The organism is Nocardia sp. JW2 (genome assembly GCF_051843015.1).
GTDB classification, from domain to species: Bacteria; Actinomycetota; Actinomycetes; order Mycobacteriales; family Mycobacteriaceae; genus Nocardia; species Nocardia coubleae.
Map to the genome: position 1 here is coordinate 168,301 of NZ_JBPXLK010000006.1, position 57,671 is coordinate 225,971.

The window sequence follows — 57,671 nt, forward strand, 5'->3', positions numbered from 1 at the left end:
AATTGTTTGCAATCCGGGGCGCCGCCCCTGTCGGCTACCGTGGGTACCGCTCACCTCGACCGACCATGCCCACCGGAGGCGTCTTGCGCACCATTGTCCAGGTTCTGTGCCTGCTCGTCGCGCTCGTCTGCCTCGCCCCACCGGCCCAGGCCACACCGCCGGTCGTTCTCGACGACGCCACCGCCCGCAAGGTCGACGAACTGCTCGACGCCCGCACCCGCGCGGGCACCACCGACCGCGCCGTGCAGATCGAACGGATCTCCGCGCGCCTGCTCGGCACCCCCTACGGGGCGAACATGCTGCTCGGGTCCGCGAACACCCCCGAGCAACTCGTCGTCGACCTGCGCCGCGTCGACTGCTTCACCTACCTCGACTACGTCGACGCCGCATCACGCTCGAGCACCACCGAGCAGTTCTTCGACAACCTGATCGCCGCTCGCTACGTCGACAGCCGGGTCGAATTCACCCAGCGCAAACACTTCTTCACCGACTGGGTGAGCACACCACGGATCTCGGCCACCGACATCACCGCCGACCTGAGCCCGGCCGCGGTCACCACCACCAAACACCTGAACGCCAAAGCCGACGGCACCACCTTCCTGCCCGGCGTCCCCGTCGTCGACCGAGCCGTCACCCACATCCCGTCCGACGCCGTCGACGGGGGAGTGGTCGCCGGACTGCGCACCGGTGACTTCATCGGCGCCTACACCCCGACCGAGGGCCTGGACGTCACCCATGTCGGCATCCTCGTCCACACCACCGACGGCCCGGTGTTCCGCAACGCCTCCTCCCTCGCCGAGCACAACCAGGTCGTCGACACCCCGCTGCTCGAGTACGTGCGCACCGTCCCCGGAATACTGGTCCTGCGCCCGCGCTGAACACCCTTGACTTCAGGTCGACCTGAACACCGACAGTGGTGCCATGACCACCTTCGGACACCGCCAGAGCCTGGACTACGACCGCCGCGCCACCCGCTTGCTCACCGGCCTCTACCGCCGCATCAGCACCGACGTCGACACCCTGGCCACCGCAGGCGCCACCGTTGTAGACCTCGGCACCGGCCCCGGAAAACTCCTGGCGCACATCGCGACCCGGCGCCCCGACCTCACCCTGCACGGTCTCGACCTGTCCCCGCACATGATCGACATCGCCCGCCGCAACCTCGCCGGTCACCGGGCGGATCTCACCGTCGGCGACGTCACCGACCTGCCCTACCCCGACGCGAGCGTCGACCTGATCGTGTCCAGCCTCAGCATGCACGAATGGCCCGACCTGCCCGCCGCATTCCGCGAGATCCGCCGTGTCCTGCGCCCCGGCGCCACCGCCGCTCTCTACGACTTCCGCTTCACCCGTGCCCGCGAGATCCGCCACGCCGCGGGCGACATCGATCGCGAAAACATCCGCCTGCCATGGCATCCCGTCGCAGTCGTCACCCGTTACCACCTGCACACCGCCTAGAGTTCGACCATGGCGACCATCGGTGAGGTCGCGGCCCGCTTCGGACTCGCGACCCACGTACTGCGGCACTGGGAAGACCAAGGCCTGCTCACCCCAGAACGTGACTCGGCGGGCAGACGGATCTACCGCGACACCGACATCGACACGGTCGCCATGGTCGTCCTCGGCAAGAAGGCCGGACTGTCCCTCGAGGACCTGGCCACCCTGTTCACCCGCGACCCCGACCGCGCCACCCGCCGCCGCGTCCTGGAAACACAACGCGCACGGCTCACCGAACAACTCGCCCGCACCCGCAGCGCCCTCGACGCGGTCACCCACGTCCTCGACTGCGACGCCGAGGACTTCCGCACCTGCCCACACTTCCGCACACACCTGGCAACCGTGCTGGACAAGCCATAGCCCGCACGTGCGACGATCGTTTCCATGACCGGTCCACGCCCCCAGCAACTGAGCGACCTCGCCCGGCTGCGCCGCGTGCGCGACCGCATCGACCGCGAATACGCCCAACCCCTCGACGTGGAAGCCCTGGCCCGAGGCGTGCACATGTCCGCCGGGCACCTGAGCCGCCAATTCCGCCTCGCCTACGGCGAATCGCCCTACTCGTACCTGATGACCCGGCGCATCGAACGTGCCATGGCGTTACTGAGACTGGGTCAGATGAGTGTCACCGAGGTGTGCTTCGCCGTCGGCTCCTCCTCCCTCGGCACCTTCAGCACGCGATTCACCGAACTCGTCGGCGTCCCACCGAGCGTGTACCGCCAGCAGTACGCGCCGACCGAGGGCATCCCGTCGTGCGTGGCCAAGGCGGTGACCAGACCGATCAGGAATCGAGAAGCAACCGGTTCCGGCGACCGTTAGCGTCGATCCTATGAACATCACCATTCACCAGAGCTACCTGCCCCAGGACGACCCCGACGCCGCGCTGGCCTTCTACCGCGACGCCCTCGGCTTCGAGGTCCGCAACGACGTCGGCTACAACGGCATGCGCTGGATCACCGTCGGACCGAAGGGCCAGCCCGACACCTCGATCGTGCTGCACCCGCCGGCCGCCGACCCCGGCATCACCGACGAGGAGCAGCGCGTCATCACCGAGATGATGGCCAAGGGCACCTATGCCGGCATCAATCTGGCCACCGACGACCTCGACGGCCTGTTCGAGAAACTGCAGGCAGGAGACGTGGAAGTGGTGCAGGAACCCACCGACCAGCCCTACGGCATCCGTGACTGCGCCTTCCGCGACCCGGCGGGCAACATGATTCGCATCCAGCAGACGAAATAGTCGGACCCGACCGCTAGATTCGGTGGACGCCGAACGACCGAGGAGACCCATGAGCAAGACCGCAGCGCCTGCGCCGGCCGACAGCCACGACCTGATCCGGGTCACCGGTGCCCGGGTGAACAACCTGCGCGATGTCAGCGTCGAAATCCCCAAGCGCCGACTGACCGTGTTCACCGGCGTCTCCGGCTCCGGCAAGAGCTCTTTGGTCTTCGGCACCATCGCCGCCGAATCCCAGCGTCTCATCAACGAGACCTACAGCGCGTTCGTCCAGGGCTTCATGCCCACACAGGCCCGCCCCGACGTCGACGTCCTCGACGGACTCACCACCGCCATCCTCGTCGACCAGTCGCGTCTGGGCGCCGACCCACGCTCCACGGTCGGCACTGTCACCGACGCCAACGCCATGCTGCGCATCCTGTTCAGCCGCCTCGGCGACCCGCACATCGGTTCCTCGCAGGCGTTCTCGTTCAACGTGGCCTCGATCAGCGGTTCCGGCGCCGTCGCGGTGGAGAAGAACGGGGTCACCGTCAAGGAGCGCCGCAGCTTCAACATCACCGGCGGCATGTGTCCCACCTGCGAGGGCAAGGGCAAGGTCAACGACATCGACCTCACCCAGCTCTACGACGAGAACAAATCCCTCGACGAAGGCCCGTTCACCATCCCCGGCTACAGCATGGACGGCTGGATGGGCCGCATCTACAAGGGCAGCGGCTTCTTCGACCCCGCCAAGCCGATCAAGAAGTACACCAAGAAGCAGCTCGCCGACCTGCTGTACAAGGAACCGACCAAGATCAAGGTCGACGGCATCAACCTCACCTACGAGGGTCTGATCCCCAAGATCCGCAAGTCGATGCTGTCCAAGGACGTCGAATCACTGCAGCCGCACGTCCGCGCGTTCGTCGAGCGCGCCGTCACCTTCGGCACCTGTCCCGACTGCGACGGCACCCGCCTCTCGGCCGAAGCCCGCTCGTCGAAGATCAAGGGAAAGAGCATCGCCGACGCCTGCGCCATGCAGATCACCGACCTCGCCGAATGGGTCAAGACCATCGACGACCCGTCCGTGGCACCGCTGCTGGAATCACTGCGCGGCACCCTCGACTCGTTCGTCGAGATCGGCCTCGGCTACCTGTCGCTGTCACGCCCGTCGGGCACCCTGTCCGGTGGTGAGGCACAGCGCGTCAAGATGATCCGCCACCTCGGGTCCTCGCTCACCGACGTCACCTACGTCTTCGACGAACCGACCGCCGGCCTGCACCCGCACGACATCCAGCGCATGAACGACCTGCTGCTTCGGCTGCGCGACAAGGGCAACACGGTGCTCGTCGTCGAACACAAGCCCGAGACGATCGTCATCGCCGACCACATCGTCGACCTCGGTCCCGCCGCGGGCTCCAAGGGCGGAACGATCTGCTTCGAAGGCACCGTCGACGGGTTGCGCACCAGCGACACCGTCACCGGCCGCCACTTCGACGACCGCGCCAAGGTCAAGGACACGGTGCGAAAGTCGAACGGCGCCTTGCAGATCCGTGGCGCCACCGCCAACAACCTGCGCAAGGTCGACGTCGACATCCCGCTCGGTGTGCTCGTCGCCGTCACCGGTGTGGCCGGGTCGGGTAAGAGCTCGCTCGTGCACGGCTCCATCCCGGTCGACGAAGGTGTCATCTCCATCGACCAGGCCCCGATCAAGGGTTCGCGCCGCAGCAATCCCGCCACCTACACCGGCCTGCTCGACCACATCCGCAAGGCCTTCGCCAAGGCCACCGGCGCCAAACCCGCCCTGTTCAGCGCCAATTCCGAAGGGGCGTGCCCGAACTGCAACGGAGCGGGCGTCGTCTACACCGACCTGGCCATGATGGCGGGAGTGTCGACGGTCTGCGAGGTGTGCGAGGGCAAGCGGTTCATGGCCGAAGTCCTCGAATACACCTTCGCGGGCAAGAACATCAGCGACGTGCTGTCGATGCCCGTCGACGAAGCACGCGAGTTCTTCGGCGAAGGGGAGGCACGCACCCCGGCCGCGCACAAGATCCTCACCCACCTCACCGAGGTCGGCCTCGGCTACCTCACCATCGGTCAGCCGCTGACCACCCTGTCCGGCGGTGAACGCCAGCGCCTCAAGCTGGCCACTCACATGTCGGACAAGGGTGGGGTCTACATCCTCGACGAACCGACGACCGGTCTGCACCTGGCCGACGTCGAACAGCTGCTCGGGCTGCTCGATCGTCTCGTCGACTCCGGCAAGTCGGTCATCGTCGTCGAACACCACCAAGCTGTGATGGCCCATGCGGACTGGATCATCGACCTCGGCCCCGGTGCGGGTCACGACGGCGGCCAGATCGTCTTCGAGGGAACACCGGCCGATCTCGTCGCCGCCCGTTCCACTCTCACCGGTGAGCACCTCGCCGAATACGTCGGAGCATGAAAAAGGCCCTCCCCCTGTGGCTTTCGCCATGGGGGAGGGCCTTCAGGGTCTGCCTAGTCGCGTTCGGGCGCGGCGACCTTGTTCAGTTCGAGCTGGTAGTACAGAATCCCCAGCCCGAGAACAAGATTGAGCAGGAACCCGATCGCCGCGCTGCACGACGGCTCCAGCCCGGCGCTCTCCTGGGTGGCCCTGATCCGATTGCCGGTGCGCCAGTAGCTGACGATGAAACCGATCCCGGTCCACGACAGGAACAGCATCACCAGCAGGGGGCCCGTGACCGGAGCCTCGGGATCGCGCCGCTGCTCGGCCATCTCCTTGTGGATCTTGTAGTACCAGACGAAGAAGTAGATCCCGAACGTGATGATCGGGAAGACCAGCCACACCAATACCGGATTGCGTCGCTGCACCGGTGATGGGACGAGGGCTGTAGTCATGTGGGTGACACCTATCTGAATGCGAATGGAATGTCACAGCAGGGCTTTTCGGCGCCACCGCAACCTCGCAACGTACTGCACATCACCTACTGGCGCCACCGGAGGAAGACCGGCGGGGGAGTAGACCCAGGGTCAGGTGGTCGACCAGGTCGTCGAGGAGTAGCTCGGCGTCGTAGTCGGCGGTGTAGCCCGAACCGATGAACGTCGCCAGTCCCTGTAGCGCCGCGAGGGCGGTGACCCCGATGCGTTTCGGGTCGCCGGGGATGATCTCGCCCGCGGCCTGCCCCTCGGCGATCAGCGCGATCGGCACGGCGAAGGCCCGCTCGGCGGCGTCGTGGATCTCGGTCTCGGTGGAGCTGTGCCTGCGCGCGAACATCAGCGGCAACAGCTCCGGGTTGTCCACGGCGAACCGCAGGTAGGTGTGGGCCAGGGTCCGCAGACGCGTCGTGATCGGGCCGTCGGTCGCGGCCTCTTCGAAGCAGGCGCCGAGTCGTCGCAGGCCGGTGACGGCCAGTGCGTCGAGCAAAGCCTGCTTGTCACGGAAATGCCTGCTCGGTGCCGCGTGGCTGACGCCGGTGTCGCGGGCGAGCTGACGCAACGACAGCCCGTCGGCGCCGACCGTACGCAGCGCCGCCTCGGCGTGCTGCAGCAGTGCGGCGCGGAGATCGCCGTGGTGATAGCGCGAATGCAGGGACATGGTGCTAGCAGGATATCCGACACACCGCGGAATGTTTGCATTGACTACTTTGTAGTCGGTGACTACATTTGCGCATGCCATGACTGACAACACCGCGCCGACGCGCCGACCGCGCAGCATGCCGATCCGTGACTGGTTAGCGCCGATCACGCTGGTCACCGTGCTGGCCGCGCTCCTGGGAACCATGTACCTCGGCTACACCGCCGACCCCGAGAAACACCTGCACGACTTCCCGATCGCCCTGGTCAACCAGGACGTCGGCGACACCCTCGCGGGCAAACCCACCAACCTCGGCACGCAGATCTCCACCGCGCTGGGGGAGCAGGTCCCGGCCGAGAAGATCGACCTGCGCACCGTCGGCATCAACGAGGCCCACCGGCAACTGCGCAACGGTGAGGTGTACGGCGCCATCATCATTCCCGGCGACTTCACCAAACGCGTCGCCATCCTCGGTGCCGCCTCCGTCGTCACCGGCGACGTCGAACAGCCGATGATCTCCGTACTCACCAACCCCCGCGCGGGCACCCTCGCCGCCCAGATCATGCAGACCATCGCCGACAAGGCGATGACCGAGGTCAACACCACCGTCGGCACCCAGCTCGCCGACCAAGTCCGCGCCGCGATCGGCAGCACCCCGCTCAGCGGCGCCGCCCAGCTGCAACTCGCCGAGCCCATCGACGTCGTCGTCAGCGCCTACCACCCACTGCCCGAAGGCACCGGCCAAGGCCTCGCCGCCTTCTTCTACACCCTGGTCCTGCTGATCGTCGGCTTCAGCGGCGCCATGATGATCAACTCCCTCGTCGACGGGTCCCTCGGATTCGTCCCCGCCGAATACGGGCCGTGGCACAAGCCGACCACCCCCGCCCGCATCAGCCGCTGGCGCACCCTGCTCATCAAATGGGCCATCGCCGTCATCAGTGCGCCACTCGCCTCCGCCGCGTTCCTTGCCGTCGGCGCCCTGCTCGACATGAGCATCGAACGCCCGCTCATGCTGTTCCTCTACGGCACCCTTGCCATCATCGCCATCGCGATCACCGGCCTGTCCGTGATGGCCGCCTTCGGCACCGCGGGCCTGATGATCAACCTCATCGTCTTCGTCGTCCTCGGAATCCCGTCGTCCTCGGGCACCATCCCGCTCGAAGCGACACCGCGCTGGATCGCCGACATGGCCTCGTTCGAACCGATGCACCAGATCTACCTCGCCGTGCGCGCCATCATGTTCTTCGACGGAAACCTCGAGGCAGGCCTGAGCCGCGGCCTCTGGATGACCATCGCCGGCCTGGCCATCGGGTTGGTCCTCGGTTTCGCGGCCACCCACGCCTATGATCTGCGTGGCCTGCACCGCCTCGGCCTCGATCACCGCCAGGAACCGGCAACCGTGGAAGGGCACTGATGCGAGAGTTCGAAACCCCGGCGTCGTACGTGATTCCGGACAACGCCAACAACTCCGACAGCGTGTTCCGGTACGGCGAAGAATCGCCCGACACGGTGCTGTTCAGTGTCGCGGGCGCCGACATCACCGCCGCCCAATTCGCGAAAACGGTGACCGCCGTGGCCAAAGGCCTCATCGCCACCGGTATCGAACCAGGTGACCGGGTCGCCATCATGGCGCCGACCCGCTACGAATGGGTCGTGCTCGACCACGCCATCTGGGCGGTCGGCGGCTGCACGGTGGCCATCTACGACAGCTCCGCCGCCGAACAGGCCAAATGGATCCTGCAGGACTCCGGCACCGGGCTGCTGATCGTCGACAGCGACAAGCACCGCCGCGTCATCGACGAGATCGCCGCCGACGCACTGCCCGACCTGCGTGAGATCCTGCAGATCGACAAGGGCGTCGTCGCCGAACTCACCGCCCGCGGCGCCCACCTCGACGACCAGGCCGTCCACACCCGGCGTGCCGGTGTCGGCGCGGACTCGCCCGCGACCCTGATCTACACCTCCGGTACCACCGGCCGCCCCAAGGGCGTGCTGCTCACCCACGCCAACCTCTACGCCGAATCCAAATCCGACCGGCTCGCGCTGGGGGAGTTCGTCACCGAGGGCAACCGCACCCTGATGTTCCTGCCGTTGGCGCACGTCTTCGCCCGGGCGGTCACACTCGCCGCGCTCGACGCGAAGGTGATCGTTTCCTTCAGCTCCGATTGGGCGACCCTCGTCGACCAATTCGCCGAGTTCCGGCCCGATTTCATCCTCGCCGTGCCGCGCGTGTTCGAGAAGGTGTTCAACGCCGCGAAGCAGAAGGCACACGCCGACGGCAAGGGCCGCATCTTCGACCGGGCCACCGAGACCGCCATCGTGTGGAGCGAGACGCTCGACACCGGCGGGCCGGGCCTGCTACGCAAGCTCGAGCACGCCCTGTTCGACGCGCTCGTGTACGCGCAGTTGCGTCGCGCACTCGGCGGCCGATGCGGTGCGGCTGTCTCCGGCGGCGGCCCACTCGGCGCACGGCTCGGGCATTTCTTCCGTGGTGCGGGCATCCCGGTGTACGAAGGCTACGGGCTCACCGAGACCACGGCTGCCATCACCGTGAACACCCCGCGCAACACCCGCGTCGGTACCGTCGGCAGGCCCATCGAGGGCCACGGCGTCAAGATCGCCGACGACGGTGAACTGCTGTTGCGCGGACCTGTGGTCTTCGGCGAATACTGGGGCAACCCCAACGCCACCGCGGACGCCTTCGTGGACGGCTGGTTCCGCACCGGCGACCTGGGCGCCATCGATGCAGACGGTTACCTCACGATCACCGGCCGCAAGAAGGAAATCCTGGTCACCGCGGGTGGAAAGAACGTTTCACCCGGCCTCATGGAAGACGCCCTACGTGCCCATCCCTTGGTTGGTCAGGCCATGGTTGTCGGCGACGGTCGGCCCTTCGTCAGCGCCCTCGTCACTCTGGACCCCGAAGCCCTTCCAGCCTGGAAGCAGCGCAACAACATCCCTGCCGATACCCCTGTCGAAGACCTCGTCGACAATCCGGCCCTCCGCGCGGACATCGACCAAGCTGTCGCTGACACCAACAAGTTGGTCTCCAAGGCCGAGGGCATCAAGAAGGTCCGGATCCTGCCCACCGACTGGACCGAAGCCACCGGCGAACTGACCCCGAAAATGTCCCTCCGCCGAGCCGAGGTCATGAAGAAGTACGCGTCCGAAGTAGAAGCTCTGTACAGCTGAGTCCTTCCCCAACCCCTTCATTTCGTCACAGTGACGAAATGAAGGGGTTGGGGAAGTGGAGGGGGAGTGCGCCGAGCAACCACCGGTCGGCCTTCTTCGCGCTTACCTGCAGATCAAGCCCTGGGCGGCGGCATTCATCCCGAATGGTCATGAATGGCCGGAGGCTGGAAATCGACCGAAACGGCTCGGCGCGAGCAATCCGTCTGTACGGACGAGTTGGTGACGACAAGCTGTTCCGGGCGGAGCGGGTCGGCCGCTGAATGGGGTGCTGAATGGGGTCATGGGCACGCGTTGCCAAGTTGCATACGCTGCCACAAAGTTCGCGAAACCCCTACCGACCGCCCCGGTTAAAACGCCGATAATGCACACTATGTCAAGTAACATGAATGTCGGTATCTCCTGGCAAACTCTCGGTTCATGGCCGATGACCTGATGTGCAACCTGGTGTGCAATGCCGAGAATGGCTGTGGCGCAGAGAAACCGCGCCAGCGATTCGCTCGGTCTACGGCCGGGAATGCACTCTGCCAGGCTTGTTATCAGCGTGCGCGTCGAGCCCTCCAGCTGCCTACCGAGGCGCGCCGGGCGAATCTGTGGGCGAAGTATCGCATTACCCCAGAACGATATGACGAGCTCCGGGTACTCCAGCAGTTTCGGTGCGCGATCTGCGCGTCACCGGAATCCGATATTGATACCGCAAGGGTCGGCGGTCGTCCCCGGCGCGATGGAAAAGCGCTCGTGAAGTCCCCGTTAGCGGTGGATCACGACCATCGCACAGGCGCCGTCCGAGGCCTGCTGTGCTCGTTGTGCAATGCGGGGCTGGGTGCATTCGGTGACGACCCGGTCCGTTTGGCTGCGGCGATCGAATATCTGCGCTCACGGTGAAGGTCTGCAGATAGTGCACCTGCGGAGACGAGAACTCATTCACGACTCATGGCCCGCTCCCCCAGATCTTGCGGCGCAGCCGGGCCGGTGCTCGGCGTGCGATCTCGGCGGCTCCGGTGGTGCGCCGCGGCCGCCGAACCAACTCCCCCGCGCAGTTCGGGCACACTCCGTGGTCTGCCGCGCAGGTTGAGCAGTATGTGCATTCATAACTGCAGATGAACGCCTCGGCGTCGTCGCGCAACGGTGCCGAGCAGGTCTCGCAGGTGGACTTCATCTTCAGCATCACGGCCACTCCCTCGGTTTCACATACAAACTGTATGTCACATACAATGTGTATGTCATTGGATGAGAGAAGGCAAGATGGCAACGGTTCGCGAGGCAGGTGCGGCACGGACTCGGGCGACGTTGATCGCCGTCGGTACCGCGCTGTTCGCCGAGCACGGCTTCGCCGAGGTGACGACCGCGCAGGTGTGTGCGGCCGCCGGTGTCACGCGGGGAGCGCTGTATCACCACTTCGGCAGCATGGTCGGGCTGATGGAGGCCTGCTTCGCGGCGGTCGATCACGGCGTGGTCGACACGCTGTCGGCGCATGCGGCGACAGGTTCGCCGGTCGAACGGGTTCGTGCGGTCAGCCACGCTTTCGTCGATCAGCTGGCCGACGAGACCGTCCGGCAGATCCTCTTCGTGGAAGCGCCCGCCGCCCTCGGGTGGGCGCGCTGGCGCGAAATCGACGGCGGACGCTCCCTGGGACTGGTCAAGAATCTGCTCGTCGCGGCACACGAACAGGGCGAACTACTCCCCCGGCACAACCCGAAAGTGCTCGCACACCTGCTGCTGGGTGGGCTCAACGAGCTCGCGATGTTCGTCGCCGCGTCACGCTCGCGCGAAACGGCGATGGCTGCCGCACACACCGAGCTGGACGCGGTCCTCGACGGCATGTTCACGCGATGACTCGGTCGATCCGGCCCGATGCGCTCGCACGGTCATCGATCAGCAGCCAGCACTGTCGCGAGCCCTTCCTGTAGGTCCTTGACGAAGTACTCCGGAACCTCGAGCGAGGGGAAGTGTCCCCCGGTCTCGGGCGTCGTCCAGCGAACGATCTGCCGGTACCTTTGCTCCGCCCATGGTCGCGGGCACTTCTCGATGTCGGCCGGATACATCGTGATCGCCGACGGGACGTCCACGCGAAGATCCGGGTCGAGGGAGGCGTGGCTTTCGTAGTAGATGCGGGCTGCCGAGGCGCCGGTTCGGGTCAGCCAGTAGAGGGTGACGTCGTCGAGGACGCGGTCCATGGGTATCGCTTCGAAGGGGCTGTCGTCGGTGTCGGACCACTCGGCGAACTTGTCGAGAATCCAGGCCAGCAGCCCGACCGGGGAATCGACGAGGGAGTAGCCGATGGTCTGTGGTCGGGTCGCCTGCTGTTTGGCGTAGGCGGCGCGGTACTGCCAGAAGTCGCGGGTTTCCTCGGTCCACTTGCGTTCGATCGACGTCAGTCCGTCTGTTGTCAGCCCGGGCGGTGCTTCGGCGAACAGGGTGTGGATGCCGAGAACACGGTCCGGGAACCTGCCGGCGAGCACCGTGGTGATATTGCCGCCCCAGTCGCCACCGTGCGCCAGGAACCGGCGGTAGCCGAGCCTGCCCATCAGCTCTACCCATGCGGCGGCGATCTTTTCGGTTCCCCACCCGGTGGTGGTCGGTTTGTCGCTGTAGCCGAAGCCCGGCAGAGAGGGGGCGACGACATGGAATGCCGGTGCGGCGGCATCTTTCGGGTCGGCCAGTTCGTCGACAATGTCGGTGAATTCGGCGACGCTGCCGGGCCAGCCGTGCGTCATGATCAGCGGTGTGGCGTCCGTGCGCGGGGATCGGCGGTGCAGGAAGTGGATGCCGAGCTCGTCGATGGTCATGCGGAACTGGCCGATCTGGTGGAGGCGCTCTTCGAACGAGCGCCAGTCGTATCCGCTGCGCCAGTAGCGCACCACCTCGACGAGGTCGGCGCGCGGAACGCCCTGATCCCACCGGCGCGGGTCGGGTCCCGGCCGGTAGACCGTCTCCGCTTCCGGCAACCGCGCCGCGGCCAATCGTGCGCGCAGGTCGTCGAGTTCGGCGTCGGTCGCGCGGGATTCGAATGCTTGTACGTCCATGCGTACCGGGTTACCCGATTTCCGCTCAGCCGCTCTGCCCGGCGACCTCCCGATCGAGTTGTTCGTTGAGGACACCGGCGATGCGGGCCAGGACCGCGGGTTCGGTCATTGCCAGGTGGGTGGCGTCGATGTCGATATCGGTGATGTGCCCGCGCACACTCGGTGCCCATCCCCGATGACCGGTCGCGTCGTCGCGTCGTTCGCCGGTGGCGGTGAAATACAGCATGTCGCAGTCGATTACCGGTGGTCGCCAGTCGGCGGCGGCCCGGATCGATTCGTTGTACGCATCGGTCATGTGCTGGATGAGGGCGGCGTCGATACCGAGCCGCTCCCCCAGTTTCTGTTCGATCAGGGCGGCGGCTTCCTCGGCGGTGGCGTCGGTGGGGACGAAATCGATACCCATGACCGGGCCGAGGTTGGCGACCAGTTCACCGGCCGTCACGGTGGTGACGGCGGTGGGATCGAATCCGTCGGCTTCGGCGTCGAGCAGGGCCAGTAGCGCGACTTGTTCTCCGGCGGCGCGTATTTCGGCGGCGATGGCGTGGGCGATCTGGCCGCCCAGTGACCAGCCGAGCAGGTGGTAGGGGCCGTGCGGCTGGATGGCGCGGATTTCGTCGAGGTAGCGGCGGGCGGTGTCTTCGATGGTCGCGGACCCTGGTTCGCCGCTCAGTTGTGGTGCCTGGATTCCGTAGATGGGTCGGTCCTCGGTCAGGTATTCGTCGAGCGGGCGGTAGCACCAGGCCAGGCCGGAGGCTGGGTGGACGCAGAACAGTGGGGGTTGTGTTCCGGTGGTGCGGATGGGGAGCACGACATCGAATCCGGGTGTTGTCGGTTCGGTGGTGGTGTGTCCGGTGCGCATTCCGGTTTCGATGCGTCTGGCGAGGTCGGTGGGGCGCGGGTCGGACAGGATCCAGCTGACGGGCACCTCGTAGTCGAGTTCCTTGCGCAGTTCGCTGACCACCTGCACCGACTTGAGGGAGTTGCCGCCGAGGGCGTAGAAGTCGTCGTCGGCGCCGACGCGGGCCATGCCGAGGACGTGCTCGTAGACCCGGGCGACCTCGCCTTCGAGCCAGGATTCCGGTTCCCGGAACTCCCCCACGTCGAATACCGGTTCCGGTAGGTGTTTGCGGTCGAGTTTGCCGGAGTCGGTCAGCGGCACGGTGTCGAGCACCATGACCGTGGTCGGCACCATGTAGTCGGGGAGTTCGGCGGCGGCGTGGGCGATGACGGCGTCGGTGTCGAGGTCGTGGCCTGCCGCGGGCATCAGGTAGGCGACGAGCCGGTCGCCGGTGCCGGAGGTGTGGACGGCGGCGATCGCGCGGGCGACGGTGGGGTGCTCGGCGAGGACAGCTTCGATCTCGCCGAGTTCGATGCGCAGGCCGCGCAGTTTCACCTGGAAGTCGGTGCGGCCCAGGTATTCCAGTTCGCCGGTGCGCAGGCGGCGGGCACGGTCGCCGGTGCGGTACATGCGCCGGCCCGCGGTGAACGGGTCGGGGACGAATCGTTCCGCGGTGAGGCCGGGGCGGGCGTGGTAGCCGTGGGCGATCTGGTTGCCGGCGAGGTACAGGTCCCCCGCTACCCCGGGCGGGACCGGGCGCAGGCGGGTGTCGAGGATGTGGGCGCGGACGTTCCACACCGGTGTGCCCATGGGGATGCTGCCGGTGTCGCCGTGGGTGACGTGGTGGGCGGTGGCGTGCACGGCGAATTCGGTGGGGCCGTAGAGATTGTGCAGTTCGGTGTGGGGCATGGCGCGGCGCGCGGCCGACACCACGTCGGCGCCGAACGCTTCGCCGCCGACCAGCAAGGCGCGCACCGACTCCAGGGAGCTCGCGGGGGCGGCGTCGGCGAAGGCCGCGAGCATGGACGGGACGAAGGAGGTGACGGTGACCTGCCGGTCGGCGATGGTGTCGGCCAGGTAGGCGGGGTCGGTGTGTCCGTCGGGTCGGGCGATCACCAGGCGGGCGCCGACGGCGAGGGTGGCGAACAGTTCCCAGACCGACACGTCGAAGGTGGCGGGGGTCTTCTGCAGGACGGTGTCGGCTGTGCTGAGCCGGTAGGTGTCGATGATCCAGTGGAGCTGGTTGAGGACCGCCCTGTGCGGTACGGCAACACCTTTGGGCCGCCCGGTGGATCCTGAGGTGAACAGGACGTACGCGATGTTGTCGGGTCGTAGTGGGGCGCGGCGGTCGGTGTCGGTGACGGGGGTGTCGTCGTAGCCGGTGAGGTCGATTCCGTCGAGGGAGGTGAGTTCGAGGACGGGTGCTGCGGTGGTGAGCATGTAGTCGATGCGGTCGGCGGGGTGGGCGGGGTCGATGGGGACGTATCCCCCGCCGGCGGCGTGGACGGCGTAGACGGCGGTGACCTGGTCGAGGGATCGGGGCATGCGTAGCGCGACGAGGGTGTCGGGGCCGACACCTCGGGCGATGAGCCAACGGGCGAGCCGGTTGACGCGTGCGGCGAATTCGGCGTAGGTGAGGGTTTCGGGGCCGGATTCGACGGCGGGCCGGTCGGCGTGGGTGTGTGCGGCGTGGGTGAACAGGCTTGCGAGGGTTTCGTGGGGGTCGAGGGGGTGTTCGGTGTGGTTCCACCGGTGCAGGAGGGCGTCGCGTTCGCCGGTGTCGAGGAGGTCGACGTCGTGGATCTGGCGGGTGGGGTCGGTGGCGAGTGCGCGCAGGATCCGTTGCAGGCGCTCGGCGATGGTGGTGGCGGTGGCCGGGTCGAACAGGTCGGTGGCGTAGGTGATCGTGCCGTTCATTCCGGTGGGTGCGCCGGTGCTGTCGTGGGTGTCGGAGACGGTGATCTGGAGGTCGAACAGGGAGGTCGCGGTGTCGGCTTCGACGGCGGAGGCGGTGAGGCCGGGTAGTCGGAAGTCGGTGGTGGTGTGGTTCTGGAAGGCGAGCATCACCTGGAACAGGGGATGGTGGGCGTGGGAGCGGACGGGGTTGAGTTCTTGGACGAGCCGTTCGAACGGGACGTCGGCGTGGCCGAATGCGGCGAGGTCGTCGCTTCGGACGTGTTCGAGGAGTTCGGTGAAGGTCATGTGGTCGGTGAGGTGGGTGCGCAGGACGAGGGTGTTGACGAACATGCCGACGAGGTCGTCGAGTTCGGGTTCGCCGCGACCGGCGTAGGGCGTGCCGATGGCGATGTCGTCGGTGGCGGCGAGGCGGCCGAGAGTGGCGGCGAGGGCGGCGTGGAACACCATGAACAGGGTGCTGTTGTGGGCGCGCGCGACCTTTTCCAGGGCGGTGTGCAGGTCGGCGTCGACGGTGAGTTCGACGTTGCCACCGGTGTAGGTCTGGATCGGTGGCCGCGGACGGTCGGTGGGAAGTTCGAGCAGCGGCGGTAGATCGGCGAGTCGCGCGGTCCAGTAGTCGATTTGCGCGCGCAGCAGCGAGTCGGGTTCGTGTGCGGCGCCCAGGACGGTGTGCTGCCAGATGGCGTAGTCGGCGTACTGGACCGGTAGCGGTGTCCAGGTGGGTGGGTGGCCGTCGACTCGGGCCTGGTAGGCGGTCATCATGTCGCGGGCCAGTGGGGCGAGGGAGGATCCGTCGCCGCAGATGTGGTGCAGGACCACGGCAAGCACCCAGGTGTCGGGACCGGTGTCGTAGAGCCTGGCCCGCAACGGGATTTCGGTCGTGACGTCGAATGCGGTGCCCAGGAGTGCGGCGAGCGCGGCGGGCAACGCGCTGTCGTCGATCGGGACGGGGTGCAGGGGTGGCGTGGCGAGGTGGGCCGGTAGGACGACCTGTGCTGGCTCGCCGTCGATGTGCGGGTACCGGGTGCGCAGGACTTCGTGCCGGTCGACGACGTCGGTGAGGGCGCGGTGCAGGGCGTCGGTGTCGAGGTGGCCGGTGAGGCGGATGACGATGGGGATGCTGTAGGCGGCCGAATCGGGTTCGAACCGGTTGAGGAACCACATGCGCTGCTGCGCGTAGGACAGCGGGATGTGCCGCGGCCGGGGTTGTGGGGTGAGCGCCACTCGTCCGGTGTCGGCGTGGGATTCGGCGCGGGCGGCGAGTTTGGCGACGGTCGGTGCGTCGAAGATCATCGCGACCGGCACGGTGGCGTCGAGGGCCGCGCCGATGCGGGCGGCGACGCGGGTGGCGACGAGACTGTTGCCGCCGAGTTCGAAGAAGTCGTCGTCGGCGCCGACGGCACGGTCGAGGCCGAGCACTTCGGTGAAGACGCCCGCCACGATCTCCTCGACCGGTGAGGAGGGAGCACGGAACTGCTTGGTCTGCAGGACGGGTTCGGGGAGAGCTTTGCGGTCGAGTTTGCCGTTGGGTGAGAGCGGGATCCGGTCGAGGACTATGATCGCGGCGGGCACCATGTAGGCGGGCAGGGTGTCGGTGAGTGCGGTGGTGAGGGTGTCGACGGAGATTTCGGCACCGGGTGCCGCGACCACATAGGACACCAGCGTGACGGGGCCGGTGCCTTCGCGGCGTGGGATGGTGACGGCGTAGGCGATGTCGGGGCGGGCGCCGAGGGCGGTGTCGATCTCGCCGAGTTCGACGCGGAAGCCGCGCACCTTCACCTGGAAGTCGTTGCGTCCCAGGAATTCCAGGTCACCACGGGTGTTCCAGCGGACGAGGTCGCCGGTGCGGTACATGCGGCTGCCGAGTTCGGCGTAGGGGCAGGCGGTGAATCGGTCGGCGTTGGTTGCGGCGCGGTTGAGGTAGCCGCGGGCCAGGGCTGGTCCGGCCAGATACAGTTCGCCGCTGACACCGACCGGTGCGGGCCGGAGCCGGTCGTCGAGGACCAGCGCCTGGATGCCGGGCAGCGGGGTGCCGATGGTGGGTCGTTCGCCGGGGCGGATCGGTTGGGTGGAGGTGGCGAGCATGGTGGTTTCGGTGGGCCCGTAGAGGACCCGGAATTCGCGGGTGCCCGCGCGGTCGCTGCCTGCCCACCGGTTGATGAGGTCGGCGGGGACCTCGTCGCCGCCGGACACGATGTGCTGGAGGTCGTCGAGTCCGGTGGGGTCGACGGAGGCGAGGGCGGCGGGGGTGACGAAGGCGTGGGTGATGCGGTGGGCGCGCAGGAATTCGGCCAGTTCGCCGCCGCCGTAGATGTCGGTGGGGGCGATGACGAGGGTGGCGGCGCGGCCGGTGGCGAGCAGAATTTCCAGGAGCGAGGCGTCGAAGGACGGTGAGGCGAAGTGCAGGACGCGATCGCTGGTGCGGGGCGGGGTGCCGAGGCGTTGTCCGGCGACGAAGTCGGCGATTCCGGTGTGGGTGATCGCGACGCCCTTGGGGCGGCCGGTGGATCCTGAGGTGAACACGATGTAGGCGACGTTGGTGGCGTGGAGTGGCCGGAGCCGGTCGGTGTCGGTGACGGGTACGGTGGATTCGCCGGCCGGTTCAGGGGTTTCGGAGTCGAGCAGGATCCAGTCGACGGTGCCGGGAAGTTGGGGTCGTGCGCCGGCCAGGGTGACGCCGAGGGTGGCGCGCGAGTCGGTGACCATCTGTTCGATGCGGCCGACCGGGTAGCGGGGATCCACCGGGACGTAGGGGGCACCGGTCTTGACGACCGCCCACCAGGCGACGACTTCGTCGGCGGTGCGGCCGGTGGCGACGAGCACGGGATGTTCGGGCCCGGCGCCGTGGCGGATCAACCGCCGTGCCAGCTGGTTGGAACGGGTGTCGAGTTCGCGGTAGGTGAGTTCGGTGTCGCCGGAGACCACGGCGATGCCGGTGGGATTGTCGTTGACCGCGGCGGCGAAAACGTCCGGTAGCAGAGCCGGGGGCCGGGGGCCGGCCGGGCGCGGCCCGACCCGGGTCGAGAGGTTGTGGTGTTCGGTGTCGTCGAGCCAGCCGAGATCGCCGACGGCTTCGGTGGGGTCGGTGGTGACGGCTTCGAGGACACGGAGCAGTCGCGTGCGGAATACGCGGGCGGTGGTTTCGTCGAACAGGTCGCGGGCGAAGGTGAGCGTTCCGGAGAGCCCGCGCGCTGCTCCCCCGTCGTCGTAGGAGTCGGCGAGGATCAGTTGCAGGTCGAATTGGGACAGGCCCGTATCGATATCGGCGCGGGAGACGGTGACACCGGGCAGCTCGACGTCGGTACCGGACAGGCTCTGGAAGGCGAGCATCACCTGGAACAGCGGATGCCGATCGGCGGCGCGTTGCGGATTGAGTTCCTCCACAACCCGTTCGAACGGCACATCGCCGTGTTCGAAGGCGGCCAGGTCGGTGTCGCGGGCGCGGGTGAGCAGTTCGGTGAACGGTTCACCGGTGTCGACAGCGGTGCGCAGGGCGAGGGTGTTGACGAACATGCCGACCAGATCCTCGAGGCCGGGTTCGCCCCGGCCCGCGACGGGGGTGCCGATCACGACGTCGTCGCTGCCGCTGAGGCGTCCCAGGACGGCGGCGAGGGCGGCGTGCATCACCATGAACAGTGAGGAACCGCGACTGTGGGCGAGTTCGCGCAGCCGGGTGTGCAGACCGGCGCCGATGTCGACGGGGATGCGGCCACCGGCCAGCGAGGCGACGGGTGGGCGGGGGCGGTCGGTAGGAAGATCGAGCCGGTCGGGGGCGTCGGCGAGGGTTTCCCGCCAGAACCGCAGCTGGGTGGACAGCAGCGATTCGGGGTCGTCGGCGGCGCCGAGGACTTCCCGCTGCCACAGTGCGTAGTCGGCGTATTGGACGGGTAGGGGCTGCCAGTGGGGTGCGTGCCCGCCGACCCGGGCCGCATAGGCGGTGACGACATCGCGGGCCAGTGGGCTCATGGATTGCCCGTCGCCCGCGATGTGGTGGACGACGAGGGCGAGCAGGTATTCGCCGGTGCCCAGATCGAACAGTCCGATGCGGAGCGGGACCTCGGAGGTGACGTCGAATCCGTTGCGCACGAACGTATTCACGGTATCGGCGAGGGTTGTGGTGTCGACGGGAATGGTGTGCAGAGCAGGGTCGGGTTCGGCCAGCACCAGCTGACGAGGTTCACCCGCGGTCTCGGGATAGACGGTGCGCAGTACTTCGTGGCGGGCGATGACGTCGATGAGGGCGCGGCGCAAGGCGTCGGTGTCGAGTTCGCCGGTGAGCCGCAGCATGACGGGAATGTTGTACGCGGCGGATTCCGGTTCGAACCGGTTGAGGAACCACATGCGTTGCTGGGCCAGTGACAGCGGCAGGGGTTCGGGGTGCGGGCGCGCGGTGAGCGGGATCCGTTCGCCGGTGCGCAGAGTGGTGGTGTGGCGGGCGAGGGCGGCGACGGTTGGTGCCTCGAACAGGGCACGCACCGGTACCCGCACACCGAGCGCGGCACCGACCCGGGCGACCACCAGCGAGGCGCTGAGTGAATCGCCGCCGAGGGCGAAGAAGTGGTCGTCGGCGCCGATTCGGTGCACACCGAGGACTTGGGCGTATGCGGCGGCGACGAGTTCTTCCGGCCAGGAGGTGGGGGCTCGGTATTCGCGGGCGGCGAATAGGGGTTCGGGTAGGCGGTCCCGGTCGAGTTTGCCGTGGGCGGTGAGTGGTACGTCGTCCAGGATCATGATGGCGGCGGGCACCATGTAGGTGGGCAGCGCGTCGGCGAGGGCGGCGGTGAGGGACTCGACCGAGACGTCCGCTCCCGGTGCGGGCACCACATAGGACACCAGGCGTGCCGGTCCCCCGTGGTCGGTGTGTGCGAGGGTGGTCGCGAAGGTGATGTCGGGGCGGCCCGTGAGCGAGGCGTCGATTTCGCCGAGTTCGACACGTGAGCCGCGGACTTTCACCTGGAAGTCGTTGCGGCCCACGAATTCCAGGTCACCGTCGGCGTTGCGGCGGACGAGATCGCCGGTGCGGTACATGCGGGTGCCACCGTTACCGAACGGGCAGGCGATGAACCGGGCGGCGGTGAGTCCGGGCCGGTCGATATAGCCTTCGGCCAGCCCCGGACCGAACAGGTACAACTCACCCGCCACGCCCTGCGGGACGGGTCGCAGCCAGCTGTCGAGGACGGTGGCGGCGACCGGGCCGACGGGGCGGCCGATACCGATGGGCGCGTCGGCGGACAGTTCGGATGCCGTTGCCCAGATGGTGGTTTCGCTGGGGCCGTAGAGATTGAGCATGGTGCGACCCGGCGCCCACCGTTGGACCAGTTCCCGTCCGACCGGTTCCCCGGCCGTCGCCAGGACCCGCAACGTGGTGAGGTCGTCGGCGGGGACGGTGGCCAGCGCGGACGGGGTGATCACCGCGTGCGAAATGTGTTCGCGGCGAACGAGCTCGGCCAGTTCACGGCCGCCGTACACGTCCGGTGGTGCGATGACGAGCCGTGCACCCGATCCGTGTGCCATGAGCAGTTCGAACAGGTTGGCGTCGAAACTGGGAGACGCGACCTGCAGGACCGTGGCCTGGTCGTCGACATGCAGTGTCCGGTGTTGTGCCGCGACCAGGTCGGTGAGGGCCCGGTGGCAGACCAGGACGCCTTTGGGGGTGCCGGTGGAACCGGAGGTGTAGATGACGTAGGCACTGTGATCGGGTTGCACACCGGGGGTGGTGAGCGGTTCCGGCGATTCGGCGGCCACGCCGCGACGGGTGTGTTCGTCGTCGACGATCAGCCAGTCCGTGCCGTCGGGCAGTTTCGAGGCGGTAGCTGCATCGGTGATGCCGAGCGGTGCCCCGGAGTCCGACAGCAGGAATTCGATCCGTCCGGCGGGCAGGTTCGGGTCGATCGGAAGGAACGCCGTCCCCGCTTTGGCGGCCGCCCACAGGGCCACGACGCCGGTGAGTGAGCGTGGGAGCGCGAGGGCGGTGATCCGGCCGGGCCGGGCACCGCGACGCAGCAGGGCGCGGGCGAGACGGTTGGACTGTTCGTCGAGTTCACGGTAGGTGAGGGATGCCGCACCGCACTGCGCGGCGACGGCACCAGGGGTGCGGGCGGCGGTGGCGGTGAGGATGCCCGCGAGGGTGTTCGGCGTGTGGTGGGCGGTGTCCGGGTGGGCGGGAGCCGGTACGCCGGGAAGTGCTAGCGCACCGAGCCGGGTGGCTGGGTCAAGGGCGATGCGGGTGAGGACGTCCACGAACCGGGTGAGGATGTGGTCGGCGTGGGTGCTGTCGAATTCGTCGGTCAGGAAGCGGAGCGTGATCCGAAGGCCCGAGGAACCTGCTGGGGCGGGTGCGACGACCAGGCTCAGCGGGAACGGGGTGGCGTCGACGCCGGAGATCTCGCCGGCGCGCAGGCCCGCGGAATCGACGAGTCGTTGCAAGGCGGGGCGGTCGACGGGGAACGACTGGAATGTGACCGCGGTGTCGAACAATTCGGTGACGCCGACGCTGCGATGGATTTCGGGGAGCCCGATGTAGTGGTGGTCGAGCATGCGGGCATGCTGCTCCTGGACCCGCACGAGCAGGTCGCGCAGTGTCTGGGCGGGCTCGAGCCGGACCCGGACCGGGATGGTGTTGAGGAACATGCCAAGCGTGCGCTCCACCTGTGGCAGTTCCGGTGGCCGGCCCGACACCGCCGAGCCGAAGACGACATCGGTTTCGCCGGTGAGGACGCGCAGGTTCAGCGCCCAGGCCGCGGCGATCGTGGTACTGACGGTGACGGCCGCGTCGGCGGCGACACCACGCAGCTCGCGGTACAGGTCGGCGGGCAGGTCGGTGATCACCTCGGCGGCGTTGCCCGAGATGCCTGCGCCGCGGGCGACGCGGGTCGGGGAATCCACGTCCGCGAATTCCCGCGCCCAAGCTGATTTGGACGCGGCGGGGTCCTGGTGCTGTAGCCAGGTCAGGTAGTCACGGTAGGAAGGCGCGGGTCCGATGGTGCCGATTTTCTCGGGGGCACCGTAGTTTTCGAGCAGTTCGCCCATGAGCAGCGGCATCGACCAGCCGTCCAGGATCACGTGGTGATCGGTGACCAGCAGCCGATACACACCGGATTCGAGGCGGATCAGGGTGAACCGGATCAGCGGCGGTGCGGACAGGTCGAAACCGGCTGCGGCGTCGGCGGCGGCGATGTCGGTGGCGGTGCGTGGGTCCTGTCCGCCGGTCAGGTCGATTTCGCGGAAGTCGGTGTCGGCGTGGTCGAGCACGATCTGGTGTGGTCCGGCGGCGGTTTCGGCGAATCCGGCGCGCAGGATGTCGTGGCGGTCGATCAGGGCCTGGGTGGCTCGGCGCAGGCGTTCGGCGTCGATCTCACCGGTGAAGTCGATAGACGTCTGGACGGTGTAGTTGTCCGTGTCGGCGGTGAAGGTGGAGTGGAAGTGGATACCCGATTGCATCGGCGACAGCGGCCAGACGTCGGCCAGGCCCGGATACTGTTGCCGCAGTGCGGTGATCGCGTCATCGTCGAGGGTGACGAGTGGTCCCGAGGTGTCGTCGGTGCCCGTTACGGAGGTGTCGCGGCGAGCGGTGGCGGCGAGCGCGGCCACCGTTTTCCCTTCGAACACCTCGCGTGGGGTGAGGGCGAGCCCGGCGGCCCGGGCGAGCGCGACCAGGCGCATGGAGACGATGCTGTCGCCGCCGAGGGTGAAGAAGTTGCTGTCGGCGGACACCCTGTCCAGGTTCAGGACCTGCGCGAACAGCTCCGCCATGGTGTGTTCGGCGGGCGTTGCGGGGGCGCGTCCGGCGGTGTCGGGTGCGTTGAGTTCGTGCTGTCGCAGCGCTTTACGGTCGATCTTGCCCGTGGGGGTCACCGGCATTTCGTCGAGCTCCATGATCGCCGTGGGGTGCATGTAGTGGGCGAGGGTGCGGTCGAGGTGGTCGTGCAGTTGGGTCGTGTCGAAGCTTTTGCCCGGCGCGCCGACGACGAAGGACACCAGGATCGGTTCACCGGTCGGGCCGGTGCGGGTGACGGTGGCGGCGCTCGCCACTGCGGGATGGCGGGCGAGCTGGGTGTCGATCTCCCCCGGTTCGATGCGCAGGCCGTGGATCTTGACCTGTTGATCGTTGCGGCCCAGGTATTCCAGTTCCAGCCCGGTGCGTCCGCGAATCCAGCGCACGGAATCGCCTGTGCGGTACAGGCGTTCGCCACCGCCGGTGGCGATGAAACGGGAGGCGGTGGTCGCGGGCCTGGCGAAATAGCCGCGCGCCAGACCTGGACCACCGACATACAACTCCCCCGCGACCCCGACTGGTACCGGCCGCAACCACATATCGAGGACCGCGACGGAGACGCCGTGGACGGGACCACCGATCGTCACCGGCTCACCCGGGTGCAGGGCGGCGGAACCGGTTGCCCAGATCGTGGTTTCGGTCGGTCCGTAATGGTTCATCAATCGTCGGCCGGGCGCCCACCGCTGCACGGTGTCCGCACCGGTGGCTTCACCGACCACCGCGATCGCGGTGAGGTCCGGTACTCGCGCCGGGTCGAGGGTGTTCAGCACCGACGGGGTGATGATGGCGTGGGTGACCTGTGCGGTGCGCAGCAGTTCGGTGAGGTCCGCGCCGCCGTACACATCCGGGGGTGCGATCAGCAGGCAGGCACCGTTGCCGTGGGCCAGCAGCAGTTCCGAGACGCTGGCGTCGAAACCCGGTGAGGCGACCTGCAAGACCGTGGAGGTGCAGTCCGCGCCGAAGGCCTCGGTGTGCGCGGCGACCAGGTCGGCCAGACCGCGGTGGGTCACCTGCACCGCTTTCGGGGTGCCGGTCGAACCGGAGGTGAAGATCAGGTAGGCGGTGCTGTCGGGTGCTATCGGCCGGGAAGGTGCCGGCGCAGTGTGAGGCGTGGGGGCGTCGTCGAGGGTCAGCCAGTCCACGGTGCCGGGTAGGTGCGCGGCGACGGGAGCGGTCGTAATACCCAGGCTCGTGCCCGAATCGGCCAGCATCCCGGCGATGCGTTCGCCGGGATTGGCCGGATCGAGCGGAATGAACGCGGCACCGGTTTCGGAGACCGCCCAGATCGCGACGACCAGGTCGATCGACCGAGGCAGCGCCAGGGCGACGAACGTTTCGAGACGCGCACCGCGAGCGACGAGCACGCTCGCGAGTTCACCCGCCCGCTGCCGCAGCTCACGGTAGGTGACAGTGATGTCGCCGGATCGGACGGCGGCGGCATCGGGATACCGGTGAGCGGTCGCGGCGAGAATCTCGTGCAGGGTTCGTTCGGGCACGGCGGGCGCACCTGTGGCAGGCACCGGTTCGCCGGGCCCAGGGGTGACAGCGGCAGTGCGGATGGCGGGCTCGGTGACCAGCTGGGTCAGGATCCGTTCGAATCGTGTGAGCAGGGTGGCGGCCTGATCGGTGTCGAACCGGTCGGTGGCGTAGCGCAGGGTGAGCGTGTAGGTGCCCGCGTCGTCGCCGGTGGGACGCGGCGGAGTGACCTGCAGGCTCAACGGGAACGGGGTGGCGTCCTGGGCGTCGAGATCGATCAGCCGCAGCCCGGCCGCATCGAGATCGCGGGCCAGCCCCTCCCGGTCCAGCGGATAGGACTCGAGCACCGTGACGGTGTCGAACATGTCCGCGATCCCGGTGGCGCGCTGCAGTTCCGCCAAACCGATATGGCGGTGCTCGAGCATCGCGGCCTGCTCGGATTGCACCCGGATCAGCAGGTCGCCGACGCTTTCGTGGGGATCGAGGCGCACCCGCACCGGCAGGGTGTTGATGAACAGGCCCACCATGTGTTCCACGCCGAGAAGCTGCGGCGGACGGTGCGACACCGTATTGCCGAACACCACATCGGAACGTCCGGTGAGAGCCGTGAGCAGCAGCGCCCACGCCACCTCGACGGTGGTGCCGGCGGTGACACCGTGGGAGCGGCCGAGATCGAGGACCGCGGCGGCGGTAGCGGCATCGAGGTCGGACCCGACCTCACCACTGGCCGCACCACCCGTACGGTCCGGGCGGCCCGAGACCCGGGTGGGGTTGTCCACCCCGTCCAGCATCCGCTGCCAGGCGGCCGTGGCGGCGGCATCGTCCTGGGAGTGCAACCACTGCAGGTAGTCCCGGAACGATCGCGGAGCCGGGAGCTCACCGGCATCGCCGCCGGTGTACAACACGAGGAGCTGGTGGATCAGCAACGGCATGGACCAGCCGTCCAGCACCAGATGATGGTCGGTGATCAGCAGCCGATACTCGCCGACACCGGTGCGCAACAGCTGGAAGCGCAGCAGCGGCGGGCGGGCGGGATCGAACGGTGCGGTCGCTTCGGTGGTGAGGCGATGGATCTCGCGGTCACGTCCGGCGGGGTCGTGGGCGCTGAGATCGGCTTCGCGCCAATCGGCCCGGACACTGTGCAGCACGATCTGGCGGGGACCGTCGGCGGTTTCGACGAAGGCGGTGCGCAGGCTGTCGTGGCGGTCGATGAGGGTTTGGGCGGCCTGGCGCATGCGCTGGGCGTCGACCTCACCGGCGAGGGTCAGTGATGCCTGCACGATGTAGCTGTCGTCGCCGTCGCGGTCGTAGAGGGTGTGGAACAGCAGCCCGGTTTGCAGCGCGGTCAGCGGCCACACATCGGTCATCGCCGGGAACTCCCGCGCCCAACCATCGATATCGGTCTGCGAGACCGTGACCAGCGGGAAATCGGACGGGGTGAAACCACCTGCGTTTTCGGTGCGCAGATGCGCGGCCAGACTGTGCAGCGCCCGCACCCACAGATCGGCCAGTTCGGACACCTCGTCGGCGTCCATGATGCCGGTCGCGTACTCCCAGGTGGCCTCGAGCTCGAGCCCGTCGGGGCCGGGCACCGCGATCGCGTTCACATCCACGATCGCGGGCAACGACATCCGACGATCGGTCGTCGCGGTGAGCGAGGTGAATTCGGTGGTGGGTGTCCACGCCCCCGAGTGGTCGCCGACACCCACCCGCCCCAGATAGTTGAAACTGATCTGGGGCTCCGACGCGGTCCCGAGCTCGGCACTACCCACGGGGTCGAGATAACGCAGCATGCCGTAACCGATCCCGTTGTCCGGGACCGCGCGTAATTGTTCCTTCACCTGTTTGATCGCCGCCCCCGCTGCGGGGCCGCCGGTGAAGGCATCATCGAGATCGACGCCGGACAGGTCGAGCCGGACCGGGAATCGAGTGGTGAACCAGCCGACGGTGGCGCTCAGATCCGCACCCGGCACCGCCTGTTCCTCGCGGCCGTGCCCTTCCAGTGAAATCAGTTCCGTCCCCGCGGAGTCACCGCGGCGGGCCCGCCACCGTGCCGTGGCCAGGGCCAGCGCCGCCAACAGCGGATCGTTGGCGCTGCCGTGGAACCGGGCCGGGATGCCGGTGAGGACGGCGTCGGTGATGTCCGCGGGAAGACGCAACCGAATCCGGTCGGCGGTGGCCATGACATCGCGTTCGGGGTCCAGTAGCCGTGACCCGAGCAGCCGGTTTCCCTCGGCGAGAACGGTTTTCCAGCGTTCCAGTTCCGCCGGGCGTCGCGCGGCGGCCTGTTCGGTCAGCCCGTGGACCCAGCTGCGCACCGAGGTTGTTCCTGTGCCGGGCTGCGGGTCCTCGCCGGTGGATACCTGTAGCCAGGTGCGGGCCAGGTCGGTGAGCAGGATCCGCCACGACACCGCGTCGACGGCGAGGTGATGGACCACCAGCCACAGCAGGTCCGGTCCCGCGCCGGTGCCGTCCTGGACCCGGACAGCCTGCACAAGGACGCCGGCGGCGGGGTCGAGACGGTCGGCGGCCTGCTGTAGGTGCCGGTCGACTTCGGCGGAGTCGCGGTGACGCAGCGTCACGTGGGTGATGACGGAGTCGGCATCGATGGTTCCGGGGGCAGGCACTTCGAGGCGGTGCTCGTCGGAGTCATCGACACGCAGGACGGCGCGCAGCATGTCGTGACGATCCAGCAGGGCCTGCAGGGCGCGTGCCAGATGTGCCGGGTCGAGCCGGTCGGGTAGTTCGACGAGGGTGGCCTGCGCGAACCGGTCGTAATGCCCGCGACCGAGCATGGCGTGCACGATCGGTGACAGCGGAATCGGTCCGACGCCACCGCCGGGGAGCTCGCGCAACTGCGGTGCGCCACCGGCCTCGGCGGCCATGGCGGCCAGCCCCGCGACGGTCTTGTGCTCGAATACGTCCTGTGTGGAGAAACCCAGCCCGACGGCTTTCGCACGCGCCACCAGCTGGATCGAGAGGATGCTGTCACCACCGAGGGCGAAGAAGCTGTCGTCGGCACCGACCTGGGGGACACCGAGGATCTCGCTGAACAGGCCGGCCATCAGGATCTCACGGTCCGTTTCCGGGTCACGCCCGGCCGGAACCGCCCCGAATTCCGGTTCCGGCAGCGCGCTGCGATCGAGTTTGCCGAACGCGTTCACCGGCAGCTGGTCCAGCGGCACGATCACCGCCGGAACCATGTGCGGCGGCAGCGATTCGCGAGCGAACAGTTGCAGCTGCGCGGGATCCACGCGGTGATCCTCGACGGGGACGACGTAGGAGGCCAGGACGGTGGTACCGGCATTGTTGTGCACGGGGACGGTCACCGACAGGTCGACATCCGGATGGGCGGTGAGAGCGGCGTCGATCTCGGCCGGTTCGATCCGGTAGCCACGGATCTTCACCTGGAAATCGCTGCGGCCCAGCAGTTCCAGCGAAACCTCCGAATCCTGCGCGACCCAGCGGGCCAGATCGCCGGTGCGATACATGCGCTGCCCCGGATCGCCGTAGGGGTCGGCGACGAAACGGGCCGCGGTGTCGGCGAAGCGCCGGTTGTAGCCGCGGGCCAGGCCGGGCCCGGCCAGATACAGTTCGCCCGCCGTGCCGACCGGCACCGGCTGCAGGCCACGGTCCAGCACCATCGCCGCCACACCACGGACGGGGCCACCGACGGTGATGTCGTGGCCGGGGCGGATCCGTGCGCCCGCGGCGGTCACCGTGGCCTCGGTCGGCCCGTATTCGTTGACCATCGCGCAGTGCCGTGACCAGCGGTCGATCACATGCGGCGGGCATACGTCACCCCCCACCACCACCACCCGCAGCTCGGTCAGCGGATGCGGGTCGACGGTCGCCAGCATCGCCGGCGTCAACGTCAGATGGGTGACGTGCTCATCGGCCAGCAGTCGGGTGAGCCGGTCACCGCCGATCACCTCCGGCGGCACGACCACCAGCGTGGCCGCGTTGGCGAAACAGGTCAGGAACTGTTCGAAGGAGGCGTCGAAAGCCGGTGAGAGGGCATAGGACACCCGCGATCGCGGGCTCAGCGCGTAGGCGTCGCTGCGGTCGGCGACCAGATTCGCCAGGCCACGGTGGGTCACCTGCACACCCTTGGGCACACCGGTGGAACCGGAGGTGTAGGTGAGGTAGGCGAGGTCGCCGACGTGCAACGGGCGGACGCGGTCGGCGTCGGTGACCGGTTCGTCGCCGCTGTCGGCGCAGGCGTCGCGGATCGCGGGATCGTCGAGGACCAGCGCGGGCGCGCTACTCGGCAGCCGGTCCCGTACGGCGTCGAGCGTGGCGACCACTCGGGCACCACTGTCGGCGATGATGTGCTCGATGCGCTTCGCCGGATAGTCCGGATCGATCTGCACGATCGCGGCCCCGGACTTCGCGACCGCCCACGCCGCGACGACCGCCTCGGCCGAACGGCGCATGGCGATCGCCACCGCTGTCCCCGGCCCGCAACCGCGACCGATCAGGTACCGGGCGAGCCGGGTGGAGCGGGTATGCAACTCGCGATAGGTCAGTGTCGTGGTGGCCGCGGCGACGGCGGTAGCGGCCGGGTCGTGGTGTGCCCCGGCGGTGAGGATATCGGGAAGTAGCCGGTCACCGACGGTTTCCGGTCCACGCACGGGTAGCAGCACGGCCCGTTCCGCCGGTTCCAGTAGCGGCAGGGTGCTGACGGGTTGTTCCGGCCCGCCGGTGAGAAATTCGTCGAGGAACCGCAGGAACCGGGCGTGGTGAGCGGCGAGTTCGTCGTCGCTGTAGACGCTCGGGTTGCCCTGGAAATCGATGTGGGTGCTGTCGCGGCCCGCGCCGGGATAGATATTGACGAACAGGTCCGACGTGGGCCCCGAGGTCAGCACATGCAGCCGGCCGACGGTGGCACCGAGCACGATCTCGTTGCTCACCATCATCAGGTTGATCGCCGGCCCGAACGACGCGGTTTCGTCGCGGGCGATCCCCATATCGCGGAAGATGTCCTCCTGCCGGTACCGCTGCCGCCGCAGCGCGCTGGTCAGCTCGCTCTGCACCGCGGCGATCACCGCACCCGTCCCGTTTCCGGCGACGGGCACCCGCAGCGGCACCACATTGGCGACCATCCCGCCGGACCGTCGCAGCACCGCGGAATGGCGACCCGAGACCGGCAGACTCAGCAACACTTCGTCGCTGCCGGTCATCCGGGCAAGGTAGGCGGCGAACGCGGCGACGATCACCGGTGTGACGCTGGTGCCGCGGTCGGCGACGACCCGGTCGAGCTGTCGAGCGGTGTGGTCGGGCAGGGTCGCGCTGACGAGCGTCGGGTGAATGGTCGGTGTGCCGCCGTGGCCCGCGAGGCCGACGACAGGTGGGGCGCCGTCGAGGTGCTCGGTCCAGTAGTCACGGTCGTTGTCGAACCGTGTCGAACCCCGGTACGCCAGGTCCTGGTCCACGATTTCGCTCAGGTCCTTCGCGGTGGACGCCGGGGCCTGCTCGCCCGACACCCCCGCGTTGTACAGCTCGACGATCCGCTGCATCATCGTGACCGCAGCGAAACCGTCGAGCACGATATGGTGAGCGCGCTGATACCACAGGTAGTGGTCGTTACCGGTTTGGAAGACAACGCATTTCATCAGCCGGTCGGTGCGCAGATCCAATGGGGCGGAATAGTCGCGAACCATGAGGTCGTGGGCGGTGGCCACCGGGTCGTCGTCCCCGCGTAGGTCGAGCACCGACACCGGCGAGGGCAGGTCTTCGTCGACGACCTGATACGGCTCACCGTCGACCTCGACCAGCCGCACGTGCGCGCATCCGAACTCGCGCCCGGCGGTTTTACAGGCGGCGACGAGCCCATCGATGTCGACGGGCCCGTCGATCTCGACATACTGTGCCACCGAAATCGGGGATTCGCGGGCAAGATGCTGCGCGAACCAGATCCCACGCTGCGCCGCGGACAGCGGCAGGACATCGTGAGGTCGCGGACCGGAACCGTTGCCATTGCCATTGTGTGGATGCGCGCCGTTGCCCGGCGCGGAAACAGACTGCTCCCAGCTGCTGTCCAAATGGTGCTTCGACTGGGTCATGTGGACCTCCGTGTATTGCGTCATTCCAGGAGCAGGCCGACAAACCGGACCGTCCCTGCCCCCGCAAAACATGCGGCACCACCGGAAATGAAAGCGAATTCAGCAAAATGACATGGCAGACCGACCGCAGCGAATGCGGTGCGCAATTACTCTGGCTTTCGGCAGTGGTGAATTGACTGGCTAACCTGTAATAGATCACCTTCGAATAATTGTTAACGATTCATGCAAGCTACTGTCGCGAATATTGATTTCCCGGGTCGCGGGCGTGAAACGCGCGGCCGACCCGTCGACGCGGCAGAGGCGCGCAGGTCACAGCAGTGTCTCGACCCTTGACAAGCAGGAAGTGAACGGGGGTGGAAGTCATTTGGCAGCACCGGATCGCCTTCTGGGACATGGTGTGCCCAGATCCCAGCGTGTTCCAGGATGATCCGACGACCACACTGTCGCCGAATACGCGCTATGGATTCCCCACAACCCCGACAATTGGAGGATTCAACCGTTTCGCCCGATATGCCGGTTGCGGCATTTTCGGACCGGCAGTTGCCGGGACCTTCTCGCATCCTGGCAACCAGCTCAGAAAGCCATAATAAGCAAGTTTAGACACGCGGCGCAATGGGTATCGACGCCTTCTGTGTTGTGCGCCGCCGTGGTGCTGGTTGAAAGCGCAAGGCAATGCCCAGGACTCGTGAATATTCGCCTCGTCCGGTGCCGATAAACGAGCGGTCGGATTCGGCCGTTACCGATCCTGCCGCCCGGCTGGTCCGCCCCACCACCCAGAGCAGCGACATCCGACTTGTGTCCTCGGTCTCGCCTGTGCTGTGCGGCCAGCACAAACCGGCTGGACTCAGAATGTCCGAGTCAGTACGTGAGGGTGCCAGCGGCAGATGCCGAGGGCGAAGCGGAGGTCGAAACTGTTGGTATCCAAGGTGATTCCGTAGCGGGTGGTGATCTGCTGGATGCGGTATTGGATGGTGTTGCGATGCACGTCGAGAGTGCGGGCGGTCCGCGAGTAGCTGGCGCCCTCGGTCAGGAAGACATCGAGGGTGTGGCGTAGGAGTTCCTTCTTGGCGCCGGCACCCGCCAGGGCGCCGAGGGTGCGGCGGACGAGAGCGGCCAGCTCATCGGGATCGTCGGTGAGCAGGGCGAAGGGAGCGACGGCGTCGTAGGCCGAAACCGGCGGCGCGGTGTGACCTGCCGAGACGGCGAGGTCCTTCGCGCGGGCGGCGTTGCGGGTGGAACGGCGGAAGCCCGGGAGGCCTTCGCCGAGCGAACCGAGCGCGACGCGCACCGGCAGCCCGGATGCGACGACCTGAGTGGTCAGATCGTCGATCGCCTGCTCCCCCTCGACCGGGAACCAGATCCGCAGCGCCCGGTCTCCCGTCGAGGCCACCAGGCCACGCCCGACGGTCCGCAGCGCCGCCGACACCACCTGACGTGCCTGTTCCAGCGCTCGCGTCGCCTCGGCGCCCGTGACGGTGGGCGGTGTCCAGACCTCCACGGCGAGATGACTTCGGTCGAGGCGGTATTCGAGTGCTTCCTCGGCCGCGGGCACATCCACGTCGTCGCTGTCGAGAAGCCGGGCGATCCACTGCTGGCGCGCGGCCTGCCTGCTGCTGAGCCAGCGGTCGCGTTCGGCCTCGTAGATCCGGCCCATGGACGAGTTCAGGCGGTCGAGATAGATGCTGGCGAAGCGCAGGAGTTCGGCGATGCGGGCGTTGTGGTCGATACCCGGGGTGGCCAGGATGAGTCCGATGGCGGCGTCGAGCAGCCGGTACTGGCCGAGGCCGTAGGCACGCAGCAGCACGGTCAGCGGAACACCGCGCCGGGCGAGTCGCTGCGCGTAGGCAGCCGCGCCCGGGGGTGGGCCGACGGTCGCGGGGTCGATGTTGTTGGCGAGCACGTGCTGCACGGCGGCGATGTTCTCGGCGATGCTCGCCGCACGCATGTCCCCCAGGTCCGCGGCGATGTCGTCGACGGGAATCATCTGCTCGGTGACGCGGATGAGGTCCTCGGTGATGCCGGCGGTCAGCGGCGCCAGTGCGTGCCCGACCCAGGTGAGGGTTCCGTATGCCGCCACGTGCCCGCTCCGTTCGCTGCCCAAATTCCGCCGACCGTATTGTGCCATCCGCACAAATTCGGGCTCCAGGTAGCTTTTTGGGCTGGCAAACAGACCGGAGATGTGTCATAGCCGCGTGTCGTGTGGTGTCATGGTCGCCGAACACCCTGGTCCACCCCCGGTAGATCCAGAATCCGCGCAGGGTTCGTGGGTCGTTCAGGCAGTGGTGGGCCGGACAGGTGAGGATGTTGTACTCGGATGGGTGAAGTTCGTCGGTCGCCGCGTGGTCGAGGCAATCGGAAGCCGGGCGCTCCCCTCTTCGCACAGCTGCTGACCGCCGCGGTGGACACCGCCGCCGACACGATCGCCCTGTCCTTCTCCCCCGCCGACGGTGCCCGCCGCGAGCTCACCTACACCGAACTCGACGAGTACTCCGCCAGGCTCGCGCGGGAGCTGCTGGCCCGTGGTGTCGGCCCGGGCGACGTGGTGGCGCTCGGGTTCACCCGCTCGATCGAATCGGTGGCGGCGGTCTGGGCGGTCGCCAAAACCGGTGCCGCCTACGTGCCGGTCGATCCGTCGTTACCCGCCGAGCGCATCGCCTACCTGCTGGCCGACTCCGGCGCAGTCCTCGGCCTCACCTGCGCGGCACACCGGCCGGCCCTCGGTGAGTCGATCGTCTGGCTCGAGCTCGATTCCGACGCCGAACGGATCGCCGCCCAGCCGGCGCATCCGATCTCGTATCTGGACCGGGTGCGCCCGCTGACCGACCAGCACCCCGCCTACGTCATCTACACCTCCGGTTCCACGGGCAGACCGAAGGGTGTGGTCGTCACGCATACCGGCCTGGCCGGTCTGGTCGCGGCGGCCCGCGAACGATATGCGGTCGATGCCTCGGCACGAGTGCTGCACGTGTGTTCCCCGAATTTCGACGTATCCGTGCTGGAACTGCTGGTGGCGTTCAACTCCGGTGCCACACTCGTTGTCGCGCCGCCACAGGTCTACGCGGGCCCGGAGCTGGCCGAGCTGATCGCCAGGGAACGGGTGACGCACATGCTCATCACCCCGGCGGCCCTGGAATCGGTGGACCCGCGCGGGCTCGACGAGTTACGGGTCGTGGTGGTCGCCGGTGATGCCTTCGGGCCGACACTGGTGCGGCGCTGGGCGCAAGGCCGCGCGTTCTTCAACGGGTACGGCCCCACCGAGGCGACCGTGCTGGCCACCGGCAGCGCCGTGTTGACACCCGGTGAGCCGGTGACGATCGGGTCCGCCTTCCCCGCGATCGGTGCGGTGGTGCTTGACGCGCGATTGCGTCCCGTCCCGGTCGGGGTGGCCGGTGAGCTGTATCTGTCGGGTCCGGCGCTGGCGCAGAATTACCGCGGCAGGCCGGGGCTCACGGCCGAGCGGTTCGTCGCGGCACCGTTCGCGGCGCCGGGAGCGCGGATGTATCGCACGGGTGACCTCGTGCGGCGCACGGAAACCGGCGACTTCGAGTACCTGGGCCGGTCGGATTTCCAGGTGAAGATCCGTGGTTTCCGGGTGGAGCTGGGCGAGATCGACGCGGCCCTCACCGCGCACCCGGATGTCGACTACGCCGTCACCATCGGCGCGAAAGCCGACTCCGGGGCGACCGCGCTCGTCTCGTATGTGCTCGCCGAGCCGGGTGCCACGATCGACCCCGAGGAATTGATCCGTTTCGTCGGGTCCTTCCTGCCGGGTCATATGGTGCCCACGCTCGTGGTGGCGCTCGACGAGATCCCGCTGACCCCGAACGGCAAACTGGACCGCAACGCCCTACCCGCACCGGTTTTCGCCGCCGCGACTTCCCGCGCACCCGAGGGGCCGGTGGAAACGGCGATCGCCGAACTGTTCGCCCAGATCCTCGGCGTGGAGCGGGTCGGTGCCGAGGATTCGTTCTTCGCCGCCGGTGGCGACAGCATCCTGTCGATCCAGCTGGTGACCCGCGCACGCCACGCGGGCATCTCGTTCACCCCGCAGCAGGTGTTCGAGCACCGCACCGTGGCCGGGTTGGCCCGGGTCGCCGCGCTCGGCGACGACGCCGCTCCGGCGCTTCCCGAATTGCCCGGCGGCGGGGTGGGCGAGGTCGCGCTCACACCGGTGCTCGCCGCCACCCTCGCCGACGGCCGCGTGTTCGGCAGATTCACCCAGCAGATGGTGCTCGCCCTCCCCGAGGGCATCGATCGGCCGACGCTGCTTCGCATCCTGACCGCTGTCGTCGATCATCACGACATGCTGCGCGCCGGGGTGCGCGAGATCGACGGGCAGTGGTCGCTCGATGTGCTGCCGCCGGGCGGTGTCCCGGTGGACGACCTGCTGCAGCGTTTCGAGGGCTCCGAGGACATCGCCGACGTGGCGATGGATGCCGTCCTCGCGTCACTGGATCCGCGCGACCACCGGATGATCGGTTTCGCGTGGCTGACCCGCGACGACGGCCCCGACGGGCTGATCGTGGCGGCCAACCACCTCGTGATCGACGGCGTCTCGTGGCGAATCCTGCTGTCGGACCTGGTGACCGCGTGGGCGCAGCACGCGGCGGGTCAACCGATCGCGCTACCCGCGGTCGGTACGTCGTTCCGTCGATGGGCGCACGGATTGGTCGAGTCGGCACCACGGCGCCGCAACGAACTAGACCACTGGCAGCGAACCCTGGGGGTTGCCGACCCGCTGCTGGGGCAACGTGGGCTGGATCCGGTTATCGATACCGCGTCGACCGTGCGCACGTTCAGCGTCGAGATCCCCGCCGACATCACCCGTGCCGTGCTCACCGACCTGCCCGCCCGCTACCGGGCAGGCGCCGAGGACGGCCTGCTCGCCGCGCTGGCCATGGCGGTGCGGAGCTGGCGGGCCCGTCGAGGCGTGAACGCGTCCACCACCCGGGTGCGCCTGGAAGGTCACGGGCGTGCGGAATCCGCCGTCGACGGCGCCGACCTGACGCGGACCGTCGGCTGGTTCACCAGCATGTACCCGGTGGCGCTCGACCTGGGCGAGATCGACGCCGACGGCGCATGGCGACCGGGCTCGCAGACCGCGTCGGTGGTCAAGGCCGTCAAGGAACAGTTGCGCGCGGTGCCACACCGCGGCATCGGTTTCGGCATCCTGCGCCACCTCGATCCCGCGACCGAGCTACCGGGTTCGCTGGGCCAGGTCGGGTTCAACTACCTCGGCCGCATCTCCACCGGCGACGCCACCGACCACAGCTGGTTGCCGACCGCGGAATGGGGCGAACCGGCCGCCGACCAGGACCCGCAGCTGCCCGCCGCCGCCGTTGTCGACATCAACGCGGTAGCCGTCGGCACGGAAGACGGTGTGCTGCTTCGTGCTTCGTTCTCCTACGCGTCGCTGATCCTGGACGAGGCGGACGTGCGCGAGCTCGCCGACTGCTGGACCTCGGCGTTGACGGTGCTCGCCGAACATCTGGACCATCCGGCCGCCGGTGGCCTGTCGCCCGCCGATGTGCCGCTGGTCGACGTCACCCAGGCCGAGCTCGACGACTGGCAGCGCATCCGTCCCGGCCTCAGCGATGTGGTGCCGTTGGCGCCCTTGCAGCTCGGGTTGCTGTTCCTGGCGCAGGTGTCGCCGACCGACCCGTACCTGGTGCAATTGGCGGTCGAGATGACCGGTGCGGTCGACCTCGAGCGACTACGCCGCGCGGCGGGGGCGGTGCTGGACCGGCACGGCATCCTGCGCACCGCCTTCGGAACGACAACGGCCGGTACCCTGGTCGGTTTCGTGGTCGAGGACGTGACGGTGCCCTGGCGCGTCGTCGACACCGACCGCACCGACCCGCACGCGCTGCTCGCCGCCGAATCCCGCGTCGCGTTCGACCTGACCGCTGCACCCCTGCTCCGGTTCACGGTTTATCGCGGGCCGGCGAGCCTGCATCTGGTGGTGACCGCGCATCACCTGCTGGTCGACGGCTGGTCCATGCCGTTGCTCATGCGCGAACTGCTCGTCTGCTACGCCGCCGACGGTGCGCCCACACTGCTTCCGCACGTGCGCCCCTACCGCGACTACCTCGCCTGGCTCGCCGACCAGGACCGCACCGCCGCCCTCGAGAGTTGGCGCGCTGCCCTGGACGGGCACGAGCCGAGCCTGCTCACCGCCACTGTCCCACCCACCGACGCCGCACCCGGGCACGGGATGTCGGTCGTGGAGTTGTCGCGCGATGGCGCCCAGGAACTCGCCGGTTTCGCCGCCGCCACCGAGGTCACCGTCAACACGGTGTTCCAGACCGCATGGGGGCTGGTCCTGGCCGGGGCGCTGGGTCGTGACGATGTGCTGTTCGGCGCGGTGGTGTCGGGGCGCCCACCACAGCTCGACGGTGTGGACGGCATGGTCGGCCTGTTCGCCAACACCATTCCCGTCCGGGTACGAATCGACGAGAACGCGTCGTTGCGTGAGTTGTTGTCGCGGGTGCAGTCCGAACAAATCGCGCTGCTGGGCGGTCACCATCTGGGGCTGACCGATATCCAGCGGGTGGCGGGCGCCGGGGAACTGTTCGACACACTCATGGCATACGAGTCGTACCCGGTGGATACCGAAGGGATGCGGCAGGCACACGGCTCGATCGACGGTCTCGAGATCGTCGATGTGCGGGCCGCCAACGCCACCCATTACCCCGTGGCGGTCGGCGTCGAGGTCGGTGCGGGGATCCGGGTCGGGTTGCAGTACCGGCTCGAGGCGATCGGCGCCGATATCGCCGAGGCACTGGCGAACCGGTTGCGCACAGTCCTCGACGCCATCGTGCACTCCCCCGAACGCACCGCCGGCGAACTGCTGGGAACCCTTGCACGGCAGCGTGATCCGATCTCGGACGTGGCGTACTGGCGTGGGGTGCTCACCGACCTGCCGTTGGAGTTGCCGCTGCCGACGGAGCGTCCCCGCCGGGTTTCGTCGGACGGTAGCGAGTCGTCACCCGCCACACACGCGGAGGGGCAACCATTCGACCCGGCTTACCTTGTCGAATCGGCGGACCGCAGTGCCGGGCACCTCACGAAGCGGCCCGGACGGGTGGACTTCGCTGTTCCCGCCGAGGTGTGCCGAGGGGCGCGCGACACCGCCCGCGCCTATGACACCACGGTGTTCAGCGTTGTGTATACGGCCTTCGCGACGCTGCTGGCACGACTGTCGGGCACCGACGACATCGTCATCGCAGCGCCGTATTCTTCTGCCGCAGACCGCGTACTGCGTCTGCGCGTCCTCGGTGCCGCCGAGTTCGAGCGCCTGCTCACCGACGCGTCAATGGTCGTCGACGAAGCCATGGCGCGACCAGGGATGACTACCGATGAGATGGTGGCGCGGCACTCCGCCCACGCAGACCACTGCGCCCCGCACCTCAGCGAATCCGAGTCGACGGAAAGCCACCACGCGGCGGCATCGCACCCCCTGCTTCGCGTCATGCTCCGTCCGGTCAACACACGTCACAGTGACGAGACGTCCTTCGATCTGACGTTGTCGGTCGACACCGACGTGATGGACAACCACACCGAACCCACCCGAATCGGCGCCGAATTCACTTACGACACAGCACTGTTCGATCAGCAGACGATCGAATCCTTCGCCGAGCGCCTGGTTCGCCTCCTGGCGGCCGCCGTCGAGAACCCGAAAACCCCTGTCGGGGACTTACCGATTCTCAGCACCGCCGAACACACGGCACTGCTCACCCGCCCCGGCACCGAGGCACCGACATCGCTGTTCCCCGACCTGGTGACCACGGGTGCGACTCTCGGACCGGACCGCGTCGCGATCCGCTACAACGGTCACTCGACCACCTACGGCGAGCTGACCGAGCACACCGCACGCCTGGCCCGTGAACTCATCGCGCACGGCGTCGGCCCGGAAATACCTGTCGCCGTGGCGCTTCCACGCTCCGACGAGATGGTCGCCGCCGCCGTCGCGATCACCGCGGCAGGCGGTGTGTTCGTGCCGATGGACCCGGCCAACCCCGCCCAGCGGCTGCACCACCTCGTCACCGATTCGGGAGCCACGATCGGCATCACCGTCGGCGCCCACCTCGATCATCTGCCCACCGACATCACCTGGTTGGTCCTCGACGACCTCGCTTTCGCCGAGTCCTGCACCGCCCGGTCGAGTACCCCGATCACCGACCGCGACCGCAGCACCCCGCTGCGCGCCGACCATCCGGCCTACATCATCTACACCTCCGGATCCACGGGCCTGCCCAAGGGCGTCACAGTGACGCATGCCGGCCTGGCTCCGCTGGTCGCCGAGGCGGTCGAGCGCTACCGCCTCGAGCCCAATCACCGCTTCCTGCACATCTGCTCACCCTGGTTCGACCCGTCGGTGCTCGAATGGCTGTGTGCCTTCTCGACCGGCGCGACCTTGGTGATCGTGGGGTCCGACATCGTGGGTGGGGTCGAACTGGCCGACCTGCTCGCGGCCGAGGCGGTGACGCACGCGATCATCACCCCGGCCGTACTCGGCACCCTCGACCCGGCCGGTCTCGACGCCCTGGTGTCCCTGTCGGTCGGTGGTGACGTGACCACACCGGAACTGCTGGCGAAATGGCAGGGCCCGCACCGCCGCTACCTCAACGGGTACGGACCCACCGAGACCACCATCATCTCCACCTACGCCGAACTGACTGCGGGACAACCGATCACGATCGGCACCCCGGTGCGCGGCACACATGCCGTGATCCTCGACGCACGGCTGAACCCGGTCGCACCGGGTGTCACGGGCGAGCTGTATCTGGCGGGCCCTGCCCTGGCTCGCGGATACCGCAACCAGCCCGTCACCACCTCGGCTCGTTTCGTCGCCGACCCGTGGGGTCCCCCCGGCAGCCGCATGTACCGGACCGGCGACCTGGTTCGTCTGCGCACGACCGGCGACCTCGAGTACGTGAGCCGCGCCGACACCCAGCTGAAGGTGCGTGGTTTCCGCATCGAACCGGGCGAGATCGATGCCGTGCTGACCGGGCACACCGACGTCGAGTGCGCCGTCACCGTCGGCAGGCGCACGCCCGCCGGATCGACCACCCTGGTGTCGTATGTGCTTGCGGCACACGATGCCACGCCCGACCCGACGAACCTGATCGACTACGCGGCACGCCGTCTGCCCGCCCATGCGGTGCCGTCGGCGATCGTGGTCCTGGATGCCTGGCCGTTGACCGCCAACGGCAAACTCGACCGCAAAGCCCTGCCCGACCCGATCAGCGTCACCGAGACGACCACCGCGCCGAAGGGTGCGATGCAAACCCGCCTGGCCGACCTGTTCGCCCGCGTACTCGGGGTGTCGTCGGTGGGGGCGGACGAGTCGTTCTTCGCCACCGGTGGCGACAGCATCCTGTCGATCCAACTGGTGTCACTGGCCCGCACCGCGGGCATCACCTTCTCCACCCGAGACGTTTTCGAGCACCGCACCGTCGCCGCCCTGGCCCGGGTCGCGACCACCGACGGCCCGGCCACGATCACCCTGGCCGAACTCCCCGGCGGCGGTGTCGGCGACGTTCCGCTGACACCCGTGCTCACCGAATCCCTGTCCACCGGATCCAGTGACCGCTTCGCCCAGACGATGGTGCTGGCCCTACCCGACGGCATCGACCGTGCCGGTTTGGTCGCCACCATCGCCGCCGTCGTGGCGCGCCACGACATGTTGCGTGCCAGGCTGCGCGATTTCGACGGTGGCTGGCAGCTCGAGGTGCTGGAACCACACGCGGTGCCGGTCGACGAGCTGATCGGCGAGCTCGAAGCGGGCGACGACCTCACCGGCATCGGTACCCGGGCGATGAATGCCGCGCTGACAACGCTGGATCCGGCGGCGGCCCGCATGATCGCGTTCACCTGGGTTCGTGGCAACGGCGGCGGCGACGTGCTCGCGGTCGCCGCGCACCACTACGTCATCGACGGTGTCTCGTGGCGCATCCTGCTGCCCGACCTGATCCTGGCCTGGGCGCAACACAGCGCCGGGCAGCCGATCGCGCTGCCACCGGTCGGCACCTCGTTCCGGCGCTGGGCGCACGCACTGACCACCGTGGACCGCACCGCCGAACTGCCCTACTGGCGACGCGCTCTCGCGACCGCCGACCCGCTGCTCGGTGCCCGTGCCCTCGATCGCACGGTCGACACCGAGGCAACCACGCGCTCGATCACCGTGCAGATCCCGCCCGAGGTGACCGACCCCCTGCTCACGACATTGCCCGGCCTGTACCGGGCCGGGGCCGACCACGGGCTGCTCGCCGCACTCGCGCTCGCGGTGCGGGTGTGGCGCGCCCGTCGCGGTGTCGACGCGCCCGCACTGCGGCTGCGGCTCGAGGGCCACGGCAGACAGGAAGACGTCGTCCCCGGCGCCGACCTCACCCGCACGGTCGGCTGGTTCACCACCGTCTACCCCGTCGTGCTCGACCTGACGGAGCTGCGACCGGCGAGTTTCGACGACGAAGCGCTCGCCGCGATCATGCGCACGATCAAGGAACAACTGCTCGCCGTGCCCGATAACGGCATCGGTTTCGAGCTGCTGCGTAGCGCCGGGCACCTCGCGACCGAATCGGTGGCCCAGATCGGATTCAACTACCTCGGTCGCGCGGTGACCACCGGACCCGCCGACGGCGACTGGCTGCCCACCGACGACCTCGGCGACATCGACGTCGACCACGACCCCACCCTGCCCGCGAACGCTGTCCTCGACATCAACACCATCGCGGTCGCCACCGAAACCGGGCTGCGACTGCAAGCCGACTTCCGCTACGCCACCGGCATTCTCGACGAAGCCGAGGTTCGGGAGCTGGCCGACATCTGGTCGGACTGGCTGACCGCACTCGCCGATCACACCGACTACCCGCAGGCGGGTGGACCGACACCGTCCGATGTGCCGCTGGTCCGGGTGTCGCAAACCGAACTCGACACCTGGCGGCGCGATCACCCCGGGCTGTCGGACGTGCTGCCGCTCTCACCGCTCCAGCATTCGCTGCTCGCGCTGGGCGACATGCTCGAGGAATCGGTGCACGCCTACGTCATCCAGCTCATGGTCGATCTCACCGGCGAGCTCGACATCGACCGGTTGCGTCGCGCGGCGGCCGCTGTCCTCGCCCGGCACGCGAACCTGCGTTCGGCATTCGTCACCACTCCCGACGGCACACCCGTGCAGGTGATCGCCGACAATGTCGAGGCACCGGTGCGGGTGGTCGACACGACCGAGGCCGAGCTGGCCGGTCTGCTCGCCGCCGACCAGGCGGCCGGATTCGATCCGGCGGTCGCGCCGCTGCTGCGCTTCACGGTGTACCGCACCGGTTCCGGACGCAACCGCCTGGTGCTGACCGGGCATCACATCTTGCTCGACGGCTGGTCCATGCCGTTGCTGATGAAGGAACTGCTCGTCCTCTACACCACCGGTGGAGACGCGAGCGTCCTGCCCGAGGTGCGTCCCTACCGCGACTACCTCGACTGGCTCAGCCGCCAGGACCGGACCGTCGCCGAGCAGGCGTGGTCGGAGCTGCTGCACGGGGTCGAACCGACCATGTTCGCCCCGGAACTGACCTGGCCACGCCCCGTCGGAACCGGTTACGGGCTGTGCGAATTCGAGCTCGACGCCACCGCCACCGCCGCGCTCACCACCTTCGCCGCGTCGGTCGAGGTCACCGCCAATACGGTGTTCCAGACCGCGTGGGCGCTGGTCGTCGCCGCGTGTACCGGTCGCGACGACATCGTGTTCGGCGCCACCGTGTCCGGGCGCCCACCGCAGCTCGACGGTGTCGGCGACATGATCGGCCTGTTCGTCGACGCCGTCCCGGTGCGCGTGCGCATCGACGGTGCGGTCGGCGAGGTGATCCGCGCGGTGCAGACCGAGCAGGCCACGCTGCTCGACCACCATCACCTCGGGCTGGGCGCCATCCAAAGGGTCGCCGGTCGGGGCGAATTGTTCGACACCATGCTGGCGTTCGAGTCCTACCCCGTCGATGTCGAGGGTCTGCAGCAGGCCGGTGGCGCGCTCGACGGTCTGCGCATCGACGACCTGCAAGGCGCCGACCACACCCACTACCCGATCACGGTCCTCGTCTTCCTCGGCGCCCGCACCCAGGTACAGGTCAAATACCGGCGTGACCTGGTGTCGGACGAGGTGGCGCGCGCCGTCACCGACCGGCTGCGCACCGCCCTGTCCGAACTGACCGCCACGGGGACGATCGCGTCTGATCGAGGTGCCGATCCCGGTCTGTCGGTGGGCGCGATCGATATCGTGACGAAGCTCGGCGCGAACCCGACCGACCCGATCACCCGCTCCCGCTTCTGGCGCACCGCCCTCGCCGACCTACCCGGCCGTCTCACCCTGCCCACCGAAGCGTTGATCGGCACCGAGGTGGCACCTGACCACCGCACGATCGGTACGGGGTCGGGGGTCGAACCACAGAATCACGCACTCGGCACCCGCGACACAGAACACCCGCGGTCGGGTTTCCCCGTCCCGGCGACAACGCACCGAGATCTGCGGCGGCTGGCCGACAGTGCGGACGCCGGTTGGTCGAGCGCGATCAGCGCCGCGGTGTCGATCCTGATCGCACGGCTCACCGGCTCCGACGACATCGTGCTCGACACCTCGGACCTTCTGCTGCGCACCCACATCGACCCCACCGAACCATTCGGCACGCTGCTCGACCGCGTGCACCGGGCCGAGACCCGGGCGCTCGCCCACTCCGGTATCCCGGTCGAGGACCTCACCCATCTGCTCGGCGCCGACCACGGCTCGCTGGGACAGTTCCGCCTCGAACTGCGCAATTCTGTGCGCCCGGACGGTGCTTCGACGGTGCCGTCGGCCGAGGCACGCGATCTCACGGTGGTGGTGACCGAATCGAGCACCGGAATGTCTGTCGGCGTCGACGGCCCGGGTGTCGAGGTGTCTTCGGCGACGGCGCTGGCGCACCGCCTGGTCGGTCTGCTCACCGACATCACCCGCTGTCCGGGTGTCCCGGTGGGTGATCTGTCGGTCGGGGTGCGGGGCGAGGACCACCTGCTCGCGCGCATCGGCACCGGGCCACGCCACCGCGCCGCACGTACCCTCGCCCAGCTCCTCGTCCGCGGCACCGGCTTCGGGCAACGCCGAATCGCTGTGCGCGACAACGGAAACGACTACACCTACGGCACGCTCGACGCCGATTCCTCCCGCTTGGCGCGGGTCCTGATCAGCGAAGGTGTCGGTCCCGAGATCGTCGTCGCCTGCGCGATCCCCCGCTCCTACGAGGCGATTCTCGCGCTGTGGGCGGTCGCGAAAGCGGGCGGGGTGTATCTGCCCGTCGACCCGAACTACCCCGACGACCGCATCTGGCACATGCTCGCCGACTCCGGCGCCGCGGTGGGGATCACCGTCACCGCGCATGCCCGTGTTCTGCCGGAATCGGTGCGGCCCTTGATCGTCGACGACCCGGCCGTGCGCGCCCGGACGGCGGCGTGCGCGTCGACTCCCGTGCGTGACCGGCACCGCCGCAGACCCCTGCGTCGCGACAACACCGCCTACCTGATCTACACCTCCGGTTCCACCGGCACCCCGAAGGGTGTGTGTGTCACCCACACCGGTCTGGCCGCTCTCGTCGCACACTCGGCGAACCTGATGCGTCTACGTCACGACGACCGCATGCTGCACGTGTGCTCACCGAGTTTCGACCAGTCGATCGAGGAGATCGCCACCGCCTTCCACCGGGGCGCCACCCTCGTCATCGCACCGCCGGACACCTTCGGCGGCGCCGAACTCGACGAGCTGCTGCGCACCGAACGTGTCACCCATACGATCATCACCCCGGCACTGCTGAGCACCCTCGATCCCGCCGGGCTGCCCGACCTGCGTTGCGTGTCGGCCGGCGGTGAGGCCGTAGCACCGGAACTGTTGTCCGCGTGGGCATCCGGTCGCACCTTCCTCAACGGATACGGACCGACCGAGACCACCATCGGTGCCACCTACACCGTCCTGCGCGCCGGTGAGCGCATCACCATCGGCACACCCGTACCCGGCATGCGGGCACTCGTCATCGACGCCCGGCTGCGGCCGGTGCCCGTCGGCGTCACCGGTGAGCTGTACCTGACCGGGCCCGGTCTGGCCCGTGGTTACGGCGGTCGCGGCGCGACCACCGCCGAACGTTTCGTGGCCTGCCCGTGGAGCGAGACCGGTGCGCGCATGTACCGCACCGGTGACCTGGTGCGCTGGGTACACAAGGACCGCTACGAGCTGGAGTACCTGGGCCGCGGCGACTTCCAGATCAAGATCCGCGGTTTCCGCGTCGAACCCGGCGAGGTCGATGCCGTGCTGGTGCGCCACCCCCAGGTGAGTTTCGCGCTCACCCTCGGCACCGAGAACCCGGCCGGCGAGACGGTGCTGGTGTCGTACGTGACCGGTCGCGCCCCCGATGCCGGTGCCCTCACCCGATGGGCGGCGACGCTGTTGCCCGCGCACATGGTGCCCGCGGCGGTGGTCGTGCTCGATCGTGTTCCGGTGTCGGCCACCGGCAAGATCGACCGGACAGCGCTGCCCGCACCCGAATTCGTCAGCCGCCGTTATCGTGAGCCGTCCACCGGGCCCGAGCGCACGGTCGCCGCGATCTTCGCCGAGGTCCTCGGCGTCGAACGGGTCGGTGCCGACGACAACTTCTTCGACCTCGGTGGCAACTCCCTGCTCGCCACCCGGCTGGCGGCACGCCTGAGCGCCGCGGTCGGTACCCGGGTGCCGGTGCGGTCACTGTTCGCCGCACCGACCGTCGCCGGATGCGCCGCCGCGATCAGCGCCTCGGCGCAGGCACAGACCCGGCCCGCGCTGTGCGCCCAGCCACGGCCGGAGCGCATTCCGCTCTCACCCGCCCAGCAGCGCATGTGGTTTTTGAACCGGTTCGACACCGGGACCGCCGCGTACACCATTCCCGTCGTCTTGCGCCTGACCGGCGCGCTCGACACCGCCGCGCTGGTTGCCGCGTTCACCGATGTCGTCACCCGCCACGAGATCCTGCGCACCGTGTACCCGATGCTCGATCAGGCACCGGCGCAGGTCGTGCTGCCCGCCGACCATCCCGACGTGCCACGGCTGGTGCTCGCACCCGCCCCGGCGGACCCGGATGCCGCTGTCGCGGAACTTATTTCGGCGCCGTTCGACGTGACCACCGAGGTGCCGTTGCGCGCCGCCCTGTTCGAAACCGGCGACGAACACATCCTGGCCGTCGCCGTGCACCACATCGCCGGTGACGGCTTCTCCGGTGGCCCGCTCACCCGCGACCTGGTCTCGGCCTACGGCGCCCGCGTCGACGGTCACGCCCCCACCTGGACGCCACTGCCCGTGCAGTACGCCGACTACGCCATCTGGCAGCAGAACCTGCTCGGCGACGAATCCGACACCACCTCCACCGCCGCCACCCAACTCGCCTACTGGCGGCGCGAGCTGGCGGATCTGCCCGACCAGCTCGAGCTGCCCCGCGATCGCCCCCGCCCCGCGGTCCAGACGTATGCCGGTGGCCGGGTGCCGTTCACGCTCGACGCCGCCACCCACACCGCCCTGACCGAACTGTCGCGCACCCACGGCGCCACCCTGTTCATGGCCGTGCACACCGCCTTCGCCGTGGTGCTGTCGCGCCTGTCGGGCAGCACCGACATCGCCATCGGCACACCCGTCGCCGGTCGTGGCGACGCGGTGCTCGACGACCTGATCGGCATGTTCGTCAACACCCTGGTCTTCCGCACCCGCGTCGACCACCGCGCGAGCTTCACCGACCTGCTCACCCGGCAACGCGACATCGACCTGCAGGCCTTCGCCCACGCCGACATCCCCTTCGAACGGCTCGTCGAGGTCCTCAACCCCGCTCGATCCACCGCGCGGCACCCGCTGTTCCAGGTCGGGTTGTCGTTCCAGAACCTCGGACAGGTCAGCATGGATCTGCTCGAGGTCGGCGTCAGCTCGGTGGAGCTGGATCGCGAACTGTCCCAGTTCGATCTGCACCTGATCGTCGCCGACCGCTACAGCGCCGACGGTGCCCCGGCCGGTATCGGCGGGTACTGCACCTACGCCACCGACCTGTTCGACGCGGCCACCGTCGCGGGATTCCTCGACCGGCTCACCCGCCTGCTCTCGGCGGTACTGACCGACCCGAACCGGCCCCTGCACACCGTCGACCTGCTCGACTCCGCCGAACGCACCCGTGTCCTGCACACCTGGAATCACACTGTGCGACACAGTGATCCGGCCGCCACCCTGGCCTCGCTGCGTGCGGCCACCGTCCGATCCACCCCGGACGCGGTCGCCCTGGTCGCCGACGGTGCGCGCTGGACCTTCGCCGAACTCGACGCCCGGGTCAACCGGTTGGCCCGCCACCTGGTCGCCGCCGGCGTCGGGCCGGGAACACGGGTCGCGCTCGCGATGCGGCGCTCGGTGGATCTGGTCGTCGCGATGTACGCGGTCACGGCCGCCGGTGGTGCGTACGTGCCCGTCGACCCGGACCAACCGCAGGCACGCACCCGCTACATCCTCGACACCGCGGCCCCGCTGCTGACCCTCACCCGGGCCGACACCTGGCTCGCCGCGACCGGTTCGCACGATGCCGTGCCGGTCGAGCAACTGGATCTGGGCGGTTACTCGCCGCAACCACTCGTCGACGCCGAACGGGTAGCCCCCGTCCGGGCGAGCGACACCGCCTACGTGATCTTCACGTCGGGATCGACCGGCCGCCCCAAGGGGGTCGCGGTGCCGCACGCCGCGATCGTCAACCAGCTGCGGTGGAAGACCATCGAATTCGGTCTCGGCGCCGACGATGCCGTGTTGCTGAAGACCGCCGCGACCTTCGATCTGTCGGTGTGGGAGTTCTGGTCCACCGCGGTGAGTGGTGGGCGCATCGTGCTCGCGTCCGCGGGCGGACACCGCGACCCCGCCTACCTGGCGGAGCTGATGCGCACCGAGAACGTCACCACCCTGCATGCCGTGCCCTCGATGCTCGATGCCCTGCTCACCGAGGACCTGCCCAGCTCGCTGCGCCGCGTCCTCGCCATCGGTGAGGCACTGCCGGTGTCCCTGGCGCGCCGCATCCAAACCGCGGCACCACAGGCAGCGCTGTTCAACGTGTACGGACCCACCGAGGCCGCCGTGTCGATCACCAGTCACCGGGTGACACCGCGCGACACCGTCACCGTGCCGATCGGCCGGCCCGTCCACAACAGCCGGGTCTACGTTCTCGACGCACACCTCAACCCCGTCCCCACCGGGGTCACCGGCGAGTTGTACCTGGGCGGAACACAATTGGCCACCGGGTACCTGGCCCGCCCCGATCTCACCGCCGAACGGTTCGTCGCCGACCCCTTCATGCCGGGCGAACGCATGTACCGCACCGGTGACCTCGCGGCCTGGACCGCCGACGGCGAACTCGACTACCGAGGTCGCACCGACTTCCAGACCAAGATCCGCGGCTTCCGCATCGAGCTCACTGAGATCGACTCGGTCCTCACCGAGCATCCCGACGTGGCGTCCGCCGTCACCCTCGGCCGCGCCAATCAGACCGGCGAAACCGTGCTGGTGTCCTATGTCGTCGCCGGACAAGGCAAGCCGGTCACCGCCGAACGGCTCACCGAGTGGGCCGCCCACCAGCTGCCCGCCCACATGATGCCCGCGTCGATCGTGGTCCTGGACCGGATTCCGCTCACCGCGCACGGCAAACTCGACCGCGACGCCCTGCCCGCGCCGACGTTCACCGCCCGCACCCACCGTGCTCCGGCCGGTGCGGTGGAGCAGGCGGTGTGCGCGGTTTTCGCCGACGTACTCCGCCTGGACCGGGTCGGCATGGACGACCATTTCTTCGAACTCGGCGGCACCTCGCTGCTCGCCACCCGTCTGGCCGCCCAGCTCGGCGACGCGCTCGCCGCGACCGTCCCCGTCACCTGCATCTTCACCGCCCCCACCCCCGCCGGGATCCTCACCGCGCTACGGGCGGCCGGTACGGACTCCACCGGCCCCGACACCGCCTTCGACATCCTGCTCCCGTTGCGCACCACCGGCACCGGCGAACCCCTGTTCTGTGTGCACCCCGTCAGCGGCCTGGCCTGGTCGTTCAGTGGTCTCACCGCACACCTGGACCGCCCCGTCTACGGTCTGCAATCACCGGCGCTGAGTTCCACCGAGCCGCTGCCGGATTCGATCGAACAGTGGGCACTGCTCTACCTCAAGCACCTACGCGCCGTGCAACCCGAGGGGCCCTACCACCTGCTCGGCTGGTCGCTGGGTGGCGTGATCGCCCACGCCATGGCGGTGCAACTGCAGGAAGACGGGGAACAGGTCGCGCTGCTCGGCATGCTCGACAGCCGCCTCACCAGCGCCTCACCCGCGACGGCCACCGAAGTCACCGCCACCGACCTCCTCGGCGGGTTCGCCGGCGAGGGCGACGAAACCGACGCGCGGGCCCTGGTCCGCCGACTGTGCGCGTTGTCGGCACCCGACGTGCCCGTCGACGAAGCACGCATCGACAGGATCATCGACGGTGCGACCACCTCCCTCGCACTCGACGCCGCCTACCGGCCCCGCCCCTTCCACGGCCCCCTCACCTACTTCACCGCCACCGACGACCCGACCGGCTCCACCGGTGCGACATCGTGGGCGGACGCGATCACCGCAGCGGTGCACAACCACCCGATCGCAGCCACCCACTGGCGGATGACCGAACCCGCCGCCCTCGCCGAAATCGCCCGGATCCTGCGTCGCATCGACGAATAGCCGTCACGGGATCAACACGAGACGACCGGTGAGCCCACCCGCGGCGAGGCGGGAGTGGGCCTGTGCGGCGGCGTCGAGCGGCAGAGTCGCGGCGACACGGGTGGTGAGTTCGCGCTCGGCGAGGCGCGCGAGCCCCGCCCCGTCGGCGTGGATCCATTCGTGCTGAACCGTGATGCCACGCAACGGAATCGGATCGCCGCCACCGACCACAGTGACGAACCGGCCACGATTGCGTACCGCGGCCAAGGCCCGGCCGCCCAGGCCGGCGGTGTCGAGGGCGCCGTGCACACCGCCGGGAACCGAGCGGCGAACCTCCGCGATCAGATCGGCATCGCGTGCGACGGTCCATTCCGCACCGATCGAGCCGAGAAACTCCGCGTCGGAACCCTGGGCGACCACCCGAAGTCCCTGCTGCGCCGCGATTTCCACGGCGAACCCGCCGACGGCACCATTCGCGCCGGTCACCAACAGGGTCTCGCCTGGTGCCAACCCGAGCAGATCGAGAGACTGCGTGGCGGTCAGGCCGTTGAGCGGCAGCGTCGCCGCCTCGACGTCCGAGAGCCTGGATGGAGTCGGCGCCACCGCGCCCACATCGAGAACCACGTACTCGGCATAGGTACCAACGGACACATCCAGCAGGTCACGCAGACCGATCACCCGCTGCCCTTCCGAGAATTCCGGCACTCCCGGACCGAGCCGGTCGACCACGCCCGCGACGTCCCATCCGATTCCGGTGACCTCCCGCACCGCCATCAGCCCGGCCTCGACCAGGGCGCCCGCCCGCGTGACCAGGTCGACCGGATTCACCGTCGCCGCCCGCACCCGGATCCGGACCTGCCCGACCCCGGGCTCGGGAACCGGCACCTCGACCAGCCGCAACACCTCGGGGCCGCCGTAACCGTGAGCGACAACGGCCCGCATCGTCTGCACATCGTTCATGCACACAACTATTGGAGAGCTACACTCCAGCGGGAAGTACGCACTTCGAAGTGCCCACCGCACGCGGAGGTTCTCCCCCATGCCCACCCGTACCGCAGCACAACTGCGCGCCGAACGCAGCGCCGCCTACGACGCCTACCTCGCCGAATGTCCCGCGCGCAAACTGCTGGACCGGATCTCGGACAAATGGGTGAGCCTGGCCGTCAATGCTCTGGCCGACGGCCCCCAGCGCTACAGCGACCTGCAACGCCGATTGGCCAGCGTGAGCCAGAAGATGCTCACCCAGACCCTGCGAAACCTGGAACGCGACGGCTTGATCACGCGCACAGTGCGACCGAGCGTCCCGGTGCGCGTCGACTACCAGCTCACCGAGCTCGGTCATTCCTTGCTGCCGGTGATGCAGGCGGTGAAAACCTGGGCCGAACAACACATGGACGAAGTCGACCACGCGCGCTCCACCTACGAAGCCCGAACTCCCGGCGAGGCGTGACCGCTCAGATCTGGTGTGACCAGGCGATGAAGAACAGCGTGCCCGCCGCCGTGAGCAGCACGGCGACCGGGACCGGCCACCACGACCGGTGACCGCCCAGCACGGTGTGGATCAACCGGACCTGCAACCGCCCCAGCGCCGCGACAACCGCGAGGAACAGTGGTGCCAGGAGCACCGCGAGCAGCGCGTGCACCGCCCACGCACCGGCCAGAGTCGGCCCGCCCCAGGCATTCCGGTACCCGTCACCCACCAGCAGCGGGTAGGCCAGACCGCGAACGAGCACCAGCACGCTCAACAGCACCAGGAACCAGCCGACGACCCCCACCCCCGCCGACAGCACCGAATGCACCAGGCACCGGGGCAGCGACACACCATGAGCACCCACCGGTTCCCGCAGCATCCGCCGCGCCACCCGCACCCGGGTGCGGACCCGGGCGAAAGCCAGCGGCACCGCGACCAGCTCGAAGCTCGCCGAGCGGGCCGCCGCGGCGATCACCGCAGAGCCCCCGAAGCGGCGAGGTCGTCGAAGAGCAACTGGTCGACCGGCGGAACCAGATCCCGGTCGCCGAAACCGAACCACGCCAATGCCTCGATCTCGCTGCTCGCCGTCAGCACACCCCGGTACTCGGCGGTGTAACAGGCCATCCGCACCACGGTGTTCTCGTCGTGGGAAACATGTGCCTCATAGGTGCCCACATGGACCGCGGTCTCGGCCGACAACTCCACGGTCAGTTCCTCGGCCACCTCACGCACCAGCGTCTCGAGATCCGTTTCCGCGCCCTCGCGTTTGCCGCCGGGAATGTAGAAGACATCCTTGCCGCGCGGGCGGGCACACAGGATGCGCCCGTTGTCGATCAGGACCCAGGCCACGGTGTCGATCAGCTGCCGAATCGGAGATTCCACGGCCCGCAGCCTAACCCGACCCCGGCCGGCCGGGCACGGCCGCGCGGCTCAATGCCCAGGCAGCACGCAGGCCGTGTCCAAGCCGAGGACCCGGTTGAGGCGGCCGAAAGCCAGCCACGAACCGATACTCATGCTCAACTCGACCACCTCGGGCTGGGTGTAGTGGGCGAACATGCGGGCCCAGAAGTCGTCGTCGAGACCGTGATGATCGGTGGCGTAGCGCTCGGCGTATTCGGCCGCCAAACGGGTTCGCTCGTCGAACCGGTCGGTGTCGCGCCAGTCGGTGACCGCGTCGGCGAACTCCGGTTCGACCTTCACCCCGTCGCGTTCGGTGCGCCAGTCCTGACAGAACAGGCACCCGTTGATCTGGGCGATGCGCAAGCGGGCCGCCTCGAACTCCCGCAGCCCGAGCGTGGAGTGCTCGTACACCGACAGCGAGAACGCCGCGGCCGCGACGCCGATACCGGGCACCATCTCGCCCCACACATACCCGATGGGATCCTTGCCCTGCGGCACGTCGATGATCATGGGATCTTCCTTCCGAGTTTGCCGACCGCGGCGCGCAACGGAACCTCGAGCGCGTCGTAGAGACCTGGTTCGGCGGCAACCAGCCAGTCGATCGCGTTGACCAATCTGCCCACCGCCGTGGCATTTCCGCCCGCTGCCCGGTTGTCGCCCTCGTCGGTGGCGGTCACATTCACCTCGATGCGCGGGCTGCCTTCGATGATCACCCGGTGCGCACCCTCCCCGTCGGGTGGCGAGGGCCAGTCCGGGGCGCAGTCCGGGTGGATACGGGTGACATGTTCGATGACGATGCGTGCCTCGCCCTCGACGATGCCCTGCACCTCGAAACGCACCGCCCCCTGCGTGCCCGCCGCGAACTCACCCATCCGCACCGTCTGCACAGTGGCATCGAGTGCACGCCGCTCGACGGTCTCGCGGACATCGTCCAGTTCCACGTCCAGTGCCCTGGCCAGCAACCGAATCTGCCCGCCCCACACCATTGTCGGCACCGAGGGCAACAGCATCGGTGGCTGATAATCCATCGGCTGCCCCATCCCAACCAGGTAGCGCACCGAGTCGGGTTGGTCGTAGGTGGAGTAGTCGAAGATCTCCTGGCAGCGCACCACGTCCAAGGTGCCCGCGAGCCCGCTGATCAGCACCGGCAGCACGTCGTTGCCCCAACCGGGGTCGACGCCGGACACGAACAGCGAACCACCGCCGTCTTCGATCGCCGCCAGCACCGGGTCACGGATCTCGGCCGGCGCGTTACGTGGGTCGTAGAGGGCGTAGAGCGCGGGCGTCACGACCACGGCACCGGCCCGGATCGCGCGCACGATGTCGGCGAGCGCGTCGTCGGGGCGGATATCGCCGGACGCCGCGTACACCACCGCACGGGGGCGATTCGCGAGCACGGCCTCGATGTCATCGGTCGCGCGCACGCCCAGTTCGGTGTCGAGACCTGCGAGTTCACCGGCATCGCGGCCGACCTTCGCGGGGTCGTGGACGAGCACCGCGGACAGTTCCAGCGCCGGATGAGCGGTGACGCAACGGATGGCCGCGCGACCGACATTGCCGGTGCCCCAGACGATCGTGGGGATCATCGCCTCACCGTAGCAAGCGCTTGGTTCACCCGTGGCGGATCGCGAAACCGGATTCGACCGACCGCCCCGATGTGACGGCGTGCCGATTACTCCACGCGCACGGTGAGGTCGCTGCCGATCGCGGTGGCGAGCCGCTCCACCGCCGCACCCAACGCGCGTTTCGGCAACCGCGCGCCGTCGAACGGTGTCACCACCACCTGCTCACCCTGCTGTTCCCAGGTACCCGCGATTCGGCCGCCCACCAGCACCAGCGGTGAGATCCAACCGGCCGTCCTGCTGACCTTCGCCCGATGCTCGGCCGCCAGGAGCGCGGTGTCGCCGGTGCCGGGGCCGAGAACGTACTGATCGAACGGCCCGAGCAGATGGATCGCATCATCCGGGGTCGCGGCCGTGAGTTCGTCGACGAATTCGGTGGGCAGCCACCCTTTTCGGCCTTCCACCTCGATCTCGGTCAACTCGTCGCCCAGTGCCGCGAACCATCCACGCACCACCGTCTTACGCAAGCTGTTGCGGCTGAGCCAAGCATCGAAGGACTCCGGCGTCGCCGGCCCGTAGGCGCCCAGGTACGCCCGGATCAGCCCGGGCGCCGCCACGTCGGGCTCGGGCAGGCCGGACCAGCCCGCCACCAGGTTCCCCGGCGAAGTGAAAGTGATCTTCGTGCCACGCATCGGACCGTGACACAACGCCCCCTGCCACGCCAACGGCTTGAGCACCGCACCCCACCCCGACCGCAACTGCTCCCCCAGATGCCCGAACCCCGGCTCGGCAAGCACCGCCTCCACCAACTCCTCGCGCGTGAGCACCTGCTCCGCCAGCACCCCCGACACCACCTCCACCAACGCCGCCACCTGCTCCGGAGTGGCACCGAACGTCTTCACCCACGACGCCTTCTCCCACGTCCGAGCCGACCCCATCAACGCCAACGCCGCCGCGGCCTGCCCCGGCACCATCGCATGCAACGTCCCCCGCATCGCCCACGTCTTCACCAACCCACCCGCCGACAGCGCCGCAGCCACGGATCCCACCGAATCACCGCGCACCGCGACAGCCGTCTCCGCCGCCGACGCCACTTGCGCCTGCACCCCGACCAACCGCCCCGCGATCTCCTCGACCGCCTCGCCACCCCGAGGCGCCACGAACTGCCGCCTCAACCGCCACGCGAAGACCTGATCCCACCCGACACCCACCATGCGCACCAACCTCTTTCACCGACGGTCCAGATCCCCATCTCAGCAGAGGGGTCCGACAACTACCGGCCCGCCACATACAGTCGAAGGCGATCGGGAAGCACACGAGATCGTCCCGACAGAATCCACGAACAGGGGACACGGATGAGCCATGCGGAAACGGACATCGTCGCCGAGTCCGCGCCTTATCCGACTCCCTGCATCGAATGCGGCACGACAACTGTCGCCACCCTGACCGAGGCGCTGGTTGGCACACACCATCGGTGGGACCTGGACGGATGCTGCTCGGCGTGTGGGGCGGTCTGGACGAGCTGCGACGATCCCCCGCAGGCTGATTTTCGCGAAGCGATCCTTGCCGCGAACGGTCCGGTCGTTCTCCAGATCAGGGACTTCGTACCCATCGCGAGTTCGATGCGGACATTGCGTGCCGTGCGTTCTCTCTCGCTGGTGCAGGCGCGGGCGATGGCCGAAGAATTGCGCGGGTCCGGGCTGGAGGGCACGCGGGCTGAGATGGAAGCTGTCGCGCGCCCGCCTCGAGGTTCGGGAGTGGTCGTGAGTATCCGGAAACTTCACGAGGTCTAGTGTTCGCCGAGCATTTGCGGACGGCTCGTGGAGGGTCTCGTTCTTGTCGGACATCGATGCGAACATATGTTCGTGTCCGACTCCGCCGCCCCGCGACGCCCACGCATCCAGTCCCGCGACGAGGCGTCGATCCTGCATGCCGATCTGGATTCGTTCTATGCCTCGGTCGAGCAGCGGGATCAGCCGTGGTTACGGGGGAAGCCGGTGCTCGTCGGCGGTGGGGTGGTGCTGGCCGCCAGTTATGAGGCCAAGGCGTTCGGGGTGCGGACGCCGATGAACGCGGGGCAGGCGTTGCGGGTGTGTCCGCACGCGGTGGTGGTGCCGCCGCGGATGTCGGCCTATGCCGAGGCGAGCAAGGCGGTGTTCGCGATCTTCCACGACACCACTCCGATCGTGGAGGGCATCTCCATCGACGAGGCGTTCCTCGATGTCGGTGGGTTGCGGCGGATCAGCGGGGAACCGGTCGACATCGCCCGAAGGTTGCGCGAACGTATTCGCACCGAGGTCGGGTTGCCCATCTCGGTCGGTATCGCCCGCAACAAGTTCCTGGCCAAAGTCGCTTCCGCGGTCGCCAAACCCGACGGTTTACGCCTGGTCGAACCCGGCGGCGAACTGGACTTCCTGCACCCGCTGCCGGTCGAACGATTATGGGGCGTCGGCAAAGTCACCGCCGCCACCCTGCACGCCAACAACATCACCCGCGTCGGTCAACTCGCCGAACTCGGCGAAGCCCACCTGCGCGCCATCCTCGGTCCCGCCGCCGCCCGCCACCTGTTCGCCCTGTCGTGGGCCCGCGACCCACGCCGCGTGGAAACCGGCAAACGCCGCCGTTCCATCGGCGCCCAACGGGCGCTGGGCCGCCGCCACCGCGAACCCGACGAGATCGCCGCCTACCTCGACGGACTCACCGACCGCCTCGGCCGCCGCCTGCGCGCCGCCGACCGGGTGTGCCGAACAGTGGTGCTGCGCTTACGTTTCGACGACTTCACCCGCGCCACCCGCTCGCACACCCTGGTCGAGGCCACCGACGCCACCACCGCCATCCGCCAGGCCGCCCACCGCCTACTCGACACCGCCACACCACTGATCGCCGAACGTGGCATCACCCTCATCGGCCTGTCGCTGACCAACCTGGACGATGCCGACACCATGCAGCTGACCCTCCCGCTGGAACCACGCGCCGACAACACCCTCGACGCCACCCTCGACGACCTGCGCCGCCGCTTCGGCTCCGCCGCCGTCACCCGCGCGGCCCTGCTCGATCGCGGTGAGGGCCTGTCGGTGCCGCTGCTGCCCGACTGACCCCGGCACGACATCCCACCCGCACATACGGCATCCTTGCTGCCGGGGGCGTCGGGGTCCTCCGTCCATCCACCACGAAGAGGACTGCCGCAATGCACTACGCGATCATCGGGTTCCTGACCCTTGCCCTGTGGGTGTACTGCCTCGTCGACATCGTCACCAGCCCCGACGACGGCATCCGCCACCTGCCGAAGATGGGGTGGCTGATCGTCGTCGTCCTGCTGCCGACCATCGGCGCACTGCTGTGGTTGTTCGCCGGACGCCCGATCGGCCCGTCGCGCCCGGCGTCCAACACCCGCTTCAGTGAGTACGACCGGCCCGGCCGCCACATCGCCACCAACCCCGACGACGACGAGGCCTTCCTGCGCGGCCTGCGCGAGCGCGCCGAACAGCAGCGCCGCGAGGCCCGCAGGCAACAGCAGCAGAACAACGACGAGGTCTGATCACAGATTGCGTTTGGGCCGTTTGTCCATCAACCGCAGGATCAACGGTGTGAAGATCAGCTGCATCGCCAGCTCCATCTTCCCGCCCGGCACCACGATGCAGTTGGGCCGCGACATGAACGAATCGTGCAGCATCGACAGCAGATACGGGAAGTCGATCACCTTCGGATCGGCGAACCGGATCACCACGAAACTCTCGTCGGCCGTCGGGATGCTGCGCGCGATGAACGGATTGGACGTGTCGACCGTCGGCACCCGCTGGAAATTCACATAGGTCCGGGAGAACTGCGGGCAGATGTATTTCACGTAGTCGGGCATGCGGCGCAGGATCGTATCGATCACCGCCTCACTGGAATACCCGCGATGGGTCTTGTCGCGATACACCTTCTGGATCCACTCGAGGTTGATGATCGGCACCACCCCCACCAGCAGATCCGTGTGCTGGGCGATGTTCACCGAATCGGTCACGGCCGCACCGTGCAAGCCCTCGTAGAACAGCAGATCGCTCCCCGGCGCGAGATCCTCCCACGGGGTGAACGTGCCCGCGGGCTGCCCGTGGGGTTTGGCCTCCTCGTCGTCGTGCAGGTACTTGCGCACCTGCCCGACACCGGTTTCGCCGTACTCGCGGAACAGCGCCTCGAGCTCGGGCAGCAGATTCGCGTCCTCCCCGAAATGGGAGAACGTGGTGTTGGCCTGCGCTTCGGCCTCGGCCATCGCCAGTTTCATCTCCGCCCGGTCGTAGCGATGGAACGAATCGCCCTCCACCACCACCGCGCTGATCCCCTCGCGGCGGAAGATCTCCTCGAAAGTGCGTGTGACACTGGTCGTTCCGGCACCGGAGGACCCGGTGATCGCGACGACAGGATGTTTGACCGACATAGGGCGGCTCCTAGGTGCGCTGGTCGTGCTTGGCCGGTCGGAA

At 68.4% G+C, this 57,671-nt stretch carries 28 protein-coding genes (1 of these 28 running past the window's edge); 14 read left to right on the forward strand and 14 right to left on the reverse strand.

Annotation, left to right across the window (positions count from 1 at the left end; genetic code table 11):
- Window positions 1–65 precede the first annotated feature (65 nt).
- From ACSVDM_RS11770 to ACSVDM_RS11795, 6 genes are read left to right on the forward strand one after another with little or no spacing between them, the layout of a single operon-like run.
- Window positions 66–878 (forward strand): N-acetylmuramoyl-L-alanine amidase-like domain-containing protein, encoded by an 813-nt coding sequence (locus tag ACSVDM_RS11770; protein ID WP_439264659.1) that lies wholly within the window; start codon window positions 66–68, stop codon window positions 876–878.
- Window positions 879–921: 43 nt separating this feature from the next.
- Window positions 922–1,458 (forward strand): class I SAM-dependent methyltransferase, encoded by a 537-nt coding sequence (locus ACSVDM_RS11775; RefSeq protein ID WP_439264661.1) that lies wholly within the window; start codon window positions 922–924, stop codon window positions 1,456–1,458.
- A 9-nt stretch (window positions 1,459–1,467) separates the two neighbouring features.
- Complete coding sequence (locus tag ACSVDM_RS11780; protein ID WP_439264663.1) at window positions 1,468–1,857, forward strand: MerR family transcriptional regulator; 390 nt, start codon at window positions 1,468–1,470, stop codon at window positions 1,855–1,857.
- A gap of 24 nt (window positions 1,858–1,881) precedes the next feature.
- A complete protein-coding gene (locus tag ACSVDM_RS11785; RefSeq protein ID WP_067490020.1) occupies window positions 1,882–2,316 on the forward strand; it encodes a helix-turn-helix transcriptional regulator in 435 nt (144 codons plus the stop codon).
- A 10-nt stretch (window positions 2,317–2,326) separates the two neighbouring features.
- The gene (locus ACSVDM_RS11790; RefSeq protein ID WP_439264665.1) at window positions 2,327–2,737 is read left to right on the forward strand and encodes a VOC family protein; all 411 of its coding nucleotides are present in this window, start codon (window positions 2,327–2,329) and stop codon (window positions 2,735–2,737) included.
- A gap of 49 nt (window positions 2,738–2,786) precedes the next feature.
- The gene (locus ACSVDM_RS11795) at window positions 2,787–5,156 is read left to right on the forward strand and encodes an ATP-binding cassette domain-containing protein (protein WP_439264667.1); all 2,370 of its coding nucleotides are present in this window, start codon (window positions 2,787–2,789) and stop codon (window positions 5,154–5,156) included.
- A 53-nt stretch (window positions 5,157–5,209) separates the two neighbouring features.
- Here ACSVDM_RS11795 and ACSVDM_RS11800 read toward each other — a convergent pair whose 3' ends face one another.
- Both ACSVDM_RS11800 and ACSVDM_RS11805 read right to left on the reverse strand, forming a co-directional pair.
- Window positions 5,210–5,590, reverse strand: coding sequence for a DUF4234 domain-containing protein (locus tag ACSVDM_RS11800; protein ID WP_439264669.1), 381 nt, complete (start codon window positions 5,588–5,590; stop codon window positions 5,210–5,212).
- Between the two features lie 82 nt (window positions 5,591–5,672).
- Window positions 5,673–6,287, reverse strand: coding sequence for a TetR/AcrR family transcriptional regulator (locus tag ACSVDM_RS11805; protein WP_067490008.1), 615 nt, complete (start codon window positions 6,285–6,287; stop codon window positions 5,673–5,675).
- 79 nt (window positions 6,288–6,366) lie between these two features.
- On the opposite strand from ACSVDM_RS11805, the gene ACSVDM_RS11810 reads away from it, so the two are divergent.
- The 3 genes from ACSVDM_RS11810 (at window position 6,367) to ACSVDM_RS11820 (ending at window position 10,340) form a co-directional block, all read left to right on the forward strand.
- Window positions 6,367–7,680 (forward strand): DUF3533 domain-containing protein, encoded by a 1,314-nt coding sequence (locus ACSVDM_RS11810; protein WP_439264670.1) that lies wholly within the window; start codon window positions 6,367–6,369, stop codon window positions 7,678–7,680.
- A complete protein-coding gene (locus tag ACSVDM_RS11815; RefSeq protein WP_439264672.1) occupies window positions 7,680–9,458 on the forward strand; it encodes an AMP-dependent synthetase/ligase in 1,779 nt (592 codons plus the stop codon). The genes ACSVDM_RS11810 and ACSVDM_RS11815 overlap by 1 nt, the downstream gene beginning before the upstream one ends.
- A gap of 432 nt (window positions 9,459–9,890) precedes the next feature.
- Complete coding sequence (locus ACSVDM_RS11820) at window positions 9,891–10,340, forward strand: endonuclease VII domain-containing protein (RefSeq protein ID WP_439264810.1); 450 nt, start codon at window positions 9,891–9,893, stop codon at window positions 10,338–10,340.
- 46 nt (window positions 10,341–10,386) lie between these two features.
- Here ACSVDM_RS11820 and ACSVDM_RS11825 read toward each other — a convergent pair whose 3' ends face one another.
- Window positions 10,387–10,623, reverse strand: a complete 237-nt coding sequence (locus tag ACSVDM_RS11825; protein WP_439264674.1) for a DUF1272 domain-containing protein — start codon at window positions 10,621–10,623, stop codon at window positions 10,387–10,389.
- 77 nt (window positions 10,624–10,700) lie between these two features.
- Between ACSVDM_RS11825 and ACSVDM_RS11830 the strand changes: the two genes are divergently transcribed.
- Entirely contained in the window at window positions 10,701–11,291 is a 591-nt protein-coding gene (locus ACSVDM_RS11830) for a TetR/AcrR family transcriptional regulator (protein ID WP_439264675.1), read from the forward strand.
- 32 nt (window positions 11,292–11,323) lie between these two features.
- Here the strand turns inward: ACSVDM_RS11830 and ACSVDM_RS11835 are convergent, their stop codons facing one another.
- From ACSVDM_RS11835 to ACSVDM_RS11845, 3 genes are all read right to left on the reverse strand, one after another.
- Window positions 11,324–12,481, reverse strand: a complete 1,158-nt coding sequence (locus ACSVDM_RS11835; RefSeq protein ID WP_439264677.1) for an epoxide hydrolase family protein — start codon at window positions 12,479–12,481, stop codon at window positions 11,324–11,326.
- 25 nt (window positions 12,482–12,506) lie between these two features.
- On the reverse strand, window positions 12,507–30,551 hold the full coding sequence (locus ACSVDM_RS11840) for an amino acid adenylation domain-containing protein (RefSeq protein ID WP_439264679.1): 18,045 nt from the start codon (window positions 30,549–30,551) through the stop codon (window positions 12,507–12,509).
- 844 nt (window positions 30,552–31,395) lie between these two features.
- Window positions 31,396–32,628, reverse strand: coding sequence for a PucR family transcriptional regulator (locus tag ACSVDM_RS11845; RefSeq protein ID WP_439264681.1), 1,233 nt, complete (start codon window positions 32,626–32,628; stop codon window positions 31,396–31,398).
- Between the two features lie 237 nt (window positions 32,629–32,865).
- Between ACSVDM_RS11845 and ACSVDM_RS11850 the strand changes: the two genes are divergently transcribed.
- Window positions 32,866–49,299, forward strand: coding sequence for an amino acid adenylation domain-containing protein (locus ACSVDM_RS11850; RefSeq protein ID WP_439264683.1), 16,434 nt, complete (start codon window positions 32,866–32,868; stop codon window positions 49,297–49,299).
- 3 nt (window positions 49,300–49,302) lie between these two features.
- Here ACSVDM_RS11850 and ACSVDM_RS11855 read toward each other — a convergent pair whose 3' ends face one another.
- A complete protein-coding gene (locus tag ACSVDM_RS11855; RefSeq protein ID WP_439264685.1) occupies window positions 49,303–50,238 on the reverse strand; it encodes an NADP-dependent oxidoreductase in 936 nt (311 codons plus the stop codon).
- A 79-nt stretch (window positions 50,239–50,317) separates the two neighbouring features.
- On the opposite strand from ACSVDM_RS11855, the gene ACSVDM_RS11860 reads away from it, so the two are divergent.
- A complete protein-coding gene (locus ACSVDM_RS11860) occupies window positions 50,318–50,728 on the forward strand; it encodes a winged helix-turn-helix transcriptional regulator (protein WP_439264687.1) in 411 nt (136 codons plus the stop codon).
- A gap of 4 nt (window positions 50,729–50,732) precedes the next feature.
- On the opposite strand, the gene ACSVDM_RS11865 is transcribed toward ACSVDM_RS11860, so the two are convergent.
- The 5 genes from ACSVDM_RS11865 to ACSVDM_RS11885 form a co-directional block, all read right to left on the reverse strand.
- On the reverse strand, window positions 50,733–51,224 hold the full coding sequence (locus tag ACSVDM_RS11865) for a hypothetical protein (protein WP_439264689.1): 492 nt from the start codon (window positions 51,222–51,224) through the stop codon (window positions 50,733–50,735).
- A complete protein-coding gene (locus tag ACSVDM_RS11870) occupies window positions 51,221–51,631 on the reverse strand; it encodes an NUDIX hydrolase (protein WP_356982759.1) in 411 nt (136 codons plus the stop codon). The genes ACSVDM_RS11865 and ACSVDM_RS11870 overlap by 4 nt, the downstream gene beginning before the upstream one ends.
- Before the next feature lie 48 nt (window positions 51,632–51,679).
- Window positions 51,680–52,159, reverse strand: coding sequence for a carboxymuconolactone decarboxylase family protein (locus ACSVDM_RS11875; RefSeq protein ID WP_225279900.1), 480 nt, complete (start codon window positions 52,157–52,159; stop codon window positions 51,680–51,682).
- Window positions 52,156–53,235 (reverse strand): NAD(P)H-dependent amine dehydrogenase family protein, encoded by a 1,080-nt coding sequence (locus ACSVDM_RS11880; RefSeq protein WP_439264692.1) that lies wholly within the window; start codon window positions 53,233–53,235, stop codon window positions 52,156–52,158. The genes ACSVDM_RS11875 and ACSVDM_RS11880 overlap by 4 nt, the downstream gene beginning before the upstream one ends.
- 86 nt (window positions 53,236–53,321) lie before the next feature.
- Complete coding sequence (locus ACSVDM_RS11885) at window positions 53,322–54,425, reverse strand: winged helix DNA-binding domain-containing protein (RefSeq protein WP_439264694.1); 1,104 nt, start codon at window positions 54,423–54,425, stop codon at window positions 53,322–53,324.
- Window positions 54,426–55,070: 645 nt separating this feature from the next.
- Between ACSVDM_RS11885 and dinB the strand changes: the two genes are divergently transcribed.
- Together dinB and ACSVDM_RS11895 are read left to right on the forward strand one after the other, a co-directional pair.
- Entirely contained in the window at window positions 55,071–56,306 is a 1,236-nt protein-coding gene (gene dinB, locus ACSVDM_RS11890) for a DNA polymerase IV (RefSeq protein ID WP_439264696.1), read from the forward strand.
- Between the two features lie 92 nt (window positions 56,307–56,398).
- Entirely contained in the window at window positions 56,399–56,749 is a 351-nt protein-coding gene (locus ACSVDM_RS11895) for a PLD nuclease N-terminal domain-containing protein (RefSeq protein WP_439264698.1), read from the forward strand.
- Here ACSVDM_RS11895 and ACSVDM_RS11900 read toward each other — a convergent pair whose 3' ends face one another.
- Together ACSVDM_RS11900 and ACSVDM_RS11905 are read right to left on the reverse strand one after the other, a co-directional pair.
- The gene (locus ACSVDM_RS11900) at window positions 56,750–57,628 is read right to left on the reverse strand and encodes a phosphoribulokinase (protein WP_439264700.1); all 879 of its coding nucleotides are present in this window, start codon (window positions 57,626–57,628) and stop codon (window positions 56,750–56,752) included. It lies immediately after the preceding gene.
- 10 nt (window positions 57,629–57,638) lie between these two features.
- On the reverse strand, window positions 57,639–57,671 hold the 3' end of the coding sequence (locus tag ACSVDM_RS11905; RefSeq protein ID WP_439264702.1) for a class 1 fructose-bisphosphatase. Its footprint extends 1,050 nt past the window's final position; only the last 33 of its 1,083 coding nucleotides appear in the window; its start codon lies off the right edge, out of view; it ends in the stop codon at window positions 57,639–57,641.

Bases quoted from the DNA above. Each gene is read 5' to 3' on its own strand.
- ACSVDM_RS11770 (WP_439264659.1), top strand. From the start codon at position 66: ATGCCCACCGGAGGCGTCTTGCGCACCATTGTCCAGGTTCTGTGCCTG.
- ACSVDM_RS11775 (WP_439264661.1), top strand. From the start codon at position 922: ATGACCACCTTCGGACACCGCCAGAGCCTGGACTACGACCGCCGCGCC.
- ACSVDM_RS11780 (WP_439264663.1), top strand. From the start codon at position 1,468: ATGGCGACCATCGGTGAGGTCGCGGCCCGCTTCGGACTCGCGACCCAC.
- ACSVDM_RS11785 (WP_067490020.1), top strand. From the start codon at position 1,882: ATGACCGGTCCACGCCCCCAGCAACTGAGCGACCTCGCCCGGCTGCGC.
- ACSVDM_RS11790 (WP_439264665.1), top strand. From the start codon at position 2,327: ATGAACATCACCATTCACCAGAGCTACCTGCCCCAGGACGACCCCGAC.
- ACSVDM_RS11795 (WP_439264667.1), top strand. From the start codon at position 2,787: ATGAGCAAGACCGCAGCGCCTGCGCCGGCCGACAGCCACGACCTGATC.
- ACSVDM_RS11800 (WP_439264669.1), bottom strand. From the start codon at position 5,590: ATGACTACAGCCCTCGTCCCATCACCGGTGCAGCGACGCAATCCGGTA.
- ACSVDM_RS11805 (WP_067490008.1), bottom strand. From the start codon at position 6,287: ATGTCCCTGCATTCGCGCTATCACCACGGCGATCTCCGCGCCGCACTG.
- ACSVDM_RS11810 (WP_439264670.1), top strand. From the start codon at position 6,367: ATGACTGACAACACCGCGCCGACGCGCCGACCGCGCAGCATGCCGATC.
- ACSVDM_RS11815 (WP_439264672.1), top strand. From the start codon at position 7,680: ATGCGAGAGTTCGAAACCCCGGCGTCGTACGTGATTCCGGACAACGCC.
- ACSVDM_RS11820 (WP_439264810.1), top strand. From the start codon at position 9,891: ATGTGCAACCTGGTGTGCAATGCCGAGAATGGCTGTGGCGCAGAGAAA.
- ACSVDM_RS11825 (WP_439264674.1), bottom strand. From the start codon at position 10,623: ATGCTGAAGATGAAGTCCACCTGCGAGACCTGCTCGGCACCGTTGCGC.
- ACSVDM_RS11830 (WP_439264675.1), top strand. From the start codon at position 10,701: ATGGCAACGGTTCGCGAGGCAGGTGCGGCACGGACTCGGGCGACGTTG.
- ACSVDM_RS11835 (WP_439264677.1), bottom strand. From the start codon at position 12,481: ATGGACGTACAAGCATTCGAATCCCGCGCGACCGACGCCGAACTCGAC.
- ACSVDM_RS11840 (WP_439264679.1), bottom strand. From the start codon at position 30,551: ATGACCCAGTCGAAGCACCATTTGGACAGCAGCTGGGAGCAGTCTGTT.
- ACSVDM_RS11850 (WP_439264683.1), top strand. From the start codon at position 32,866: ATGGGTGAAGTTCGTCGGTCGCCGCGTGGTCGAGGCAATCGGAAGCCG.
- ACSVDM_RS11855 (WP_439264685.1), bottom strand. From the start codon at position 50,238: ATGAACGATGTGCAGACGATGCGGGCCGTTGTCGCTCACGGTTACGGC.
- ACSVDM_RS11860 (WP_439264687.1), top strand. From the start codon at position 50,318: ATGCCCACCCGTACCGCAGCACAACTGCGCGCCGAACGCAGCGCCGCC.
- ACSVDM_RS11875 (WP_225279900.1), bottom strand. From the start codon at position 52,159: ATGATCATCGACGTGCCGCAGGGCAAGGATCCCATCGGGTATGTGTGG.
- ACSVDM_RS11880 (WP_439264692.1), bottom strand. From the start codon at position 53,235: ATGATCCCCACGATCGTCTGGGGCACCGGCAATGTCGGTCGCGCGGCC.
- ACSVDM_RS11885 (WP_439264694.1), bottom strand. From the start codon at position 54,425: ATGGTGGGTGTCGGGTGGGATCAGGTCTTCGCGTGGCGGTTGAGGCGG.
- dinB (WP_439264696.1), top strand. From the start codon at position 55,071: ATGTTCGTGTCCGACTCCGCCGCCCCGCGACGCCCACGCATCCAGTCC.
- ACSVDM_RS11895 (WP_439264698.1), top strand. From the start codon at position 56,399: ATGCACTACGCGATCATCGGGTTCCTGACCCTTGCCCTGTGGGTGTAC.
- ACSVDM_RS11900 (WP_439264700.1), bottom strand. From the start codon at position 57,628: ATGTCGGTCAAACATCCTGTCGTCGCGATCACCGGGTCCTCCGGTGCC.